This is a genomic window from Vibrio sp. 10N.261.52.C2 (assembly GCF_041471425.1).
GTDB lineage: Bacteria > Pseudomonadota > Gammaproteobacteria > Enterobacterales > Vibrionaceae > Vibrio > Vibrio crassostreae_C.
This window is the reverse complement of sequence record NZ_JBFROH010000017.1, coordinates 1-57,671: the sequence shown is the minus strand read 5'-3', so window position 1 is coordinate 57,671 and position 57,671 is coordinate 1. Positions and strand designations below refer to the sequence as shown.

Annotated in this window: 52 protein-coding genes, 3 tRNA genes and 1 other RNA gene (1 of these 56 running past the window's edge); 44 read left to right on the top strand and 12 right to left on the bottom strand. The window is 45.3% G+C overall.

Annotation, left to right across the window (positions count from 1 at the left end; all coding sequences use genetic code 11):
• The 5 genes from tkt to AB4307_RS06970 all read left to right on the top strand — a co-directional run.
• Positions 1–1,129 carry the 3' portion of a transketolase gene (gene tkt, locus AB4307_RS06990; protein WP_048605833.1) on the top strand. 866 nt of this gene lie to the left of the window's left edge, so the window shows 1,129 of its 1,995 coding nt (coding positions 867–1,995); its start codon lies off the left edge, out of view; it ends in the stop codon at positions 1,127–1,129.
• Positions 1,130–1,340: 211 nt separating this feature from the next.
• Positions 1,341–2,390, top strand: coding sequence for an erythrose-4-phosphate dehydrogenase (epd, locus tag AB4307_RS06985; protein ID WP_032545627.1), 1,050 nt, complete (start codon positions 1,341–1,343; stop codon positions 2,388–2,390).
• Positions 2,391–2,556: 166 nt separating this feature from the next.
• Entirely contained in the window at positions 2,557–3,720 is a 1,164-nt protein-coding gene (locus AB4307_RS06980) for a phosphoglycerate kinase (RefSeq protein WP_017059064.1), read from the top strand.
• Positions 3,721–3,875: 155 nt separating this feature from the next.
• The gene (fbaA, locus tag AB4307_RS06975; protein WP_010435694.1) at positions 3,876–4,952 is read left to right on the top strand and encodes a class II fructose-bisphosphate aldolase; all 1,077 of its coding nucleotides are present in this window, start codon (positions 3,876–3,878) and stop codon (positions 4,950–4,952) included.
• Positions 4,953–5,329: 377 nt separating this feature from the next.
• Positions 5,330–6,196, top strand: a complete 867-nt coding sequence (locus tag AB4307_RS06970; protein ID WP_017063201.1) for a small-conductance mechanosensitive channel MscS — start codon at positions 5,330–5,332, stop codon at positions 6,194–6,196.
• A 96-nt stretch (positions 6,197–6,292) separates the two neighbouring features.
• On the opposite strand, the gene AB4307_RS06965 is transcribed toward AB4307_RS06970, so the two are convergent.
• A complete protein-coding gene (locus AB4307_RS06965) occupies positions 6,293–6,922 on the bottom strand; it encodes a LysE/ArgO family amino acid transporter (RefSeq protein WP_372131486.1) in 630 nt (209 codons plus the stop codon).
• A 142-nt stretch (positions 6,923–7,064) separates the two neighbouring features.
• Between AB4307_RS06965 and AB4307_RS06960 the strand changes: the two genes are divergently transcribed.
• Together AB4307_RS06960 and AB4307_RS06955 are read left to right on the top strand one after the other, a co-directional pair.
• A complete protein-coding gene (locus AB4307_RS06960) occupies positions 7,065–7,961 on the top strand; it encodes a LysR family transcriptional regulator ArgP (RefSeq protein WP_017068706.1) in 897 nt (298 codons plus the stop codon).
• A gap of 111 nt (positions 7,962–8,072) precedes the next feature.
• Complete coding sequence (locus AB4307_RS06955; protein ID WP_017059059.1) at positions 8,073–8,786, top strand: oxidative stress defense protein; 714 nt, start codon at positions 8,073–8,075, stop codon at positions 8,784–8,786.
• Positions 8,787–8,898: 112 nt separating this feature from the next.
• Here AB4307_RS06955 and serA read toward each other — a convergent pair whose 3' ends face one another.
• From serA to AB4307_RS06930, 5 genes are all read right to left on the bottom strand, one after another.
• A complete protein-coding gene (gene serA, locus AB4307_RS06950) occupies positions 8,899–10,128 on the bottom strand; it encodes a phosphoglycerate dehydrogenase (RefSeq protein WP_017059058.1) in 1,230 nt (409 codons plus the stop codon).
• A gap of 261 nt (positions 10,129–10,389) precedes the next feature.
• Positions 10,390–11,046: a ribose-5-phosphate isomerase RpiA gene (gene rpiA / locus AB4307_RS06945; protein WP_048605825.1), complete on the bottom strand. Its 657-nt coding sequence runs from the start codon at positions 11,044–11,046 to the stop codon at positions 10,390–10,392.
• Between the two features lie 102 nt (positions 11,047–11,148).
• Positions 11,149–11,748: a 5-formyltetrahydrofolate cyclo-ligase gene (locus AB4307_RS06940; RefSeq protein WP_017059056.1), complete on the bottom strand. Its 600-nt coding sequence runs from the start codon at positions 11,746–11,748 to the stop codon at positions 11,149–11,151.
• 6 nt (positions 11,749–11,754) lie between these two features.
• A non-coding RNA gene (gene ssrS / locus AB4307_RS06935) (6S RNA) lies at positions 11,755–11,937 on the bottom strand.
• 11 nt (positions 11,938–11,948) lie between these two features.
• Positions 11,949–12,257 carry a cell division protein ZapA gene (locus AB4307_RS06930; RefSeq protein WP_004735366.1) on the bottom strand — a complete coding sequence of 103 codons (309 nt, stop codon included), beginning with the start codon at positions 12,255–12,257 and terminating at the stop codon, positions 11,949–11,951.
• A gap of 308 nt (positions 12,258–12,565) precedes the next feature.
• Between AB4307_RS06930 and AB4307_RS06925 the strand changes: the two genes are divergently transcribed.
• Genes AB4307_RS06925 through AB4307_RS06915 form a run of 3 tightly spaced genes read left to right on the top strand, consistent with a single transcriptional unit; the run spans position 12,566 to position 15,579 of the window.
• On the top strand, positions 12,566–13,141 hold the full coding sequence (locus AB4307_RS06925) for a YecA/YgfB family protein (protein WP_372131484.1): 576 nt from the start codon (positions 12,566–12,568) through the stop codon (positions 13,139–13,141).
• Positions 13,142–13,165: 24 nt separating this feature from the next.
• A complete protein-coding gene (ubiH, locus tag AB4307_RS06920; protein ID WP_017059054.1) occupies positions 13,166–14,344 on the top strand; it encodes a 2-octaprenyl-6-methoxyphenyl hydroxylase in 1,179 nt (392 codons plus the stop codon).
• Between the two features lie 11 nt (positions 14,345–14,355).
• Complete coding sequence (locus tag AB4307_RS06915; protein WP_017063203.1) at positions 14,356–15,579, top strand: FAD-dependent 2-octaprenylphenol hydroxylase; 1,224 nt, start codon at positions 14,356–14,358, stop codon at positions 15,577–15,579.
• A 111-nt stretch (positions 15,580–15,690) separates the two neighbouring features.
• Here the strand turns inward: AB4307_RS06915 and ytfK are convergent, their stop codons facing one another.
• From ytfK to ygfZ, 3 genes are all read right to left on the bottom strand, one after another.
• Entirely contained in the window at positions 15,691–15,897 is a 207-nt protein-coding gene (ytfK, locus tag AB4307_RS06910) for a stringent response modulator YtfK (RefSeq protein WP_009847660.1), read from the bottom strand.
• Between the two features lie 557 nt (positions 15,898–16,454).
• A complete protein-coding gene (locus AB4307_RS06905; RefSeq protein ID WP_029235114.1) occupies positions 16,455–16,916 on the bottom strand; it encodes an aminoacyl-tRNA deacylase in 462 nt (153 codons plus the stop codon).
• Positions 16,917–16,920: 4 nt separating this feature from the next.
• A complete protein-coding gene (ygfZ, locus tag AB4307_RS06900; protein WP_372128437.1) occupies positions 16,921–17,892 on the bottom strand; it encodes a tRNA-modifying protein YgfZ in 972 nt (323 codons plus the stop codon).
• 167 nt (positions 17,893–18,059) lie between these two features.
• Here ygfZ and AB4307_RS06895 point away from each other — a divergent pair, with 167 nt between their 5' ends.
• Together AB4307_RS06895 and AB4307_RS06890 are read left to right on the top strand one after the other, a co-directional pair.
• A complete protein-coding gene (locus AB4307_RS06895) occupies positions 18,060–18,320 on the top strand; it encodes an FAD assembly factor SdhE (protein ID WP_004735374.1) in 261 nt (86 codons plus the stop codon).
• Positions 18,268–18,687, top strand: a complete 420-nt coding sequence (locus AB4307_RS06890) for a protein YgfX (protein WP_324295273.1) — start codon at positions 18,268–18,270, stop codon at positions 18,685–18,687. The genes AB4307_RS06895 and AB4307_RS06890 overlap by 53 nt, the downstream gene beginning before the upstream one ends.
• Positions 18,688–18,822: 135 nt before the next feature.
• Here AB4307_RS06890 and nadB read toward each other — a convergent pair whose 3' ends face one another.
• A complete protein-coding gene (gene nadB / locus AB4307_RS06885) occupies positions 18,823–20,439 on the bottom strand; it encodes an L-aspartate oxidase (RefSeq protein WP_017059049.1) in 1,617 nt (538 codons plus the stop codon).
• Between the two features lie 389 nt (positions 20,440–20,828).
• Between nadB and rpoE the strand changes: the two genes are divergently transcribed.
• The 11 genes from rpoE (at position 20,829) to acpS (ending at position 30,262) form a co-directional block, all read left to right on the top strand.
• Positions 20,829–21,407: an RNA polymerase sigma factor RpoE gene (gene rpoE, locus AB4307_RS06880; protein ID WP_017068700.1), complete on the top strand. Its 579-nt coding sequence runs from the start codon at positions 20,829–20,831 to the stop codon at positions 21,405–21,407.
• A 26-nt stretch (positions 21,408–21,433) separates the two neighbouring features.
• Positions 21,434–22,057: a sigma-E factor negative regulatory protein gene (locus AB4307_RS06875; protein WP_017063205.1), complete on the top strand. Its 624-nt coding sequence runs from the start codon at positions 21,434–21,436 to the stop codon at positions 22,055–22,057.
• Complete coding sequence (rseB, locus tag AB4307_RS06870) at positions 22,054–23,016, top strand: sigma-E factor regulatory protein RseB (protein ID WP_017059047.1); 963 nt, start codon at positions 22,054–22,056, stop codon at positions 23,014–23,016. Before AB4307_RS06875 ends, rseB begins: the two co-directional genes overlap by 4 nt.
• Positions 23,013–23,483, top strand: coding sequence for a SoxR reducing system RseC family protein (locus AB4307_RS06865; RefSeq protein WP_372131482.1), 471 nt, complete (start codon positions 23,013–23,015; stop codon positions 23,481–23,483). Before rseB ends, AB4307_RS06865 begins: the two co-directional genes overlap by 4 nt.
• A gap of 137 nt (positions 23,484–23,620) precedes the next feature.
• The gene (lepA, locus tag AB4307_RS06860; protein ID WP_017059045.1) at positions 23,621–25,414 is read left to right on the top strand and encodes a translation elongation factor 4; all 1,794 of its coding nucleotides are present in this window, start codon (positions 23,621–23,623) and stop codon (positions 25,412–25,414) included.
• Positions 25,415–25,659: 245 nt separating this feature from the next.
• Entirely contained in the window at positions 25,660–26,556 is an 897-nt protein-coding gene (gene lepB / locus AB4307_RS06855; RefSeq protein WP_017068697.1) for a signal peptidase I, read from the top strand.
• Positions 26,557–26,582: 26 nt separating this feature from the next.
• Positions 26,583–27,260 (top strand): ribonuclease III, encoded by a 678-nt coding sequence (rnc, locus tag AB4307_RS06850; RefSeq protein ID WP_017066012.1) that lies wholly within the window; start codon positions 26,583–26,585, stop codon positions 27,258–27,260.
• Positions 27,253–28,224 (top strand): GTPase Era, encoded by a 972-nt coding sequence (era, locus tag AB4307_RS06845; RefSeq protein ID WP_017059042.1) that lies wholly within the window; start codon positions 27,253–27,255, stop codon positions 28,222–28,224. Before rnc ends, era begins: the two co-directional genes overlap by 8 nt.
• Positions 28,225–28,340: 116 nt before the next feature.
• Positions 28,341–29,069 carry a DNA repair protein RecO gene (gene recO / locus AB4307_RS06840; protein WP_019826299.1) on the top strand — a complete coding sequence of 243 codons (729 nt, stop codon included), beginning with the start codon at positions 28,341–28,343 and terminating at the stop codon, positions 29,067–29,069.
• Positions 29,066–29,803 carry a pyridoxine 5'-phosphate synthase gene (gene pdxJ / locus AB4307_RS06835; protein ID WP_017059040.1) on the top strand — a complete coding sequence of 246 codons (738 nt, stop codon included), beginning with the start codon at positions 29,066–29,068 and terminating at the stop codon, positions 29,801–29,803. The genes recO and pdxJ overlap by 4 nt, the downstream gene beginning before the upstream one ends.
• Before the next feature lie 78 nt (positions 29,804–29,881).
• Entirely contained in the window at positions 29,882–30,262 is a 381-nt protein-coding gene (gene acpS / locus AB4307_RS06830) for a holo-ACP synthase (RefSeq protein ID WP_017059039.1), read from the top strand.
• A gap of 125 nt (positions 30,263–30,387) precedes the next feature.
• Here the strand turns inward: acpS and barA are convergent, their stop codons facing one another.
• Positions 30,388–33,201, bottom strand: a complete 2,814-nt coding sequence (gene barA / locus AB4307_RS06825) for a two-component sensor histidine kinase BarA (protein WP_372074332.1) — start codon at positions 33,199–33,201, stop codon at positions 30,388–30,390.
• 165 nt (positions 33,202–33,366) lie between these two features.
• Between barA and rlmD the strand changes: the two genes are divergently transcribed.
• From rlmD to rpoS, 13 genes are all read left to right on the top strand, one after another.
• Positions 33,367–34,686, top strand: coding sequence for a 23S rRNA (uracil(1939)-C(5))-methyltransferase RlmD (rlmD, locus tag AB4307_RS06820; RefSeq protein ID WP_102333133.1), 1,320 nt, complete (start codon positions 33,367–33,369; stop codon positions 34,684–34,686).
• A gap of 134 nt (positions 34,687–34,820) precedes the next feature.
• Positions 34,821–37,043 carry a GTP diphosphokinase gene (gene relA / locus AB4307_RS06815; RefSeq protein WP_017059036.1) on the top strand — a complete coding sequence of 741 codons (2,223 nt, stop codon included), beginning with the start codon at positions 34,821–34,823 and terminating at the stop codon, positions 37,041–37,043.
• A 208-nt stretch (positions 37,044–37,251) separates the two neighbouring features.
• Entirely contained in the window at positions 37,252–38,049 is a 798-nt protein-coding gene (mazG, locus tag AB4307_RS06810) for a nucleoside triphosphate pyrophosphohydrolase (RefSeq protein WP_137001308.1), read from the top strand.
• Positions 38,050–38,199: 150 nt separating this feature from the next.
• A complete protein-coding gene (gene pyrG, locus AB4307_RS06805; RefSeq protein ID WP_017063214.1) occupies positions 38,200–39,840 on the top strand; it encodes a CTP synthase in 1,641 nt (546 codons plus the stop codon).
• Positions 39,841–39,921: 81 nt separating this feature from the next.
• On the top strand, positions 39,922–41,220 hold the full coding sequence (gene eno / locus AB4307_RS06800) for a phosphopyruvate hydratase (protein WP_017059033.1): 1,299 nt from the start codon (positions 39,922–39,924) through the stop codon (positions 41,218–41,220).
• 401 nt (positions 41,221–41,621) lie between these two features.
• The gene (gene ftsB, locus AB4307_RS06795) at positions 41,622–41,903 is read left to right on the top strand and encodes a cell division protein FtsB (RefSeq protein WP_010435786.1); all 282 of its coding nucleotides are present in this window, start codon (positions 41,622–41,624) and stop codon (positions 41,901–41,903) included.
• Positions 41,903–42,604 carry a 2-C-methyl-D-erythritol 4-phosphate cytidylyltransferase gene (gene ispD / locus AB4307_RS06790; RefSeq protein WP_017067355.1) on the top strand — a complete coding sequence of 234 codons (702 nt, stop codon included), beginning with the start codon at positions 41,903–41,905 and terminating at the stop codon, positions 42,602–42,604. The genes ftsB and ispD overlap by 1 nt, the downstream gene beginning before the upstream one ends.
• A gap of 2 nt (positions 42,605–42,606) precedes the next feature.
• Positions 42,607–43,086, top strand: a complete 480-nt coding sequence (ispF, locus tag AB4307_RS06785; RefSeq protein ID WP_004739053.1) for a 2-C-methyl-D-erythritol 2,4-cyclodiphosphate synthase — start codon at positions 42,607–42,609, stop codon at positions 43,084–43,086.
• 22 nt (positions 43,087–43,108) lie between these two features.
• Complete coding sequence (gene truD / locus AB4307_RS06780) at positions 43,109–44,155, top strand: tRNA pseudouridine(13) synthase TruD (RefSeq protein WP_372103681.1); 1,047 nt, start codon at positions 43,109–43,111, stop codon at positions 44,153–44,155.
• Between the two features lie 81 nt (positions 44,156–44,236).
• Positions 44,237–44,980 carry a 5'/3'-nucleotidase SurE gene (surE, locus tag AB4307_RS06775; protein WP_372103684.1) on the top strand — a complete coding sequence of 248 codons (744 nt, stop codon included), beginning with the start codon at positions 44,237–44,239 and terminating at the stop codon, positions 44,978–44,980.
• The gene (locus tag AB4307_RS06770; RefSeq protein WP_017059029.1) at positions 44,981–45,607 is read left to right on the top strand and encodes a protein-L-isoaspartate(D-aspartate) O-methyltransferase; all 627 of its coding nucleotides are present in this window, start codon (positions 44,981–44,983) and stop codon (positions 45,605–45,607) included.
• A 34-nt stretch (positions 45,608–45,641) separates the two neighbouring features.
• Positions 45,642–46,556 carry a murein hydrolase activator NlpD gene (nlpD, locus tag AB4307_RS06765; RefSeq protein WP_372103687.1) on the top strand — a complete coding sequence of 305 codons (915 nt, stop codon included), beginning with the start codon at positions 45,642–45,644 and terminating at the stop codon, positions 46,554–46,556.
• 98 nt (positions 46,557–46,654) lie between these two features.
• On the top strand, positions 46,655–47,635 hold the full coding sequence (gene rpoS / locus AB4307_RS06760) for an RNA polymerase sigma factor RpoS (protein WP_017059027.1): 981 nt from the start codon (positions 46,655–46,657) through the stop codon (positions 47,633–47,635).
• 140 nt (positions 47,636–47,775) lie between these two features.
• Here the strand turns inward: rpoS and mutS are convergent, their stop codons facing one another.
• The gene (gene mutS / locus AB4307_RS06755) at positions 47,776–50,337 is read right to left on the bottom strand and encodes a DNA mismatch repair protein MutS (RefSeq protein ID WP_017059026.1); all 2,562 of its coding nucleotides are present in this window, start codon (positions 50,335–50,337) and stop codon (positions 47,776–47,778) included.
• A 124-nt stretch (positions 50,338–50,461) separates the two neighbouring features.
• Between mutS and pncC the strand changes: the two genes are divergently transcribed.
• From pncC to AB4307_RS06715, 8 genes are all read left to right on the top strand, one after another.
• Positions 50,462–50,956 carry a nicotinamide-nucleotide amidase gene (gene pncC / locus AB4307_RS06750; protein ID WP_029235458.1) on the top strand — a complete coding sequence of 165 codons (495 nt, stop codon included), beginning with the start codon at positions 50,462–50,464 and terminating at the stop codon, positions 50,954–50,956.
• A 139-nt stretch (positions 50,957–51,095) separates the two neighbouring features.
• The gene (recA, locus tag AB4307_RS06745; protein WP_017056586.1) at positions 51,096–52,136 is read left to right on the top strand and encodes a recombinase RecA; all 1,041 of its coding nucleotides are present in this window, start codon (positions 51,096–51,098) and stop codon (positions 52,134–52,136) included.
• Between the two features lie 332 nt (positions 52,137–52,468).
• A complete protein-coding gene (alaS, locus tag AB4307_RS06740) occupies positions 52,469–55,051 on the top strand; it encodes an alanine--tRNA ligase (RefSeq protein ID WP_372131479.1) in 2,583 nt (860 codons plus the stop codon).
• A 220-nt stretch (positions 55,052–55,271) separates the two neighbouring features.
• Entirely contained in the window at positions 55,272–56,453 is a 1,182-nt protein-coding gene (locus AB4307_RS06735) for an aspartate kinase (protein WP_017063224.1), read from the top strand.
• 92 nt (positions 56,454–56,545) lie between these two features.
• The gene (csrA, locus tag AB4307_RS06730) at positions 56,546–56,743 is read left to right on the top strand and encodes a carbon storage regulator CsrA (RefSeq protein ID WP_004415691.1); all 198 of its coding nucleotides are present in this window, start codon (positions 56,546–56,548) and stop codon (positions 56,741–56,743) included.
• Positions 56,744–57,217: 474 nt separating this feature from the next.
• A tRNA-Ser gene (locus tag AB4307_RS06725) sits at positions 57,218–57,310 on the top strand.
• Positions 57,311–57,353: 43 nt separating this feature from the next.
• A tRNA-Arg gene (locus AB4307_RS06720) sits at positions 57,354–57,430 on the top strand.
• Positions 57,431–57,474: 44 nt separating this feature from the next.
• Positions 57,475–57,567, top strand: a tRNA-Ser gene (locus tag AB4307_RS06715).
• The last annotated feature ends 104 nt before the right edge of the window (positions 57,568–57,671 follow it).

Here is a 57,671-nt window from a genome sequence, read left to right as displayed (position 1 = left end):
CGCAGCTGAGTGGAATGCGAAAGAAGCAGGCGCAGCGAAAGAAGCAGCGTGGAACGCGAAGTTTGACGCATACGCAGCGGCTTACCCAGAGCTAGCAGCTGAATTCAAACGTCGTACTAACGGCGAGCTACCCGCTGAGTGGGAAGAGAAAGCAAACGCAATCATTGCTGATCTTCAAGCTAACCCAGCAAACATCGCTTCACGTAAAGCATCTCAAAACGCACTAGAAGCGTTTGGTCAAATGCTTCCAGAATTCATGGGCGGCTCTGCTGACCTTGCGCCTTCTAACCTGACTATGTGGTCTGGTTCTAAGTCTCTTGAAGCAACTGACTTTTCTGGTAACTACATCCATTACGGTGTACGTGAATTCGGTATGACGGCTATCATGAACGGTATCGCTCTGCACGGTGGTTTCGTGCCATACGGCGCAACGTTCCTAATGTTCATGGAATACGCGCGTAACGCAATGCGTATGGCTGCTCTGATGAAAGTTCAGAACATCCAAGTTTACACGCACGATTCTATCGGCTTAGGCGAAGATGGCCCTACTCACCAACCGGTTGAGCAGATCGCTTCTCTACGTCTGACTCCAAACATGAGCACATGGCGCCCATGTGACCAAGTTGAATCTGCAGTGGCTTGGAAACTGGCTATTGAGCGTAAAGATGGTCCTTCATCTCTAATCTTCTCTCGTCAAAACCTTGCACAACAAGATCGTAATGCTGAGCAAGTTGCTAACATCGCTAAGGGTGGTTACATCCTGAAAGATTGTGAAGGCAAGCCAGAGCTAATCATCATTGCAACTGGTTCTGAAGTTGAGCTTGCAGTTGAAGCTGCTGCACAACTAACCGCTGAAGGTAAAGCTGTACGCGTAGTATCTATGCCTGCAACTGACGCATTCGACAAGCAAGACGCTGAATACCGTGAGTCTGTACTTCCATCTGATGTTACAGCGCGTATCGCAGTAGAAGCTGGCATCGCTGACTTCTGGTACAAATACGTTGGCTTCGGTGGCAAGATCATCGGTATGACAACGTTCGGCGAATCTGCACCAGCAGGTGAGCTATTCAAGATGTTCGGTTTCACTACTGAAAACGTAGTAAACACAGCGAAAGAGCTTCTTGCTTAATCATTGACTGATGGCCTGTGCTAACAGTTAAATGAAGGAAAAACCGAGCGCTGAGCTCGGTTTTTTGTATCTGGGATTTGTTTCTTCTAGGCTTATCTCTACAAGCAACAGATTAACCTGTCCTAACTAAACGGGGTTATTCAAGTAATGCCTTTTGGGTAGGATTCAGTTATCATCTGTTGCACGAAATTTTGGTTAGATGTACGGAAATATGCTAAAAGTCGCGATAAACGGATTTGGACGAATAGGGCGTAATGTATTACGCGCTGTCTATGAAAGTGGCAAAAGCCAACAAATCAAAGTAGTAGCTGTTAATGAGCTTGCTCAGCCTGACGCTATGGCTCACCTATTGCAGTACGACACCAGTCACGGCCGCTTCGGTAAGAAAATCTCTAACGATCAAGAGCACATTTATGTCCATCATGGCATTGGTGCTGAAGACAAGGGTGAGTTTGATACCATTCGTATCTTACATCTTGCTGATATTGAGCTGTTGCCTTGGCGTGACCTTGAGGTGGATATCGTTCTCGATTGTACCGGTGTTTATGGTTGCCGAGATGACGGCCTCGCGCACATTGCTGCAGGGGCGAAAAAGGTACTGTTTTCTCACCCCGGTGCCAATGACCTCGATAACACCATTATCTATGGTGTGAACCACGATACCATCGAAGCGGACCACCAAATCGTTTCCAATGGTTCGTGCACCACCAACTGTATTGTCCCTATCATTAAGGTTCTTGATGACGCCTTTGGTATCGAGTCCGGTACGATTACGACTATTCACTCTTCAATGAATGATCAACAAGTTATCGATGCGTACCACAGCGATTTGCGTCGTACTCGAGCAGCAAGCCAATCGATCATTCCTGTCGATACCAAGTTGCATAAAGGTATTGAAAGAATCTTCCCGAAATTTTCCAACAAATTTGAAGCTATATCTGTGCGTGTGCCGACGGTAAACGTAACAGCGATGGATTTAAGTGTCACAATTAATGCAAATGTGAAAGTTAATGACGTAAATCAAACCATTGTTAATGCATCCCAGTGTACATTACACAATATAGTTGACTATACTGAAGCGCCGCTCGTTTCCATCGACTTTAATCACGATCCCCATAGCGCAATCGTTGATGGTTCACAAACGCGAGTGAGCAACGGCCACTTAGTTAAAATGCTAGTGTGGTGTGATAATGAATGGGGCTTTGCGAACCGAATGCTGGATACGGTTCTTGCAATGCAAGCTTCTGAAGGCAAGAAGTAAGACCTAGAAGCAAATGTGCGGATTATTTATTTTTTAGCTTGAAATAAATACTAAGAGTCCACATATTATTAGTAGTGAAAGAATTACCAGTTGAATAATTTATAGGCTTAGCAGGGTTGCTGAGTTTCCAAAACTTTATATTTATTTAAATTTGAGAGGACAAATCATGTCTGTGATCAAGATGACTGACCTGGAACTTGCAGGTAAACGCGTATTTATCCGTGCTGACCTAAACGTACCAGTAAAAGACGGTAAAGTAACTTCAGATGCACGTATCCTTGCATCTCTACCAACTATCAAACTTTGCCTAGAAGCTGGCGCAAAGGTAATGGTTACTTCTCACCTTGGTCGTCCTACTGAAGGCGAATACAACGAAGAGTTCTCTCTAGCTCCTGTAGTTAACTACCTAAACGACGCACTAGACTGCGAAGTTAAACTAGCTAAAGATTACGTAAACGGCCTAGAGCTAAACGCTGGTGAACTTGTTGTTCTTGAAAACGTTCGTTTCAACAAAGGCGAGAAGAAGAACGAAGAAGCACTTTCTAAGCAATACGCTGCACTATGTGACATCTTTGTAATGGATGCATTCGGTACAGCTCACCGTGCTCAAGCTTCTACACACGGCGTTGGTACTTACGCTCCTGTAGCATGTGCTGGCCCTCTTCTAGCTGCTGAGCTTGAAGCGCTTGGTAAAGCAATGGACAACCCAGCTCGCCCACTAGTGGCTATCGTTGGTGGTTCTAAAGTTTCTACTAAACTAACCGTTCTAGAATCTCTTTCTAAAATTGCTGACCAGCTTGTTGTTGGTGGTGGTATCGCGAACACATTCATCGCTGCTGAAGGCCACAACGTAGGTAAGTCTCTATACGAAGCTGACCTAGTTGAAACGGCTCAAAAGCTAATGAAAGAGTGTGCTATCCCAGTAGCAACTGACGTTGCATGTGCTAAAGCATTCGACGAAAACGCAGAAGCTGAAATCAAGCACGTTTCTGAAGTTCAAGACGACGACATGATCTTCGACCTTGGTCCAGATTCAACTGCGGCACTAGCTGAAATCATCGGCAACGCGAAAACAATCCTTTGGAACGGCCCTGTAGGCGTATTCGAATTCAAGAACTTCGAAGCGGGTACAGCTGGTATCTCTAAAGCAATCGCTGAGTCTGCAGGTTTCTCTGTAGCAGGTGGTGGTGACACGCTAGCAGCTATCGATAAGTTCGGTATCAAAGCTGACGTTTCTTACATCTCTACTGGCGGTGGCGCTTTCCTTGAATTCGTTGAAGGTAAAGTACTTCCTGCAGTAGCAATGCTTGAAGAGCGTGCTAAAGCATAATTGATTTAGAAAGGCGAGATGTGAATCTCGCCTTTTAACGTTTGCTGCATATCACACTTTTTTGCTAGAATGGCATAAGTTGTGAGCAAACGATTGCAAGTTTTTAAACTTAAGTTTTTTAATCTTAAAACGATAGAATAAATAGGACTATTTCCATGTCTAAGATCTTCGATTTTGTAAAACCTGGTGTGATTTCTGGCGATGACGTACAGAAAGTATTTGAAGTAGCAAAAGAAAACAAATTTGCTCTTCCTGCTGTAAACGTTGTTGGTACTGACTCTGTAAACGCAGTACTAGAAGCAGCTGCTAAAGTTAAAGCTCCAGTAGTTGTTCAGTTCTCTAACGGCGGCGCTGCATTCTTCGCAGGTAAAGGCGTTAAACTTGAAGGTCAAGGCGCACAAGTTCTTGGCGCTGTAGCTGGTGCAAAATACGTACACGCTGTAGCTGAAGCTTACGGTGTTCCAGTTATCCTGCACACTGACCACGCTGCTAAGAAACTTCTTCCATGGATCGACGGTCTACTAGACGCTGGTGAAGAGTTCTTCGCACAAACTGGTAAGCCTCTATTCTCTTCTCACATGCTAGACCTTTCTGAAGAGTCTCTAGAAGAGAACATCGAAACATGTGCTAAGTACCTAGAGCGCATGGCTAAAATGAACATGACAATCGAGATCGAACTTGGTTGTACTGGTGGTGAAGAAGACGGCGTTGATAACTCTGATATGGACGCATCTGAGCTTTACACTTCTCCAGAAGACGTAGCATACGCTTACGAGAAACTAATGGCTGTTAGCCCACGTTTCACTATCGCTGCATCTTTCGGTAACGTACACGGTGTTTACCAAGCTGGTAACGTTGTACTTACTCCAACTATCCTACGTGACTCTCAAGCATACTGTGCAGAGAAGTTCGGTATCGCACCTAACGCTCTAAACTTCGTATTCCACGGTGGTTCTGGTTCTTCTGAAGCAGAAATCCAAGAGTCTATCGGCTACGGTGTTATCAAAATGAACATCGATACTGATACACAGTGGGCAACTTGGGACGGTATCCGTCAGTACTCTGCTGACAACTTCGATTTCCTACAAGGTCAAATCGGCAACCCAACTGGCGAAGCTGCTCCAAACAAGAAGTACTACGATCCACGCGTATGGCTACGTGCTGGTCAAGCTTCAATGGTTGCTCGTCTAGAGAAAGCATTTGCTGACCTTAACGCTGTAGACGTACTATAATTCTTTGAATTAAGTACTCTTTAAGTTTTAAAAACCCGCTCATTGAGCGGGTTTTTTTATATCTGATAAAAACTTGTACTAAATATGTGAAAAACCTAGCGTGCGGTGAATAAATTTCGTAGTCTTTTAGTTATCGGTATTTGTGTTTATCGGTAAGTTTTAATAATTCAAAAGCTTACATAAATATGACTTTGCAATCTGTCAAAGATAGGATATCGTGCCGAAAAACTGAACTTGGTTCAGTTTATAAAAAGGACTTGGCTTTAATTTACTTTTAACACAATGACTTAACGGTAATTACACTGTTTATTATATTGCAGAGTAAATGAGGCTTAAGGCAGTTTAGCCCATAGCATATTATATAGAGGATGCACATTATGGCTGATAGTTCGACAGCGATTGAGACTCCACTTGTGGATGGTTTGTCTCAAGCAGAGCAGTGGTTAACAAATAATTCAGATTTATTTATCCAATATGGCGTAAATATCATTTCAGCACTGATAATTCTATTTATTGGTAACCTTATTGTTAAAGCAGTAGCGAATAGCGTGTCTAAGGTTCTTCAGAAGAAGAAAATGGACCGAGCAGTTGTGGAGTTCGTCCATGGTTTAGTTCGTTACTTGTTGTTTGTGATTGTTTTAATTGCTGCACTTGGTCGTTTAGGTGTTCAAACGGCATCTGTAGTTGCTGTTATTGGTGCGGCTGGTTTAGCCGTTGGTCTTGCACTACAAGGCTCACTATCTAACTTTGCTGCTGGTGTACTTATCGTTGCATTCCGTCCATTTAAGTCTGGTGACTATGTGGAAATTGGTGGTGTGGCAGGTTCAGTTGATTCTATTCAAATCTTCCAAACGGTTCTAACAACGCCAGACAACAAAATGGTTGTAGTACCTAACGGTAGCGTTATCGGCAGCCCAATCACAAACTATTCTCGTCATGCGACGCGCCGTATTGATCTAATGATTGGTGTTTCTTACAACGCTGATCTTCAGAAGACAAAAGCGCTACTGACTAAGATCTGTGAATCTGATGAGCGTGTACTGAAAGAACCTGGCGTTCAAGTTGGTGTTCATACGCTTGCTGATTCTTCAGTTAACTTCGTTGTTCGTCCATGGGTTAGCACTGCTGACTACTGGAATGTTTATTTCGACCTGATGCAAGCAATCAAAGAAGGCTTGGATAACGAGGGTATCGAAATTCCATTCCCGCAAATGGATGTACACATGAATAAAGTAGAAGCTTAATTCCTAGTTAGTTTTTATAACTATAAGCTTTTATAAGGAAAGGCGGATAACTTAGGTTATCCGCCTTTTTTGTTGGTTTCATGAAGCTAAATAGATTTACCAGTATTGCTCAATAAGTCCATCGGTAAGCACCGTTGCTATGGCGAACATCATGGTTGCGACTGCGATATCAATGCCTTTCTTAACCTTAGGTTTAGATAGCGTCGGGCCTAGTTTTGCAGCGCCTAATGACAAAGAATAGAACCAGACGAACGAAGCCAATATAGTCCCCATAGCAAATGCAATTCTGTCGTTGCCTTCAAATTGCCCACCAATGGATCCAAGAATTACCACGGTATCCAAATAGAGATGTGGGTTTAATACTGTTACTGCCAATGCCCCTAAAATAACGGTGCGCTTGCCACGCGCTAATATCTCACCTTTCGACTCATCACTGGTGCGCACTTTGAATGCACTGCGTAGTGAGAGCAAACCATACACAGTCAGAAAAACGATGCCACCTAGTGTCACTGAGGTAAGCAGTAATTCATTTTGCGACAAGATCGCTCCGCCGCCAAAAATGCCTAATGAGATAAACAGAGTATCGAGCAGGCTACAAATCGTTGCTGTCGTTAAATGATGATTGCGTTTTATCCCTTGATTTAGGACGTACGCATTCTGAGCGCCAATAGGGATAATCATACTTGCCCCTAGACCAAAACCTTGTAATAAAACCCAAAAACTCATTTTAACCTCCACTTATTTAACGATATTTACGTGCTATATGGCGAAGATACTCTGACCCTTTAAATAAGTATAATTAATGATTTTAATCCATTATTAGAGTTGCTAATGTGGTGATGAGTTAGCTTAAAAAGGAAGCAAATTGATGCGCGGATTGGATTATAAATGGATTGAAGCACTGGATGCTGTAGTAAAACAACGTAGTTTCGAAAGGGCTGCTGAGCAGTTATATATCTCCCAGTCGGCGGTATCTCAACGCATCAAACAGCTGGAAAAGTGGTTGGCTCAGCCAGCCTTGGTGAGAGAAAGCCCGCCTAGGCCAACGCCTGCGGGTAAAAAACTACTGGGCTTATATCGCCGTGTTCGTTTGTTAGAGCACGAGCTTGTGCCTGAGTTGATGAATGAAGAGGGTAATCAACCACTATCGATATCCATAGCCACCAACGCTGATAGTTTGGCGACATGGTTGCTACCAGCTTTGTCGGATGTGATTAAGTCTCGCCAAGTCGAGTTGAACCTCGCGATTCATGGTGAGTCGAGAACCATTGAAAAGATTAAAAGTGGCGAGGTGGCCGGTGCAATCAGTTTGGAGTCTCAAGCGATTCCTGGCTGCAGTGCTGACTATCTCGGTAGGATGGATTATGTGTGCGTGGCTAGCCCTGACTTTCATCAGCGTTACTTTGCAGAGGGCGTAAACTACGCCACCTTAAGCAAAGCACCTGCGGTTTCCTATGATCAATACGATGATCTGCATAAGAAGTTTCTGCATGATCATTTTAACGTCCCGAGAGACAGTGTGATCAATCATACAGTCGGCAGTTCAGAAGCATTTGTGCGCTTGGCATTATCGGGTGTAGCCTATTGCTTGATCCCCCGATTACAGATTATCGATGAGCTCGAGTCTGGTGCTCTGATTGATATTACCCCTGGCTTTCTGCTCTCTTATCGCATCTATTGGCACCATTGGCAGCTTGAGAGCGGAGTATTAAAAGAGGTATCCCAAGCAATATTGAGTTTTGCTCACAATCACTTACCTCAGTAAACTGTTGGTTTTTTCAGCGTCAAAGTTCTGTTAGAAGTGTGTGCTCTGGATTGGCTAAACGATAAATTGCTCTATGATGAAAGGACATTTGTTTAGCATAGGTCATACCTAATGAAGCTTGTACCAAAGATGTTAGCAACGTCTCTTACTCTTACTGCGGCGTTGAGTGCTGTGAGTTTTCCATCATTGGCTGACTCTCCATCCTTTCCTCATATTTCAACGACAGGCTATGGTGAAGTGATCGCTACACCTGATATGGCGACATTCTCTGTGAGAGTCGTGGAATCGACGATGACTGCTGAACAGGCTAAAAATACCGTTGATAAAGTCGTGACAGGCTTTCTAAACAAGCTGCATCAAGCTGGTGTTGATGAGGCGAGTGTACACAGCTCTAACCTGTATTTATCTCCTCAATATCATTACCCGAAAGATGGCAAACCGGAACTGGTTGGCTACCGCGCCTCACGTAATGTGACCGTTCAAGTGACTGAGCTAGCTAATCTTAATGAGTACATGGATATTGCGATTGGAGAAGGCATTAATCAGATCGACAACATCCAACTGCAAGTTCGCGACCAAGCTAAGTATCAAGAGCAAGCGCGCTTAGAAGCCATTAAAGATGCGACATCAAAAGCTAAATCATTGGCGAGTGGTTTTGAGCGAGAGTTAGGTGATGTATGGCGCGTGGATTACAACGCCCAATCTTCTCAGCCAGTACTCATGCGTTCAATGGCGATGGATGCAAGAACAGAATCGAACTCTTATGAAGACTCAACGATCACCATTCGTGATCGCGTGAATGTGATCTACCAGATCGAAGAGTAATGACAGTGCTATAGAAGGTTTTGGATCATGACGACCTAATTACCTACGATAGGCCAAATGCTAAAAAGGCTCTCATGATGAGAGCCTTTTTTATGCATTTTGAGTGCGATGATTAGTGAAGAAGACGAGCACGGATTGTGCCTTCGATCTCTTTCAGTTTAAGCAGTGCTTCTTCAGAGCGATCGGCTTCTACATCGATAACGACATAACCCATATCAGCCGCAGTCTGTAGGTATTGACCCGCGATGTTGATCCCTTCCTCAGCGAAGATGGTGTTGATCTGAGTTAGGATGCCTGGGCGGTTTTCGTGAATGTGTAATAAACGAGACGTTCCAGTATGCAGTGGTAGTGATACCTCAGGGAAGTTAACACTTGATAGCGTAGAGCCGTTATCAGAGTATTTCGCTAGCTTACCAGCAACTTCAACACCAATATTCTCTTGTGCTTCTTGAGTTGAACCACCCACGTGAGGCGTTAGGATCACGTTATCGAACTGCATTAATGGAGACTCAAACGGGTCTGCATTGGTTTTTGGTTCTGTTGGGAAAACATCAATAGCCGCACCTGCAAGGTGTCCAGACTCCAGAGCGCCACACAGAGCAGGAATATCGACTACCGTGCCACGAGCTGCGTTGATAAAGATAGAACCAGGCTTCATGCGCTCGAACTCTTCTTTACCCATCATGTCTTTTGTTTCGTTGGTTTCAGGTACATGCAAAGAGATTACGTCACACTTGTTCAGTAATTCCGTCATGGTATGAACTTGCGTTGCGTTACCCAGAGACAGTTTGTTTTCAATGTCGTAGAAGTAAACACGCATGCCAAGGTTTTCAGCAATAATACCCAGTTGAGTACCGATGTGACCGTAGCCAATAATACCTAAACGCTTACCACGGGCTTCGTAAGAGTTGTCGGCACTCTTTTTCCAGATGCCACGGTGTGCAAGCGCGTTCTTTTCTGGAATGCCACGTAGTAGCAATAGAACCTGACCAAGAACGAGCTCAGCAACGCTTCGAGTGTTTGAGAACGGTGCGTTGAACACAGGGATACCGCGTTTTGCTGCTGCTTGAAGGTTGACTTGGTTAGTACCAATACAGAAACAACCGACGGCAACTAGCTTTTCAGCTGCATCAATAACTTCTTGGGAGATATTAGTGCGAGAACGAATACCAATGAAATGAGCATCTTTTACTGCTTCAAGAAGTTCATCTTCCGGTAGCGAGCCTTTGTGGTACTCAATGTTTGTGTAACCAGCGGCTTGCAGTACTTCTACAGAAGAAGGGTGAAGACCTTCTAGAAGTAGAATTTTAATTTTTTCTTTTTCCAGTGAAACTTTGGCCATTGTTCTCGTCCTTAAAATGGAAAGGTTGGGCAAATGCGGCGCACGTGCTACAAAATGGCTGAAAGGGGAACAAATTCACCACTTTGTTAGGAGACAAACGTTTTCCCTGTGCGTCTTCTGAACAATAAAGTAACAAAAAAAAAATGTTTTGGGTAAGAAAATTACGGAATAAGACATAATTTTACAGCAATAAAGCAAAAAAAACGGCGCCCTAGGGCACCGTATGTAATGAAGTAACAGAAAAACTCAATCTTCTATTATTTATTCTTCGATTTTTGCACCTTCAGGCGTGCCGGTGATAACCACATCAGCACCACGGTGAGCGAACAGACCAACCGTCACCACACCAGCTATACCATTGATGATATCTTCTAGTTGTTTCGGGTTTTCGATCGCCATGCCGTACACATCTAGGATCACGTTGCCGTTATCGGTTGTGCAGCCTTCGCGGTAAACTGGGTCACCACCAAGCTTAACCAACTCACGTGCCACGTATGAACGTGCCATTGGGATTACTTCAACAGGCAGTGGGAATTTACCCAACACATCAACTGCTTTAGTGCCGTCAACAATACACACAAACTTATCAGAGATAGCCGCTACGATTTTTTCACGAGTCAAAGCAGCGCCGCCGCCTTTGATCATATCGCGTGAAGCGTTAATCTCGTCTGCGCCATCAACATAGATGTCTAGTTTGAATACGTCGTTGCACTCAAATACTTTGATTTCTAGTGCTTCTAGTTTTTCAGTAGAGGCTACAGAGCTTGAAACCGCACCTTTGATTTTGTCTTTCATTGTGCCAAGTGCGTCGATGAAGTGATTTACTGTAGAGCCAGTACCTACACCTACAATGCTGCCTTCTTCAACATATTGAAGTGCTGCCCAGCCAGCTGCTTTTTTCATTTCATCTTGAGTCATGCCATTCTCCTGAATAAGGTCTTGCGCTTTGAATTAATCGTTCGCGTATTGAAGTTAACGTTTAAATATCGAGGTTAACGTTTGCGGCGCGATTATAGCGCTTTAATGGTTGTTTTCCCATTGCCAAGTTTTACTCGGAGTCACGATTTTAGGTAACGGAATGTCCCATTCTTCAATCGGTAGCGTATCAACATGTTGGCAATCATGAGCCAAACCAATAGGAGCTGCACCTTCGCCCGTCTCGAACCACTTTGCCAAGGTGCGATCGTAATATCCGCCGCCCATACCTAAACGATGGCCATGGGAGTCAAAGCCGACAAGGGGCGTAAGAATAAGGTCGAGTTGCTGACAAGGTTTAACCAGCATTTGATTGAGCTGAGGTTCGACAATACCGTACTTATTCAAGACCGTCGGTGTGGTTGGCGAGTAGTGTAAAAACAGCAGGTGCCCGGCAGAGAAGGGGTGCAATACTGGTAAATAAGTTTGCTTACCTTGCGCCCATAACCATTCGATTAAAGGCTGAGTATCGAGTTCGCCATCGATAGAGATATAGAGGGCAATATGCTGAGCAGACTGAATTTCATCAAGCTGCATGCACTGCTTAACTAAGTCGATACCGGATTGAGTTTGTTGGTCGCCAGATAAGGCATTGCGTTTGATACGGATCTGTTTGCGAAATTCGCTGCGTGTGAGCGTCTTCATAAGAAGGGATACCCCAAAGTGCCGTTGAGAATAGATGGCCCTTGAACCAGCGAGTTCAAGGCGGATCAGCAATGATTACCGTAGGCTTCTCGGCGGACCGAGCATGCTCAATAGCACTCAAGTACTAACCCTTAGGGATTGCTTATCGGCTCGGGGACGTGAATCCTCTGACAAACACTCCAGGGTAAATTTTGTGTACGCTATTGCTGTCCGTGCTTAACTTTACTGAGGACATCTGAAAGTGATGTCGTGAGCTGTTCCATTCGCTCGGTCAGTGCGTTTTGTTCATCATTTGCTTCAAACTTCTTGGTTTGTAATTCGTAGCAAATATTCAGAGCTGCGATAGTCAGCAGCTTCACTTCATTGGTTACCTTAGTACGTTCAGCCATCTCTTTCAATCGATTATCAAGATCGGCCGCCGCTGCAATCAATGACTCTTCTTGCCCTGGTGGACAATTCACTCGAGTCAGTTTTCCTAATATTTCAACGTCTACCGCTTGATTACTCATGATGGATGAACTCTTTAACGCGCTATTTTAAGGCTGTTGCCCTTCGCCATTTTTTGAGAAAGAAAAAGTGCAAGTACCGATGAGGAAGCAATCTCCTCTGAGGGAGAAACTATAGGTAAACCGCTATTAAGATTCAAGCTTTTCAGAGTGACTGTTTGTAAATGAGAGCTTGAGCACACAGTAATTCAGCAAATTGAACAATTGGTAGTCAGTCATCCTTCAATTGCTGGGGATCGATGCTTACCAGAATTGGGGTGAAGTGGTACGATTATACTATCGATATAAAGAATAACTGAGCGAGCTATCTGATGAGCGAAACTACTTTACCTGACTACCTAACGGTTGCGACTGAACTTCAATCGGCAAGTCTAGCCGTAACCCCTGCTGAGATGCACGGTTTATTAACGGGTATGTTAAGCGGAGGCTTAAGCCTTGCAGATAAAAGCTGGCAACCACGGATCTTCGATTACACCAATGAAGGCATGGGTTGGCCAGATCGCGCATTAACGCTAGCGGAAGCGACACTGAAAGTAACGACCAGTGAAATCACAGGTTCGGGTATGGAATTGTCTATGTTGCTGCCTGACGAAGACGCAAGCGCAAGCCTATTTGACTTGGCTGATGGTGTGTCTGATTGGATTAACCATTTCATTACTGGTCTAGGCTTGGTTGGCGCTCAATTGAACAAAGCGTCTGACAGTACAAAAGAAGCATTAGCTGATCTAGAAGAGATGGCTAAGCTAGGCATTGACGAAGAAGATGATCTGGAAGAGCAAGCGCAGCTTCTAGAGCACGTTATTGAGCACGTAAAAGCGTGTGCACTAACGATTCATGCTGAATTTGGTGCTCGCCCATCTGAAGATGCGGCGCCTACCATTCATTAATTCGTTGGCCGGTTTGAGGTTATGATGGCTCAGTATGATGTTGTAATTGCTGGTGGCGCAATGGCAGGGGCAACCTTAGCCCTTGCTTTGAATCACCTAAGCCAAGGTTCACTGTCGATTGCGGTAGTGGAGCCTTATCAGGTTGATCATCAAGCTCACCCTGGGTTTGATTCTCGTTCGATTGCTTTGTCCTATGGCACGGTGCAGATCCTGGATTCTTTGCGCTTATGGCAATCTATCGCTCCGGTCGCGACCCCGATTAAAGATATCCATGTTTCGGATCGCGGGCATGCCGGAATGACAGACATCTACAGTGAAGAGCTTGCTGTAGATGCGCTTGGCTACGTGGTCGAGTTAGCAGATGTGGGTCGAATCTATCAGCAGAAACTTGAATCAGAAGCGGCAATTACCATGCTTTGTCCTGAGTCTGTTAGTAAAGTTGAACGTGAAGAAGCGTTGACGACGATTGAACTGACAAGTGGGCAAACAGTAACCACTAAGTTACTGGTTGCTGCTGACGGTGCAATCTCAACCTGTTGCCAACAGCTCAATATCTCATTGAGTGAGCATGACTTTGAGCAAGTCGCTGTGATTGCCAATATTGTGGCGAGTGAACCTCACCAAGGTCGCGCATTTGAGCGTTTTACCCATCATGGGCCAGTTGCTCTATTACCGATGAGTGACAACCGTTTATCGCTGGTTTGGTGTTTAACACCAGAGCAAGCACAAAAAGTGATGACGCTAAACGACAATGAATTTCTTGAGCAATTGCAGAATGACTTTGGCTGGCGACTTGGCCGATTAGAGAAGGTCGGCAAGCGCGCGAGTTACCCTCTGATTCTTCGTCACCGACAGCAAAATATCTCTCATCGATTTGCCATTGTTGGTAATGCTGCTCAAACGCTTCACCCAATTGCGGGGCAAGGCTTTAACCTAGGCATCCGAGATGTGGCTTCCTTGGCAGAAGAGTTGTGTACCCAGTTAGATGATGTAGGTCGTTACCGTGGTCTTGTTAACTTTAGAAAGCGTAGAGAACAAGACCGAGACGCAACGATCACGTTGACTTCAAGCCTAGTTCACCTGTTCTCAAACGATTATATGACCGCTCGCATTGGGCGTAATCTTGGGTTAGCCGTAATAGATAACCTTCCACCACTTAAAGGTCCACTTTTGCGTCATACGCTTGGCCTAGTAGAAAGATAAGGTAATAAATAATGATGCAAAGTGTTGATATCGCGATTGTTGGTGGTGGCATGGTTGGCCTAGCGCTTGCTGCTGCCCTAAAAGACAGTGACCTAAGAATCGCTGTCATTGAAGGCAGAGCGCCTAGTGAAGGGCTGAGTGAGCTGCCTGATGTGCGTGTATCCGCGTTGAGTCGTTCTAGTGAAGTGATTCTTCGTAACCTAGGTGCATGGCAAGGTATCGAACAAAGACGCGCTGCACCGTATCAAGCGATGGAAGTGTGGGAACAAGACAGTTTCGCTCGTATTGAGTTTGACTCGACACGCTTGGCTCAGCCTAATCTTGGTCATATCGTTGAAAACCGTGTGATTCAATTAGCGCTGCTTGATCAGGTTAAGAAACAAGACAACGTCAGCCTGTATATGCCCGCAACGTGTAAAACGATGGCGATTGGTGAAAGTGAAGCTTGGTTAACATTGGACAATGGTCAAGCACTGACAGCTAAGTTAGTTGTTGGAGCAGACGGCGCAAACTCTTGGGTTCGTAAGCAGCAAGATATCCCATTAACACATTGGGATTACGGACACAGTGCGATTGTCGCGAACATCAAAACCACAGAGCCGCACCACAGCGTTGCTCGTCAAATCTTCACGCCTCAAGGCCCATTGGCATTCCTACCAATGCAACCAAGCAACATGAGCTCGATTGTTTGGTCTACGGAACCAAATCGTGCCGAGAACCTCGTATCAATGTCGGATGCTGAATTCAACAAGCAGTTAACAGCTGAGTTCGATGCAAAGCTGGGCTTATGTGAAGTGGTTGGTGACCGTTTTGCCTTCCCACTGCGCATGCGTTATGCGCGTGACTTTGCGGTAGAGCGTGTGGCTTTGGTTGGTGATGCTGCTCATACCATTCACCCATTAGCAGGGCAGGGTGTGAACCTTGGCTTATTAGACGCAGCAAGCTTAGCGCAAGAGCTGTTAAAGCTATGGTCTGCGGGTGAGGATATTGGCACCAAGCGTAATCTTCGCGGCTACGAGCGCTGGAGAAAAGCTGAGGCGGCGAAAATGATTGCTTCAATGCAGGGCTTTAAAGATCTGTTTGAAGGCGATAATCCGGCTAAGAAGCTAATTCGTGGTATCGGTATGAAGCTTGCTGGTCAATTACCGGGTGCGAAAGATGAGATAATGAAGCGAGCGCTGGGTTTGTCGGGCAATCTTCCTGACTTAGCTAAGCGTCCAGTGACTCATCGATAATGACATAGTGTTCTGGTGGTATATCGAATCATCATTGATACGAAAATTGGTACGAAAAAAGGGTTGGCATAATGCCAACCCTTTTTGTTTTTAATTCTGTAGATAATCAGGTCATGCGTACGCGCAGCGCAGTTTCATGATTTCACTATTTATTTCTTTCACTGTTTGAAAGTGACGTTTTTCTGCTCGGTCTGGTAGCACTAGCTTACCGTTATCAAACTCAAATTTTCCTACGCCGTAAATGTAGATTCGTCCTTTGAAAAGTCGACTTACATGTTTAGCAATCATACTCGGTGTATAGCGCTTAAACAGTCTCATTCTTAATTATCCTTATATTTACCTAGCCTGCATATTATAGAAAAACTCCGAGATAATAATTGTGATAAGCATGGAGTTATATGCAGTAGCGTTGACGTTAATTAGATATTTGTGCTGTTCTAAGCACTTTCTTCAGTAAATATCTATTTTTACGTGAGCTCCTCCCCAAAATAATACTGAGTAGTGAACTGCCGTGAACTTTTCTGTTCAGTATTAAGCAGTGATAATGTTACAAGTATAAGAATAGGCGGGATTTTTTTGTTTGTGTAATCAAATTGTAAATTTCGGACAAAAAAAAGCCCGTCTAAAACGGGCGAATAGTCACAGATGCATTACACAAAAGTGGATACTGATGTTACTCAGTGGATTCACTTGCACTGATTTGCTTAATAGCTAGTCAGTAAATTTACAATAACGCAAATTTAACTTTGTGACTACTTATGCTTTTATTTTGAGTAACTATTTATTAATGGTGTGTTCTTCTTATGACGAGGTTCACACTAAAAATGTACTCAATGAAATATTAAAATGAAGTTTGCGAAGCATGATCTAAACGATCATCGACTGATGTCCGCGACGGTCGGTGCACATAGCGCCATAAGATCATTGAGATCCAGCGCAACGCCAGCCATTCGGTCGCCGGAGCTAATGGTTACGGTCGAGTTGTTTTGAATGGAAGGATCAAAAATGATCGGCATGTGTCTCTTGAGAGCGAGCGGACCAACACAACCCACTTTAAAACCGGTGATCGCTTCAACATCTGCGAGCGACACGCAGGTCATTCGACGGCAATTCAGTACCGAGCGTACTTTCTTGGGGTCGACAGAGCGATCGCCAGCAGTACAGGCTAACGCATACTGGTTGCCCATATCCTTGAGCAGGATGCACTTCACCATTTGAGAGGCGTCGATGCCTCGCTCTTGTGCAGTTTCTTCAATGCTGGTGGTTGGCTTGCTTTGCATCAGCAGGCGATAATTCACCTGCTGTTGATCCAGCCATTGTGTAATCTGCGTTTCCACGTGGTTACTCGTCGTCAAGGCTGTACGGCAGTGGCAGGATATTCCATGTTTGATCAGGCTGCGCGGTCAGTCGCAGCTGAACATCGTCATCAAGGTTGTTTGGCAGTACCATCAAACCAATCGCTCGGTTATCAGCAAATTGATAGACGTTTAATAGTCGGCCTGCGCCACGCCAGTTCTCACCCACACTACGCTCTAGTTCAATTGGGTTCTCTAGAGACAATACTTCTGCTGTCGTTCCTGAAACAATGCGCATCTCACGCTTGTTCATGCCACGGTACTTGGCACGAGCTACCGTTTCTTGACCTGTGTAGCAGCCTTTTGAAAAGCTGATTCCACCAATCGCTTGCAGGTTAAGCGCTTGAGGGATGTGCTCGTTTTGCTCTGCTTTCGATAGGTTAGGCTGAGCATCAAGAATTTCATAATACTGCCAAAGTGCTTCTGATACTTTTTCTGCTGAACTACTTGAGACTAAAGTTGCAGCAACTTCTTCCGTAATAAGCAACGCCCAGCGATTGTCTGAGACTTTAACCGCTGTGCCACCAGAGATAGCACGCACGTTACCTTGGCCTTCTGAAATTGAATCAATATATTGATCCGCAGACGCACCCATCACACCGATAACAACATCTGTCGTTTGCTCGATATCAACCTTAGAGAACACGGCGTATTTTTTGATTTCGACCAGCTCTACTTCAATCGCAGATTTAGGCTGCATGAGTGCGTAACCGCCATTGTGATGGAACAGGCGGAAGATGCTCCATACCTTTCCTTTTGCATCACAGTGCGCGCCTAACGTGGATTCATCATTAGGAAGAGTGACGACATCGCACGTTACTTGACCCTGTAGGTACGACTTTTTGTCATCGCCTATCATGGTAATTGCACTCCAGTCTGATACGTGTGTCATCATCAGTTCTGGAAGCGATTCATTTTGCGTATGAGCGAGTGGCTGAAATATGTTTTTCCAATCCATTTTATCTTTCCTAAGAATTTTATTTGGCTCTATGTTAATCCGGTTCTGTTTCTTTGTCAGCCTAGGTTTTTTTGTGAGCTTAGATAGGGACTGTGACTCACATAGTAGTTGCAGGGCGTATGACTTGTTACACTCCGAGAAAGAAAAATTATAGGTGAGGATAGCCAATGTACACTGCAGAGCAGAAAGCACGAATTAAATGGGGTTGCCGTCGCGGCATGTTAGAACTTGATGTAGTCATCATGCCATTTTTCGAAGAGTGTTTTGATTCATTGCAAGAGCAGGAACAGCGCGAGTTTGTTTCTCTATTAGAGTGTGATGATCCAGATTTGTTTACTTGGGTAATGGGCCACGGACGCAGTGAAAACCTAGGCCATGCATCAATGGTTGATAAAATTGTCGCACACAACCTCAGCAAGGTTCGTTAAGCTTCAGCTTAACCCTTCGTATTCCGCATTATTTGCAAAAGGCACTATTTTTGGGTGCCTTTTGTTTTTCATCGTCCTGTCTTCTATTCCACTTGCCGCCAGCCTTTATTGCTTAGCTTTAATGATCCGCTTGTTCAGAAACAATCATGTGATTCTAAATAGTGTCTATGGGCGTTTTGATTACAGAGAGGATGGTGATATTCGACTCAATGACCGAACTTACCGACTCAAGTCCGTTGATAAGATCTGGGCGCAGTTCTTCGTTAAATTGCAGTTTGAATGTGGGCACTCGGTACTGCTTTGGCGGGACAGCTGTTGCGAGCGAGAATATCGCCATTTTCTGGCGAACTTACAACGAGCGCGCTAGAGAAGCCAAACTATTCGATGAAAGAAAGTATTAGATAAAAGAAAGCGTTAGACAAAAGAAAAGGGAGCACTCGGCTCCCTTTCGTTTAATCATTTTCCGCTGACGGCTAATTCGCTAAGCACGTTTAACCAATTATTATGATTGGCGTTTCTCTGGCGTCAGAATCGTTGGGCCACTGTCTTCTGCAAGTTCAGGGTAATCCAACGTGTAGTGGAGGCCGCGGCTCTCTTTACGTTGCATTGCACAACGAACCATTAGCTCTGCCACTTGTAGCAAGTTACGCAGTTCTAATAGGTTATTCGAAACCTTGAAGTAGCTGTAGTACTCATGAGTTTCTTGTTGCAGCATCTGAATGCGACGCAATGCTCGCTCTAGTCGTTTATCCGTTCGAACAATGCCCATGTAATCCCACATGAATAGGCGCAGTTCGTGCCAGTTGTGTTGAATGATAACTTCTTCATCACTGTTGGTGACCTGGCTTTCATCCCATGCTGGCAGTTCAGCGCACAGTTGAGATTGGTCGATGTTCTCAACGATATCTTTTGCTGCTGCCCATGCGTAAACCACACACTCAAGCAGTGAGTTAGAAGCCATTCGGTTTGCACCGTGTAAGCCGGTGTAGCTCACTTCGCCAATCGCATACAAGTTCGTTAGGTCGGTTTGACCCTGCTTATTCACCATGACACCACCACACGTGTAGTGAGCGGCTGGTACGATAGGGATCGGCTCTTTGGTCATATCGATGCCCAAGTCCATCAAGCGAGTATGGATCATCGGGAAGTGCGCTGTGATGAATTCTTCAGGCTTGTGGCTGATATCAACATACATACAGTCGGCACCCAAGCGCTTCATTTCGAAGTCAATTGCACGAGCAACCACATCACGTGGCGCCAGTTCACCGCGCTCATCGAAGTCCTTCATAAAGCGAGAACCATCTGGACGACGCAAGTAAGCACCTTCACCACGCAGTGCTTCCGTTAGTAGGAAGTTACGCGCTTCTGGGTGGAATAAACAAGTTGGGTGGAACTGGTTGAACTCAAGGTTTGCCACACGACAACCCGCACGCCAAGCGATAGCAATACCATCACCTGAAGAAACATCTGGGTTAGAGGTGTATTGGTAAACCTTTGAAGCGCCGCCTGTTGCTAATACAACAAACTTAGCGCGCACGGTTTCAACATGTTCTTGGTTACGGTTCCAAATGTAGGCACCGATCACCTTGTCTTTTGAACCACCAATCTTATCTTCCGTGATCAAATCCAGCGCATTGTGGCGCTCGAAGATCTCGATATTTGGGTGGTTGTTGACGTTATCTTGTAGTGAGGTTTGCATCGCCATGCCAGTTGCATCGGCAGCGTGCAGAATTCTGCGGTGACTGTGGCCACCCTCACGAGTGAGGTGATATTTTGGTTGGCCTTCTGTGCTGTTCTCATCTTTATCAAATGGAACACCACCATCAATCAGCCATTGCACACACTCTTTCGCATTTTCAGCAATGAATTGAACTGTATCTTCTTCGCATAACCCAGCCCCAGCGATTTGAGTATCCTCTACATGAGACTCAATACTGTCCGACTCATCGAACACCGCGGCGATACCACCTTGTGCGTAATACGTCGATCCTTCGCTGCGTGGTCCTTTGCTTAATACAATTACTTTTGCATGTTCTGCTACGCGTAAGGCTAATGACAAGCCTGCCGCACCACTTCCTACCACTAATACATCACACTGATGTTCACGGTTTGCGTTCATAAAACTTATTAAATCCCGGGCTATAGTCGAGTTGTCCACTCTCAATTGACTTTGTCTTGTTTTAGGAGTTTGGCTAAGACTGTTATAATCTCTCCAGAGTCATCCTTAAACGCTATGCAAAATCAATATATAGACAGCTATCTAGAAATATTTAATTGCTCAATACCATTGCTTTTGCTCAAGTTTCCCCAAATTGATAGGGATAGCTATTTTTATTACATCACATTGTGAAACAATAATGGCAAATAATTTTAAGAAAGTTGGAACTTTCGGTATTTGGCTTAGTCACAATAGTGCTCTTGTAGACGGTGGTGTCAATACTACATTTCGCATAATTAGTACCCATATCTGTGAAGGTGAGGGTTATAACAATAGGAGTACCCGCTCGAATGAACGAGCAGCTAACCGATCAAGTGTTGATTGAGCGAGTTCAGAGTGGAGATAAGCAGGCATTTAACTTACTAGTGGTTAAGTATCAAAACAAAGTTTGTAATCTTATCTCTCGATACGTGAATAATTCCGGTGATGTACCTGATGTAGCACAAGAAGCTTTTATTAAAGCTTACCGCGCGATACCTAACTTTCGTGGCGAGAGTGCCTTCTATACATGGTTATACCGAATTGCCGTGAACACCGCTAAAAATCATATCGTTGCCCAAAGCCGTAGGCCGCCAGTAACCGATGTAGATGCAGAAGATGCAGAATATTACGAAACAGGCAGCGCGTTAAAAGAAATATCGAACCCTGAGAACTTAACGCTGTCTAAAGAATTGAAACAAGTTGTTTTTGGAGCGATTGAAGCGCTACCAGAAGACTTAAAAACTGCAATGACGTTGCGAGAGCTCGAAGGTTTGAGCTACGAAGAGATTGCAGAAGTAATGGATTGCCCTGTAGGAACCGTACGTTCGCGTATTTTCCGAGCTCGTGAAGCGGTGGAAAAGAAAATCAAACCTCTTTTGCAACGCTAGAACTTGTAATAATTATGGTGAAAATAATGGCTGATAAAGAAAAGCTTTCGGCACTCATGGATGGTGAAACGATCGATAAAGCTCTCATTGTAGATCTAGAATCTGATCAAGAAAGCATGGATACTTGGCAGAGTTACCATTTAATTGGTGATGTTATGCGTGGGGATTCGCCAGAAACTCCAGAGTGGAACATTGCTAATAGTGTAGCGGCAGCGCTTGAGAACGAGCCTGCACATGGTTCAATGTCGAACCTGCACCAAGTGAATGTTGAACCTACTGTTGCTCCAATTGAAGAGCAACCTAAACCTCAGCAAGCGAAGCGTCAGCTTCCGGCGTGGTTACAACAGTTTGGACAAGTTGCCGTGGCAGCGTGTGTTTCATTAGCCGTTGTATTAGGTGTTCAACAATATGGTGGTAGCGACCCTGCAGCACCAGAGCAGTTGCCTGTACTCCAGACGATTCCATTTGCCGGTTCTGCGGAACCAGTAAGTTTAACGCGTGACTCTGTTGAGAAACCAGCATCTGAAGCTAACTTGCAAGAGCAGCGCAAACGCGTTCATGCATTGTTAGAAGATTATGAGCTGCAGCTAAGATTAAACAGTGATGCATCGCCAATGCAAGATGCACATCTAGAATCGGACATTGAATGAAGAAAATCCTGGTCAGTGCACTGACACTGTTCAGCTTGATGTCTCCAACAGCCTTTGCAGAGGAAACCACTGCAAAGGCCTTGTTGCATCAAATGAACGAGGCCAGTCAGCATCTAAATTACGAACTCTCCTACATTTTGATAAAGAAGAGCAGTATTGAGCCTCTTGTTTATCGCCATGCGGTTAACGACGACCAACAACTTGCACACCTTGTTTATCTAAGCGGCCCTGTTCGTGAAGTCATTCGACGTGGCAACGAAGTTAGCTACATCGAGCCGGGTACAGAGCCATTTACGATTCAGTCAGGCAGCATGGTTGCGCCTGTTATTCCGATGATTAATCGAGATATCGAATCTCTGAATCAGTACTACGACTTTGTGAAAGTTGGTCGCTCTCGTGAAGCAGGTAGCACCACTCAAGTGCTGCGTGTCGTGCCGAAAGATGGCCTTCGCTACTCTTACGTGGTTTGGGTAGACGAAAAAACGAATCTTCCTTTGCGTGCCGACCTTTTGGATCGTGATGGCGAAGTGCTTGAACAGTACCGCACTATCTCTTACGTGGTGAACGATAAGATTGCTGAGGCTATGGGTGGCTTGAGCCAAGCTCAATTGCCGAAAGTTTTATCATTACCGGAAGGCTTAGTGAGTGAAACTAACTGGCAAGCGTCGTGGATTCCTGAAGGGTTTAAATCAAAAGAGCTTAGCCGCTATCAAATGGCTGCGACCGATAAAATGGTTGAAAGTCAGCTTTTCAGTGATGGACTGTTTAACTTTTCGGTTTATATCGCGGAAAAAGATGAGCATTCATTGAAAGGGCAGCTGGTGCGTCAAGGGCGTAGAACCTTGCACAGCTTAGTGATTGGCGATAAAGAGATCTCTGTGGTTGGTGACATTCCGCCGGCAACTGCAAAACGTATTGCTCAGTCAGTTACATTTAATAAATCGGTACAAGCGCAATGATGACCGCGCTGGCGACCGTTAGCTCGGTTGAACAAAAAGGTAAGCAATACTTTGTTCAATTGAGCTGCGAACAACAAACCAGTTGTAGCAGCTGTTCTTCTCAAAAAAACTGCGGTACGGGTATTGTGACCAAGGCTGTTGGCAATAAATCTTTGTTTTGGCAGCTTAAAACCAAAAGCTTAGTCAAAGCTGGACAAATCGTAGAAATTGGCTTTCCAGAAAAAAGCCTACTTCAGTCGGCGGCGATTGTTTATCTCATCCCACTTTTCATGTTGATGATTGGTGCTGGTTTTGGGCAACTCTTGTTACAACCCTCACTCCAGGGGGGCGAGGGCATTGTTATCTTAAGTGCAGCACTGTTTACTGCTGGTGGGGTTGCCTTAGCGAAGCGGTTAGCCAAACCCATGGAAGACAAATCCAAGCAAGAAGTCGTCTTGATTCGAATCCTAGGTGAGTCTCTCGTCTAATTTATGATGCTTCTTGCCCTTAAATTGGGTAGAATCTGCCAACTTGATTGAAATGCCGCCACCAATGCTGACTGTAGATTGGACGCGTCGCGGCTTTCTTATTATCCCTATTCAAAGAGTTTAGTCACACCAAGCCTATGAAGCACATTCGTAATTTTTCGATTATCGCCCACATCGACCACGGTAAGTCGACCCTTTCTGACCGCTTAATCCAAGTTTGTGGAGGATTAAGTGAACGTGAGATGGCAGCTCAAGTCCTCGATTCTATGGATATAGAACGCGAGCGTGGTATTACAATTAAAGCGCAGAGTGTGACTTTAGATTACAAAGCTAAAGATGGTGAAACTTACCAACTTAACTTTATCGACACTCCTGGACACGTAGACTTCTCTTACGAAGTATCTCGTTCTCTAGCGGCTTGTGAAGGCGCACTACTTGTAGTGGATGCTGGCCAAGGTGTTGAAGCACAAACTCTAGCAAACTGTTACACAGCAATCGAAATGGAACTGGAAGTAGTGCCAATCTTGAACAAGATTGACCTACCAGCTGCTGAACCAGAACGTGTTGCTGAAGAAATCGAAGAGATCGTTGGCATCGATGCGATGGAAGCGACTCGCTGTTCTGCGAAAACAGGTTTGGGTGTTGATGATGTTCTAGAAAACATCGTGACGGCAATCCCGCCACCGGAAGGTGATCCTGAAGCGCCTCTACAAGCGTTGATCATTGACTCTTGGTTCGATAACTACCTTGGCGTAGTTTCTTTGGTTCGTATCAAAAACGGTAAGCTGAAGAAGAACGATAAGATCAAAGTAATGTCGACAGACCAAGTATGGGGTGTTGACCGTCTAGGTATCTTCACGCCTAAGCAAATCGATACTACAGAGCTAAATACTGGCGAAGTAGGTTGGGTTGTTTGTGGTATTAAAGACATCCTAGGTGCACCGGTTGGTGATACGTTGACGCTTGCAAAAGGCGGCAGCACTGAACGTCTACCTGGTTTCCAAAAAGTGAAGCCTCAGGTATACGCTGGTCTATTCCCTGTATCATCTGATGACTACGAAAACTTCCGTGACGCGTTAGGCAAATTAAGCCTGAACGATGCATCACTGTTCTTTGAACCAGAAAGCTCAGCAGCACTTGGTTTTGGTTTCCGTTGTGGCTTCTTAGGAATGCTTCACATGGAGATCATCCAAGAGCGTCTAGAGCGTGAATACGACCTAGACCTAATCACAACTGCTCCAACAGTAGTGTATGAAGTTGTAAAAACAGATAAAACGGTTCTTTACGTTGATAGCCCGGCTAAACTGCCAGCGGTTAATGACCTAGAAGAAATTCGTGAGCCAATTGCACGCTGTAATATTCTGGTACCTTCGGATTACCTAGGTAACGTAATCACACTGTGTGTTGAGAAGCGTGGCGTACAAGTAGACATGGTCTACCACGGTAACCAAGTTGCTGTGACGTACGATCTTCCTATGGCAGAAGTAGTTCTAGACTTCTTCGACCGTCTGAAGTCAACGTCTCGCGGCTATGCATCATTGGATTACAACTTCCAACGTTACGAGCCATCAAACATGGTACGTGTAGACGTACTGCTGAATGGCGAAACAGTTGATGCACTAGCTATCATTACGCACAAAGATATTGCTCAGTCTCGTGGTCGTCTACTGGTAGAGAAGATGAAAGAATTCATCCCTCGTCAGATGTTCGATATCGCGATTCAAGCAGCGATTGGTAACCACATCATTGCTCGTTCTACAGTGAAACAACTGCGTAAGAACGTAATCGCAAAATGTTACGGTGGTGATATCAGTCGTAAGAAGAAACTTCTTAAGAAACAAAAAGAAGGTAAGAAGCGTATGAAGCAGATCGGTAACGTTGAACTGCCTCAAGAAGCTTTCCTTGCAATCCTTCATGTTGGCAAAGACTAGGTATCAATCGCACTAACTATCTGCTGAACATTACTGGTTAAAATCGTTTATTTCTTTGTTGCAAAGATTGCAATTAGGCCCACTAGTCACTGCACTTTGCGCCTCGAACTAAACGATTTTTCCTTCGTAATCTTCCCAGCATTTAGTCAGCATGATTGATACAAATTAGAAATATTAAGCAGAGTGAAAGAGTTATGCTCTTTCACTTTCGTTATTTTTAAAGAAATGAAATTTAAGGGATATCAATGGCTAATACATTTTCGCTTATCTTAGTGATCGTAACTCTAGTGACCGGCATTGTATGGGCGTTGGAAAAGTTTGTGTGGGCGAAGAAGCGCCAGCAAAAGCTTGCTGACGTTGAAGCACAATCGAATGGCCTAGACGCTGAAACTAGCGCAAAAGTTACGGCTCAACCTTGGTGGGTTGAGAACAGTGTGTCCATTTTCCCGGTAATTGCATTTGTTTTGGTTCTGCGTTCATTTATTTATGAACCGTTTCAAATCCCTTCTGGCTCGATGATGCCAACGCTTTTGGTTGGTGACTTCATCTTGGTAGAGAAGTACGCGTACGGTCTAAAAGACCCAGTATGGCGCACTCAACTGGTAGAAACGGGCAAGCCAGAGCGTGGTGATTCAATCGTATTTAAGTACCCACCTCAGCCTAACATCGACTACATCAAGCGTGTTGTTGGTATGCCAGGTGACACCATTCGCTACAGCAGTCGTAAAGAGATCTGCATTCAGGCGAAGGGTACAAGTAGCTGTGAACCAGTGAAACTAAGTAATGTTGAAGAGAGCCAATTTATTCAAGATGGTGTGCCTCTGATTCAGCTGAACGAACAGCTTGGAGACGTAGAACACCAGATTTTAGTTAACCCATTGCGCCGCGATCGTGTGCAAGCATATCAGCCTCGCAATGGTGTTAACGAATGGGTCGTTCCAGAAGGCCAGTACTTTGTGATGGGTGATAACCGTGACAACAGTGCCGATAGCCGTTACTGGGGCTTTGTCCCTGAAGCAAACCTTGTTGGTAAGGCCGTTGCTATTTGGATCAGCTTCGAATTCGAACGCGGTTCAGACAGTGTACTTCCAACATGGATTCCTACTGGTGTGCGTTTTAATCGCATCGGTGGGATTCATTAATCGATCACATAACACATCGAGAGAGCATGAATTCTCCAATTGATAAACTAGAGAGAAAGATTGGCTATCAGTTTAATGATGCCGATCTTATCCACTTGGCGCTGACTCACCGCAGCGCCGCAGGTAAACATAACGAACGTCTTGAGTTTCTGGGCGATTCAATTTTAAGTTTTGTTATCGCTGATGATCTTTACCACCGTTTTCCTAAGGTAAACGAAGGTGATATGAGCCGCATGCGCGCAACATTAGTACGTGGTCATACATTGGCAGAACTAGGTCGTGAATTCGAACTAGGAGATTACTTAAAATTAGGTCCAGGTGAGTTGAAGAGTGGCGGTTTCCGTCGTGATTCTATTCTAGCGGATGCGGTTGAAGCGGTCATAGGCGCTGTCTATTTAGATAGTGATACCGAGACGGTTCGCGGCATTATTTTAAGCTGGTACCAATCTCGCCTAGATGCTATTCAGCCTGGAGTATCTCAAAAAGATCCGAAAACTCGCCTACAAGAGTTTTTGCAAGGTCGAAGAAATCCTCTACCTGTCTACACAGTGACTAATATTAAAGGTGAAGCACACAACCAAGAGTTTACGGTTGAGTGTGAAGTGGCAGGTGTGGATAAACCTGTTATCGGTAAAGGCACTAGCCGCCGCAAGGCAGAACAAGCGGCTGCTGAAACAGCATTAGAGCAACTAAGCAATGTCTGATAACAACCAAGATTTCGATATCGATGCATTCTTTTCATCTGATAGCAAAAAAACAGGCCTACCGGAAAACCAACACTGTGGCTTCATCGCTATTGTCGGTCGCCCAAATGTAGGTAAGTCGACGCTTCTGAACCATATTCTGGGTCAGAAGATTTCTATTACATCACGTAAACCACAGACGACACGTCACCGTATTATGGGCGTTGAAACTGAGGGTGATTACCAAGCGATCTTTGTTGATACTCCTGGACTTCATATTGAAGAAAAGCGTGCCATCAACCGCTTGATGAACCGTGCGGCGAACAGCTCATTGAGTGATGTAAACCTAGTATTCTTCCTTGTCGATGGTACTCACTGGACTGACGACGATGAGATGGTTCTGAACAAACTGAAGAAGACTGACTTCCCAGTTGTACTTTGCATCAACAAAGTAGATAACGTTCAAGACCGTACTAACGTGATGCAGCACATGATGGAAGTCTCTAAGAAGATGGACTTCATTGATGTAGTGCCAATCTCAGCGAAGCAAGGTAAAAATATTGATGTACTGCGTAAGCACGTACGTGAACATTTACCTAAAGCGACACACCACTTCCCTGAAGAATACGTGACTGATCGCTCGCAACGTTTTATGGCCTCTGAAATTATCCGTGAAAAGCTGATGCGCTTTACGGGTGACGAGCTACCTTACTCGGTAACGGTTGAAATCGAACGTTTCGATTACAACCCAGATAACGATGGCTTCCACATCAATGCACTGATTCTTGTTGAGCGTACAGGCCAGAAGAAAATGGTGATTGGTAAAGCGGGCGAGAAGATCAAAACGATTGGTCGTGAAGCGCGTATCGATATGGAAGAGCTATTCGGCCGTAAGGTTTACCTAGAGACTTGGGTCAAGGTTAAATCTGGCTGGGCTGATGATGAGCGTGCACTTCGCTCGTTAGGCTACATCGACGATCTATAATATATTGAACGTCACTTTCTGATAGTAAGAATTAAGAAGTAAGAAAGTTGAACTGAATATAATTTCAAGAGAGAGTGCGAACTCTCTCTTTTTGTATCTGTAATAAGGGTAAGTGATTGAGCGAAGGGTTACAGCGATGCTTTGTGTTGCACCGTCGACCATACAGTGAGTCGAGCCTGATCTTGGACGTCTTCAGCGAAGAGTTCGGTCGGGTGACGTTGATGTCTAAAGGCGCTCGCAGCAAGCGTTCCAATTTGAAAGGTGCATTACAACCTTTTACGCCGCTATTGCTTAAGTGGTCTGGTAATGGTTCGATGAAAACCTTACGCCAAGCTGAACCCATCAGCTTGGGGCTCCCTCTCGCCGGTATTAATCTGTATTCAGGCATGTACGTGAACGAGCTTATCGGTCGGGTATTGATGGCGGAAGTACCGATGCCTGCACTTTTTCACGACTATCTTCATGCTTTAACAGAGCTGGCGCATAATGATAATCCTGAGCCAGCACTGCGTCGCTTTGAGCTGGCTCTATTATCTGCTATGGGTTACGGCGTCGACTTTTTACACTGCGCGGGCACTGGCGAAGCGATTGATCCGAGCATGACTTATCGCTATCGAGAGCAGAAAGGTTTCATCGCTTCAGTACGTCGAGATAACCTGACTTTTATGGGCGATGAACTTATTGCAATCAGCGAACGTAGGTTTATCACTAAAGAGCAGTTAAAAGCGGCAAAACGCTTTACACGCATAGCCTTAAAGCCGTATCTTGGCGGCAAACCATTAAAAAGTAGAGAGCTATTTATGCCAACAATAGCCCTCTCCAGAGCACGGAGTATTGGAAAATGAGCTCAATCCTTTTAGGCGTTAATATCGACCATATTGCAACACTACGTAATGCACGTGGTACTAAATACCCAGATCCAGTACACGCAGCTGAAATCGCTGAACGTGCTGGTGCAGATGGCATTACTATTCACCTGCGTGAAGACCGTCGTCACATCGTTGATCGCGATGTGCGTATTCTGGCTGAAACACTTCAAACTCGCATGAACTTGGAGATGGCCGTAACGGACGAGATGGTTCAAATTGCACTCGATACTAATCCTGAGTTTGTTTGTCTGGTTCCTGAAAAACGTGAAGAGCTAACCACTGAAGGTGGCTTGGACGTAGTTGGTCAACTAGAGAAGATCAAAGCGGCGACACAAAAACTGTCTGCAGCAGGTATCAAGGTATCTCTGTTTATCGATGCTGACCGTGAGCAAATCGATGCTGCAAAAGCGTGTGGCGCACCGTTCATTGAACTGCACACGGGTCACTATGCTGATGCTAAGACAGAAGAAGATCAACAAGACGAGCTTAAGAAGATCGCAGCAGGCGCAAGCTATGCAGATGACTTAGGTATCACAGTCAATGCGGGTCATGGTCTGACTTACCACAACGTAGCACCGATTGCGGCACTTCCAGAGATCTACGAGCTGAACATCGGTCACTCGATCATGGGACGTGCAGTGTTTGATGGCTTAAACAAAGCCGTTGCAGACATGAAAGCAATCATGGAAACAGCACGCAACAACGCTTAATTTTCTAAACAGTAAGCGTTAAGTCGTAAGCGACGAATTAGTAGAGTTAATAGATAGAAGTTTGTTAGTAGGGTAAGCATGGCTGTTGTTGGATTAGGTACAGATATCGCAGAAATCGAACGTGTCGAGAAGGCGCTGTCGCGAAGTGGCGACGCTTTTGCTCAGCGTATTTTGACGGATTCTGAGTTTGAAGTATTCCAACAGTTGAAGCAAAAAGGCCGTTACCTTGCAAAACGTTTTGCTGCTAAAGAAGCTGCATCTAAGGCGTTAGGTACGGGGATTGCGCTGGGTGTTACCTTCCACGACTTTGAGATTTCAAACGATGAGCATGGTAAGCCAGTATTGAGCTTACACAAGAAAGCGCGTGAAATCGCAGAGGCGAATGGCACAACATCGATTCATCTGACTATCTCGGATGAGCGTCACTACGCTGTGGCAACGGTATTACTCGAATCGTAAACAGATTATCGCGACTTTATATCTAGTGCTCTTGGCTCTAGACAGAAAAAAGCAGAGCTCATGAGCTCTGCTTTTTTATTGGCGGGTAAACCCTCTAAAGAATACTAGTGAGTAACAAGTACCCGCTAGGCCTTCGCCTGTTTCAAGTAGTGAATCGCGGTTGCTTGAACCTTATCTAATTCATCCTGAAGCTCGAAAAGCTCAGGTTCAATGTCTTCAACAGAAGTACCTGAACGCAGCTCTTTCTCTATTGTCGCACATACCGATTTTAGCCTTGGTACGCCGCTGTACGAGCTGCTGCCATGCATCTTGTGAATGATGTGTATCAGCTCTTCAACTGGATAGTCACTGTCTTCTATCGCTTTGTCTGCTGCCTCATACACCTCTGGAATAAAGTCGACGAGCATTTGCAGCATATCGCGTGCGAGGTCTTCTTTATTGGCGGCTTGTTTCATCGCAGCTTGCCAATCAATGATGATGTTTGTGTGCACGCTGGCTTCAGTTTCTGACACCGGACCGTTGTCGACTTCAGCAGAGACCGCTGGGTGGTCTGGATCTATTTTTTCGATGTGCTCAACCTCAGAGGTCGAGCTCCAATGAATCAGAACCTGCTGTAAAACATGCTCTTCAATAGGTTTGGTTAGGTAGTCATCCATGCCCGCTTCAAGCAGTCGATCTCGTTCGCCAATCATTGCATGTGCGGTCACGGCAATTACAGGTGTATTCGCATTGTTCGCCAGTTTTTTGATGTTCTGACAAGCGGTTACACCGTCCATCTGTGGCATTTGAATATCCATGAAGATGATATCAAATGGCGTCTCTGTCGCTTTGTCTATCGCCTGCTGACCACTGGTACAACTGATGACGGTTTCTACACGCTCTTTAAGCAGCGCGGTAATCAACTTAAGGTTGGCTGGGTTGTCGTCTACTGCCATCACAGTAAGCGGTAACTTCTCTTCAGAATGCGTTTCAATCGCTGGTGCAATCAAGGTAGGTGCCTGATTCGATACCAGAGTTTGCAGCAACTTCTTACGAGAAAGAGGCTTGGTGATGCACTGAACATCGACCTCTTTCATTAGTTGCTCACCCAACGCTAGCTCGGTACTTGGTGTACCAATAATCACGTTTTGAGCAATCTTCTTCGCACCGATCGCCCAACCACTCACAGTATCAAATTGATACTCTTGGTTGGCGGCTAGGTTAAGCAGAACGTAGTCATACGAGGTCGTCTCATCTGGCATCACCGAACGATACGTTACCACTAAGCCTTCTTGGGTTAGGATTTGCTGAGTAATCGATGCCGCTTGCATGTTTGGCTCGATAAGCAGCAGTTGTTTGTCTTGCAGACACTGCGTCTCAATCAGCTCTGTCATCGGCATATCAGTCGTTGATAGTCTCAAGGTGAACCAGAAGGTAGAGCCTTGGTGAAGACGACTGGTTAGGCTGATCTCTCCGCCCATTTGGCTGACCAGTTTTTGGGTGATAACCAGACCTAAGCCTGTACCGCCGTAACGACGAGAGATACTTGCATCGGCTTGGCTGAAAGCTTGGAAAAGCTGAGCTTGTTGACGCTCAGAAATACCAATACCCGTATCGCGAACCATGAATTGCAGCTCGATGTTGTCTTCACTTTGTGAGCGAAGCTCAACGCTGATATCAATGTTGCCGCGTTCGGTAAACTTGATTGAGTTACCAACAAGGTTGGTTAGGATCTGCTGAATACGCAGTGGATCGCCCACCACACCTGGCGGTACTTTAGGGTCGATCTTCAGTGTCAGTTCTAGGCCTTTCTCATGAGCGTTGGTTGCTTGAAGGTTTACTACCTCTTCAAGGCTGGCTTGGAATTCAAATGGGATGTTCTCTAGGGCTAATTTACCGGCTTCAAGTTTCGAGAAGTCCAAGATATCGTTGATGATGCTAAGCAGGTTGTTTGCCGAGCGTTCAATGGTTTGTAGGTAATCGGTTTGACTGTTCGATAGGTGAGTCTTGAGCATTTGACGAGTAAAGCCAATCACACCGTTCAGCGGCGTTCTCAATTCGTGAGACATATTCGCTAAGAACTCAGACTTAACACGAGCCGCTTCTTGAGCGCGTTTCTTCGCGATGTCTAACTCAACGTTTTGAATCTCTAGCTGTTCAAGAGTTTCACGCAAATCTGATGTGGCCTGGTCGATACTGTGCTGCATCTCGACGTGATACTCTGATAGCGATACCGCCATCGCATTGATACCGTTTTTCAGCGAGTCTAGCTCACCATGCATCTTACCTTCGATACGCACATCTAGGTGACCTCGACGAATTCGGTCGACCATGTTTTTCATGTGTGTGATCGGTTGAGTGACATCGTGCATTAAGCGGAACGCAAACACGCCCGATAAACCAAGCCCGAGAATCAACACTAAGAATGCAGAGAACACTTCTTGATATTGCTGCAATCGAAGTGATGAAAGATCTAATTCAATCGCAATGTAGCCGATCGCTTGATTAGCTTGAGACTGACCGTTGGCTGAATTGATGTACTGGCCTTCGGCGATGATAGGTGTCCGCAGAATCAGCGTATTATCGAGAAGGTTCGATGAGCTTAAATGCGGGATCGGTTTATCTTTGGGGTAGGTCAGGCTTTCAAAATCGGGGTGGAAGTTTGAGGTTACAAACAACTCATGACGCTCATCAAACACCGCGATACTGCGCACTAGCTTAGAATTCTTTCGATGCGCATAGCTAATAAGCTGACGAACAGACTCTCGACTTTCGAGCTTCATGCCTGATTCACTCGTAATCGCAAGTGGCTCAATGATGCTAGTACCAGTGTTAACCACTTGACCTTCAAGGTCTTGATAGCGGTTAAATGAGAAAAATGCACTCAATAGCAACCCAATAATCAGGGTTGGAGCTAGAGTTAAGGTAATTACACGGGCTCTTAAGCCATATCTGGTCATGTTCTTTAATTACATCGAGGTCTGGATATGGGAAAATAACGCACACAATGGCGGTTAAGTGAACGGTAAGCTTAATCAAAGCCGTGACGTTCGACAATGATTCCAAGACATAATAGTGAGTCCTGGATACCAATTACTTATTAAAAGATACATTAGGCACAAGCAATGGCACGTTTTTTCCAACCAAAAAAGAAAACTCAACTCGAGACCAAGCATCAATCGGTTTTGGTTGAACGAATGGATCACAATGGCGCTGGCATCGCTTATCAAAAGAATAAACCGGTTTTCATTGATGGCGCATTGCCCGGTGAGCAGGTGGTTATTCAACTTACTGAGAGCAAAAGTAAGTTTTCGCGAGCTAAACTCATCAAGTTATTGAAGCCGAGCGAGCAGCGTTTAAAGCCGTTTTGTAAGCACTTTAATCAGTGTGGTGGCTGTCACCTTCAACACCTAGGTTACTCTTCTCAGGTTGAGCATAAATCGCAATCTCTGACGCACCTGATGAGCCAATACCAAACGGCGAACACTGAAGTTGCACAACCTATTGTCGGTGATGAAACCGGTTATCGACGTCGCGCACGTATCAGCCTATTTGTTGATAAGAAGACACAACAGCTTCAATTCGGTTTCCGTAAGAAGCAGAGTAAGCAGATTGAAAACATCACCGACTGTGCCGTGCTTGATCCTCGCCTTAATGTGTTGCTGCCAAAACTGAAAAATTTACTGAACACTTTCAACAGCCTTACGTCTTTAGGACACGTTGAATTGGTGTTGGGCGATACTGGCCCTGTTATGGTGCTACGTCACCTTAAGCCTCTGGTTGAAAAAGATGAGCAAGCGCTGATTGCGTTAGCAAAAGAAGAAGGCGCTACGCTGTATTCGATGCCTGAAACCGATAAGTTGGTTCGCTTAGTCGGCGATACACCTTCTTACAGCGAAACTGGCGTGACGTTACCGTTTGAGCCAAACCACTTTATCCAAGTAAACCAGAAAGTGAATCGGCAGATGGTGGCTCAAGCGATTGAGTGGCTAGAGCCTCAAGCGGATGAGCGAGTGCTAGACCTGTTTTGTGGTCTCGGTAACTTTAGTCTGCCTATCGCGCAACAATCGGCGTTTGTGGTTGGTGTAGAAGGCGTTGATGAAATGGTTCAGCAAGCCGCATCTAATGCAGCGTTAAACCAGTTAAGCAATACAGAATTTTACCAAGCTAACCTTGAAGAAGACTTATCTTCACAGCCTTGGGCAAAAGAGAAATTCGATAAAGTATTGCTTGACCCGGCACGTGCGGGAGCGAGTGGGATCGTTGATCAAATTTCAGCGTTAGGAGCGAAGCGTGTGGTTTATGTTTCGTGTAATCCTGCTACTCTAGCTAGAGATTCTGAGAGCTTAGAAAAACAAGGCTATCAATTAGCCAAACTGGGTATGTTGGACATGTTCCCACACACCAGTCATCTAGAATCTATGGCTCTCTTTATCAAGGCTTAGAGGCCCTTAAACAAGGCTTCAAATGAATCACAAAGGCGCAGGGAAGCCTGCGCTGATATCAATATGGTCGAACTAACTTGGAACCAGTTAGTCATATTGAATTGGGTATAAAACATAATAACTAGGAAGGCATGATGGTTGCGGTACGAAGCGCACATTTAAACCCAAGCGAACAGTTTGAGCTAGAAAGTTGGATTGCGTCATTGAATCAAGACGCAAAAACCTCGAATAAACTGATTAAAGTTTATCGTCACTGTGAAGAACTTTTAAAAGATCACGAGCAAGCATCGCTCTTGCTTTGGCGTGGCCGTGAGATGATCGAAATCTTGGTCACCTTGTCCATGGACCGTGCCACCTTAATTGCTGCACAACTTTTCCCCGTCGTCTCAAGCGGCGTTTTTGAGCGCGAAGCGTTTGAAGAAAGCTACGGTAAAGAAACCGTAAAGTTGATCGATGGCGTTGAAGAAATGGCGGCCTTAGGCCAGTTAAACGTGACCCTTGAAGGCAGTGCTGCCTCGGGTCAAGTTGATAACGTTCGACGCATGCTACTGGCTATGGTCGATGATTTCCGCTGCGTAGTCATCAAACTCGCTGAACGAATCTGTAACCTTATCGAGGTAAAAAAAGCGCCTGATGCTGTGCGTCGCGCGGCCGCAAAAGAGTGTTCTAACATCTATGCCCCACTGGCAAACCGTTTAGGTATCGGCCAACTTAAGTGGGAAATCGAAGATTACGCATTCCGCTACCAACAACCAGATACCTACAAGCAGATTGCAAAACAGCTGTCTGAGCGTCGTATCGTTCGTGAACAATACATCACAGATTTCGTTGATGATTTAACCGCAGAAATGCAGCGTTCAAACATCAATGCTGAAGTGAGTGGCCGACCAAAACACATCTACAGTATCTGGCGCAAAATGCAGAAGAAAGGCTTAGCCTTCGATGAGCTTTTTGACGTACGAGCAGTACGTATTATCGCTGACCAGCTGCAAGACTGTTACGCCGGCCTTGGGGTGGTACACACTAAATACAAGCACCTCCCGAGCGAATTTGATGACTATGTGGCGAACCCTAAGCCAAATGGTTACCAGTCGATTCATACCGTAGTACTTGGCCCTGAAGGCAAGACCATTGAGATTCAGATCCGTACTAAGCAAATGCACGAAGACTCTGAGCTTGGTGTGGCGGCGCACTGGAAGTACAAAGAAGGAGCTTCAAGCGGCCGTAGTGGCTACGATGAGAAAATCACTTGGTTGCGTAAACTTATCGACTGGCAAGAAGAGATGTCGGACTCTGGCGAGATGCTGGATGAGGTACGTAGCCAAGTCTTCGATGACCGTGTATACGCATTTACTCCACGTGGTGACGTGGTCGACTTACCAATGGGCGCAACCCCGTTGGATTTCGCCTACCACATCCACTCGATGGTCGGACACCGCTGTATCGGTGCCAAAGTAGCGGGGCGTATCGTACCGTTCACTCATAAACTATCGATGGGCGATCAAGTTGAGATCATCACGCAGAAAGAGCCGAACCCATCTCGTGACTGGTTAAATCCAACCACAGGTTTTGTTCATTCTGGTCGAGCTCGAGCGAAAATCAACGCTTGGTTCCGCGCACAAAGCCGTGAGAAAAACCTAGAAGCGGGTCGTGATATCCTGGAAGTTGAGCTAGCGAAAGTAGGCGCAACCCTAAAAGATGCTGATCAATACGCACTAAAACGCTTTAACGTGAATACGCCAGACGAACTCTATGCAGGTATTGGTAGTGGCGACTTGCGTATTAACCAAGTGGTTAATCACATCAATGCGCTAGTGAATAAGCCAACGGCGGAAGAAGAAGACAAGAAAGCGCTAGAGAAACTGCTTGAGTCGGAAAACAAGCCGGCACAACAGAGTCGTCCGAAGAAAGATGCGGTAGTGGTTGAGGGCGTTGATAACCTAATGACGCACCTAGCGCGTTGCTGTCAGCCAATCCCAGGTGATGTGATTAAAGGTTACATCACTCAAGGTCGTGGTATCTCAGTGCACCGCGCTGACTGTGAACAGCTAGGCGAGCTAAGCGTGCATGCGCCAGAACGTATCATTGATACCGTTTGGGGTAATGGCTTTGTCGGCTCATACATCCTAACGCTGCGTGTTGAAGCGCTAGAACGTAATGGCTTGTTGAAAGACATCACCTCACTGTTCTCGAACGAGAAGATCAGTGTGACGACAATGAAGAGCCGCATCGACTACAAGCGTCAGCTATCGGTAATGGATTTCGATTTGGAAGTGACCAATATTGAGATTCTGAGCCGAGTGACAAGTCGAGTCGAGCAGATCAAAGATGTAATGAGCGTTAAGAGACTTGGATGATCCTTTTGTGTCATTTATGTCATTCCCTACAGTGAGGGACGAACGTGATAGGGAATCTCGCCAAGCGGTTTGAGATCCCCAACTCGCTCATACTTCACTCTTGGAGATGACGAAAAATAGAAAGGTGAGTGGTTTTGGCTGCTCACCTTTTTTAGTTTTAAGAAAAGAATTAGATTAAAACAATCAAACAGAATAATAGGAAAGCACCATGAGCCACCCGATTGAACAACTAGAACAAATTATGACTAAGCTGCGCGATCCAGAAGGTGGCTGTCCTTGGGATTTAAAACAAAATTTTGAAACAATTGTCCCGCATACTATCGAAGAGACGTACGAAGTGGTGGATGCGATTCACAACAAAGATTGGCCGAACCTACAAGAAGAGTTGGGTGACTTGTTGTTTCAGGTGATCTTCTATAGCCAGTTAGCGAAAGAACAGGGGTTGTTTGAGTTCTCTGATGTGGTTGATGGCATTAACGAAAAGCTAACACGCCGCCATCCGCATGTGTTTTCTGATACCGAGTTTGCGAGCGATGAAGAAATTAATGCCAACTGGGAAGCTGAAAAAGCCAAAGAAAAAGCTCAGGCAGGCAAAACTCAAGAAAGTATTCTAGACTCAATACCAAACTCTCTACCTGCGCTTTCACGTGCTACAAAGATTCAAAAACAGGTAGCGAAATATGGCTTTGATTGGGACTCTATTGGCCCAGTGGCTAATAAGGTTTTAGAGGAAGTCGATGAGGTGCTGGAAGAGGCACTTCAAGTGACGCCAAATGAAGATTTGGTTGAAGAAGAGTTGGGAGACTTGCTGTTTGCGACGGTCAATTTGGTACGACATTTAGGTAAAAACCCAGAATCGGCACTCAATAAAGCCAATCTCAAGTTTTCGCGTCGCTTTAAAGGGGTGGAACAAAAAGTTCGTCAGCAAGATAAAAATTTGACTGACTTTTCACTACAACAGCTTGATTCCATGTGGGATGAAGTCAAAGTGGCGGAGAAAAGATAACCAAAGCTTTTATCATGAATTGATTTGAAGCAAAAAATAAAAAATAGCAGTGTGATAGATTTCACGTTGTGGCGATAAGGGGCTTCTGGTATATTTTCATCCCGTCCAGAAGTAGTCCATTTCCCTCATTCAACCAATTTCAGGTTAAACATGACGACAAATTACATTTTTGTTACTGGCGGGGTTGTATCCTCTCTAGGTAAAGGTATTGCTGCAGCATCTCTTGCAGCTATTTTAGAAGCTCGTGGTCTTAAAGTGACCATGATGAAGCTTGACCCTTACATCAACGTTGATCCAGGCACTATGAGCCCGACTCAGCACGGTGAAGTGTTCGTTACGGAAGATGGCGCTGAAACAGACCTTGACCTTGGTCACTATGAGCGATTCATTCGCACCAAGATGACTAAGCGTAACAACTTCACTGCAGGTCGTGTTTACTCAGACGTACTAGCAAAAGAGCGTCGCGGTGATTACCTAGGTGCAACTATTCAGGTTATCCCACACATCACTAACTCTATCAAAGAGCGTGTAATTTCTGGCGCAGCTGGCCACGATATCGCGATCGTTGAAGTTGGTGGTACGGTTGGTGATATCGAATCTCTACCATTCATGGAAGCGATTCGTCAGCTAGCAGTAGAACTAGGCCGTGAACGCGCAATGTTCATGCACCTTACTCTAGTGCCATACCTAGCAGCTGCGGGCGAAGTGAAAACTAAGCCAACGCAACACTCTGTAAAAGAGCTACTGTCTATTGGTATTCAGCCAGACATCCTAGTTTGTCGTTCAGACCGCAACATTCCTTCGAACGAGCGTAAGAAAATTGCTCTGTTCTGTAATGTGCAAGAAAATGCAGTTATTTCTATGCGCGATGTTGACTCTATCTACAAGATCCCTCAGCTTATTAAAGCTCAAGGTACTGATGAACTTGTATGTAAGCGTTTCGGCATCACAGCTCCAGAAGCAGACCTGTCTGAATGGGAACAAGTAATTTACGAAGAAGCTAACCCAACGGGTGAAGTGACGATTGGTATGGTTGGTAAGTACATTGAACTACCAGACGCATACAAATCAGTAAATGAAGCGCTAAAACACGCGGGCTTGAAAAATCGCCTAAGCGTTAATATTAAATACGTAGATTCACAAGACGTTGAGTCTCGTGGCGTAGAAGTTTTAGAAGGCCTAGATGCAATCCTAGTTCCTGGTGGCTTTGGTGACCGTGGTGTTGAAGGTAAGATTCTTGCTGCTCAATACGCTCGTGAAAACAAAGTACCGTACTTAGGTATCTGTCTAGGTATGCAAGTAGCACTTATCGAGTACGCTCGTAACGTTGCGAAAATGGAAGGGGCACACTCTTCTGAATTCTGTACTGAAACTAAGTACCCAGTTGTTGGTCTTATCACTGAGTGGACTGATGGCGAAGGTAAAGTTGAAGAGCGTACAGAAACATCTGACCTTGGCGGCACAATGCGTCTTGGTTCACAGCTTTGTCACCTAGCGAAAGGGACGAAAGCTTACGAATTATACGGTAGCGCGACGATCCATGAACGTCACCGTCACCGTTACGAAGTGAACAACAATCTTCGTCCACAAATCGAAAAAGCGGGCCTAAAAGTATCGGGTCTATCTGCGGACAAGAAACTGGTTGAAGTTATTGAGAACCCGAACCACCCATGGTTCGTTGCTGCTCAATTCCACCCAGAGTTCACTTCAACACCTCGCGATGGTCACCCATTGTTTGCAGGTTTCGTTAAAGCGGCTGGTGAGTTCCAGCGCGGCGAGTTAGAGAAGTAAAAAGGAATACAGGTAGCTGCGTAAGTTGTGCTGCTACCTTTAAATTTGACATTTATATATTCAACGAGAAGGAAACATTCAATGTCTAAGATCGTTAAAGTTCTAGGTCGTGAAATCATCGATTCACGTGGTAACCCAACTGTAGAAGCTGAAGTACACCTAGAAGGCGGTTTCGTAGGTATGGCTGCTGCTCCATCTGGCGCATCTACTGGTTCTCGCGAAGCTCTTGAGCTACGTGACGGCGACAAATCACGTTTCCTAGGTAAAGGTGTTCTTAAAGCTATTGAAGCTGTAAACGGCCCAATCGCTGAAGCTCTAGTTGGTACTGACGCTAAAGCACAAGCTGACGTTGACCAAATCATGCTTGACCTAGACGGTACTGATAACAAGTCTAAGTTCGGCGCGAACGCTATCCTAGCTGTATCTCTAGCTAACGCAAAAGCTGCTGCTGCTGCGAAAGGCATGCCTCTATACGAGCACATCGCTGAGCTAAACGGTACTGCTGGTCAGTTCTCTATGCCTCTACCAATGATGAACATCATCAACGGTGGTGAGCACGCAGATAACAACGTTGACATCCAAGAGTTCATGATCCAACCAGTTGGCGCTAAAACTCTTAAAGAAGGTCTACGTATCGGCGCTGAAGTATTCCACAACCTAGCTAAAGTTCTTAAGTCTAAAGGCTACAGCACTGCAGTTGGTGATGAAGGTGGTTTCGCTCCTAACCTTAAGTCTAACGCTGAAGCTCTAGAAGTTATCGCAGAAGCTGTTGCAGCTGCTGGTTACGAACTAGGTAAAGACGTTACTCTTGCTATGGACTGTGCAGCATCTGAGTTCTTCGACAAAGAAGCTGGCATCTACAACATGAAGGGCGAAGGTAAAACTTTCACTTCTGAAGAGTTCAACCACTACCTAGCTGAGCTAGCGAACAACTTCCCAATCGTTTCTATCGAAGACGGTCTTGACGAGTCAGATTGGGATGGCTTCAAGCACCAAACTGAACTTCTAGGCGACAAGCTTCAAATCGTTGGTGACGATCTGTTCGTTACAAACACTAAGATTCTTGCTGAAGGTATCGAGAAAGGCGTAGCTAACTCTATCCTTATCAAGTTCAACCAAATCGGTTCTCTAACAGAGACTCTAGCTGCTATCAAGATGGCTAAAGACGCTGGCTACACTGCAGTAATCTCTCACCGTTCTGGCGAAACTGAAGATGCAACTATCGCTGATCTAGCGGTAGGTACAGCTGCAGGTCAAATCAAAACTGGTTCTATGAGCCGTTCTGACCGTGTTGCTAAGTACAACCAACTTATCCGTATCGAAGAAGCTCTAGGTTCTAAAGCTCCTTACAACGGTCTTAAAGAAGTTAAAGGTCAATAATTCGTCCTATTTGGCACTGTAGCTGCGTTAACTGCAGAAGATTCACTAAGTCACATAGGAAACTATGCTCCATAGCTGAATCTTCTTTGTTGCCTTGCTACAGCACCAACTAGTTAGAATTATGCACTAATACTTTTGAATGCCTCGCTTATGCGGGGCATTTTTTTGTCTGTAGAAAACTGAATGAAAGAAGCTCTAGGCTCTAAAGCTCCTCCTTGTTACATATAAAGTTCGTCATTCCCTAGACTGACGAAGGAAGGAGTAGGGAATCTCATTGTTTTCCTGACAATGCCTCCCCGACTTATTGATTCCCTGACACCACATATCTCGCACCAATAAGCTCATTATGGTATATATGTGCCTTATTCTAGTTCCTTCTTTTTCAACCGGCGAAAGGTGTTATGCGAATTTTTGCTTTAGTACTGCTCATAGTGTTTGGCTGGCTACAACACACACTGTGGCTCGGTAAAAATGGTATCTCTGATTACTACGGTGTGAACAACGAAATCCAAGTTCAACAGCAAGTAAATGAAAAGCTGCATATTCGAAATGCAGAAATGTTTGCTGAAATTGACGATCTACGCCAAGGCTTAGACGCGATAGAAGAACGCGCACGTCATGAACTTGGAATGGTCAAAGAAGGTGAAACGTTTTATCGCATCATTGGTGAGGAATCCCATTAATGTCGACTCAACTTCAAAGCGTGATTGCCGTTGTACCTGCGGCGGGCGTCGGTAGCCGAATGAAGGCAGACCGCCCTAAGCAATATCTCAAGATTCACGGCAAAACAATTTTAGAGCACACCATTGAGAAATTACTGTCTCACCCACAAGTCGCTCAAATTGTCGTTGCGATCAGCGATGATGACCCATACTACCCTGATCTAGCACTCAACCTGAACCCGCAAGTGATCAGAGTGTCAGGCGGAAGCGAGCGAGCGGACTCTGTACTCTCTGCGCTAAACTATATCGCTGAGCAGCAGCTTAGTGATTGGGTAATGGTTCACGATGCGGCAAGGCCGTGTGTTCAGCTAAGTGATATCGACAAGCTAATTTCCGGCGCGATGAGCCATGATGTGGGCGCTATTTTAGCGGCTCCAGTTCGTGACACGATGAAGCGCGGTGCCCAAGGGCAGATCGAGCATACCGTTGAGCGTGCCGATTTATGGCATGCACTTACGCCGCAAATGTTCAGAGCAAAGCCTCTGTGGAAGGCATTAAGTGAGGCGTTGCAACAAGGCGCTTCAATTACTGATGAAGCCTCAGCCTTTGAATGGAAAGGTTTATCGCCCGCTTTAGTGGCGGGGCGTTCAGATAATTTTAAGATTACTCAGCCTGAAGATTTAGCGCTTGCTGAGTTCTATTTAAGTCAGAATAAGGAATAATGATGATTCGTATTGGCCATGGCTTTGATGTACATAAGTTTGGTGGTGAAGGCCCGGTAATTATTGGTGGTGTAAGCATACCTTACGAGCAAGGTCTTATTGCACACTCAGACGGTGATGTTGCCCTTCATGCGTTGTGTGACGCTCTATTGGGTGCGATTGCTGCGGGTGATATTGGTCGTCATTTCCCTGATACCGATGACGAATGGAAAGGTGCGGATAGCCGTGAGCTACTGAAAGATGTTTACCGTCGAGTAAAAGAACAAGGTTACGTGATTGGTAATGCCGATATTACTATCATGGCGCAAGCTCCAAAGATGGCGCCTCATATAGACTCTATGTGCCAAGCTATTGCTCAAGACCTAGAAACCAGCATTAGCAATGTGAATGTAAAAGCGACGACCACTGAGCGTTTAGGTTTTACAGGTCGCAAAGAGGGCATCGCATGTGAAGCGGTGGTCCTAATTACTAAAAGTGCGTAAGCACCAACACGAAAAGAACAGCATGTCAGATATTTTATCTTCATTGGCTTATCTAAACGGTAAACCAACTGCGAAAGCAAAACTAAAAGCAAAAGCCGAACACTTTGTCGTTAATGAAGACTTGGGTTTTGAGTTTGCTGGTGAAGGCGAGCACCTAATGGTTCGTATTCGTAAAACGGGTGAGAACACGAGCTTCGTAGCAAACGAGCTGGCTAAAGTTTGCGGTGTTAAGTCGAAAGACGTGAGCTGGGCGGGTTTGAAAGACCGCCACGCTGTGACAGAGCAGTGGTTGAGCGTTCACCTACCGAAAGGTGAGCCTGACTTTTCAGGGTTCTTAGCACAATACCCAAGCATTGAAATCTTAGCGACAGCGCGACACAACAAAAAGTTACGTCCAGGCGATTTAGTTGGCAACCAATTTGAGTTGACCTTGTCTGAAGTAACGGATTGCGATGATGTGGTCAAGCGTTTGGAAAAAGTCGCTCAAGTGGGCGTGCCAAACTACTTTGGTGCTCAGCGTTTTGGCAATGAAGGTAACAACCTATCTGAAGCTCGTCGTTGGGGCCGCGATAACGTTCGTACTCGTAACCAGAATAAGCGCAGCTTGTACCTTTCTGCTGCTCGTTCGTGGATTTACAACCTGATCCTTTCAGACCGTATTGAGCAAGATGCGTTTGCATCGGCATTGGTTGGCGATATCGTGGTGAAAGACGGTGCTCAACTGGCAGTAACAGCAGACAACATTGAAGCTGTAAACCAAGACATTGCGAACGGTTCTGCTTTGATAACTGTTGCTTTGGCTGGCGATAATGCCTTACCAACGATTGATGAGTCTCAAGCTCTAGAACAGAAACACCTTGATGCTGAACCGGATCTAATGGCTCTGATTCGTGGTAACCGTATGCGTCATGATCGCCGTGAAGCGTCACTGAAACCAACAGACTTAACTTGGGAAGTGAACGAAGATAATGTCACGCTTAAGTTCTCTCTTGATGCGGGTTGTTTCGCAACAGCGATCGTTCGCGAATTGGTTGAAGAAGTACACGTAGAGAGAACCTACGAGCAATAACGATTCTGCTTGGAGCTGAGTCACTTGATATTGGAATTTAAGTGACTTGGCTTAGCATGGGAACAAAAGAAAGGATACAAGATGAAGATTTTACTCAGCAATGATGATGGTGTGCACGCTCAAGGTATTCATGAGCTGGCAAATGAGCTACGTGATCTTGCTGACGTTATCATTGTTGCCCCTGACCGTAATCGCTCGGGTGCGTCAAATTCATTAACTTTAGAACAGCCTCTGCGTGTTCAAGAGATTACTGAAAATACCTATTCGGTACAAGGAACACCGACCGACTGTGTGCATTTTGCGTTAAACGAACTGCTAAAGAATGACATGCCTGATCTGGTATTAACGGGCATTAATCACGGTGCTAACCTGGGTGATGACGTGCTTTATTCCGGCACGGTGGCTGCAGCAATGGAAGGGCATTTTCTAGGCGTTCAATCGGTAGCGTTTTCTCTGGTGGGAAAAAAACATTTTAAGACAGCGGCAGCGATTGCTCGTCGTATTGTCGAACAACATTTAGCAACCCCAATCCCGACCAACCGCTTGTTGAACGTAAACGTTCCTGATTTAGCCTTAGAACAATTGTCTGGTACTCAGGTGACGCGCTTAGGTGCTCGTCATCACGCTGAAGATATGATCAAGCAAAAAGACCCGCGTGGTCACGATATCTATTGGCTTGGCCCTCCGGGTAAAGAGCAAGATGCCGGTGAAGGTACCGATTTTTACGCGATTGAGCATGGCTTTGTGTCGGTAACACCGTTGCAGGTTGATCTGACGGCGCATGAGTCGTTGGGTGCGATGGCAACATGGTTAGGGGAGAAGTAAGTGAGTAATCCGCAAGCTGAGCGTTTAATTACTTTCCTGATTGAAAATGGTATTCAGGATCAAAAGGTTCTTGATGCGATTTACCAACTGCCGAGAGAGAGCTTTTTATCACAGGCGATGTATCACCAAGCCTATGATAATAATGCGCTGCCTATCGGTCAGGGTCAGACAATCTCACAGCCATACATTGTTGCTAAAATGACAGAGCTACTTGAATTACAACAAGATAGCCGTGTCTTGGAGATCGGAACGGGTTCTGGTTACCAAACTGCGGTATTGGCTCAACTTGTTGATCATGTGTATTCGGTTGAAAGAATAAAGTCGCTACAATGGGATGCCAAGCGTAGGTTGAAGCAACTCGATTTCTACAATATCTCAACTAAGCACGGTGATGGTTGGCAAGGTTGGTCTTCAAAAGCCCCTTTTGATGCGATTATTGTCACCGCCGCTGCAGAGTCGATTCCTCAAGCGCTTCTGCAACAGCTGAAAGATGGCGGTCGTTTACTGATTCCTGTCGGTGATGACGAACAGCAACTATTGAAGATCGTTCGACACGGCGATGAGTTTTTATCGAGTGTTATCGAGATGGTGAGATTTGTACCTCTTGTTCCTGGTGAGCTAGCTTAATAAAAGACTAATGGTGTAGGTGGATAGAGAGTCGATGCGTTCGAAGTTGTTAAAAGGAAGTACTTTACTGCTTAGCTGTGCCCTTGTTGGGTGTGCAGCGAATTCGCCTGCGCCGGTTTCAAACCTAAACAAGAATTACTCATCGATTGATCGTGGTAGTTATCGTGGCAGTTACTATGAAGTTAAAAAAGGCGATACCCTTTACTTCATTGCTTATGTCACCAATAAAGACGTTAAAGACCTCATCGGTTATAACAAGTTGTCTGCTCCTTACACTATCCACCCAGGGCAGAAGCTTAAGTTATGGCGTCCTAGCTACAACGCGCCAGCGTATGGTAAGTCAACGGTAGCGGCAGCAGCAGTTGCTGCGCCTGTCGCCGCATCCACAACGTCATCTACGGCAAGTAAACCGAAAACCACACCACAAAAGAGCAAAAACTCTAAACTGGCTCCAGCTCAAACTACCACCAAAGTGGTGAAAAAAGATCCACCAAAGAAGGTTGAACAATCCAAATCAAAGGAGTATGTTGGTTCTAAAGGTAAACAGAATGTTACACCGTCCACCAAACCAACAAGTGATAAAGTATCCAAATGGTTATGGCCAACTAAAGGGAGAGTAATCGAGAATTTCTCTGTAGGCGAACAAGGAAATAAAGGCATAGACATAGCAGGACAGCGAGGTCAGCCAATAGTATCTACTGCAGGGGGAACGGTTGTTTATTCGGGTAATGCACTACGAGGCTACGGCAATCTAGTGATTGTGAAGCACAATGATAATTACTTAAGTGCATACGCGCACAACGACCGACTATTAGTATCTGAAGGGCAAAGTGTGAAACCAGGGCAGAAGATTGCAACAATGGGAAGCTCTGGAGCCAGCAGTGTTAGGTTGCACTTTGAGATTCGTTACCAAGGTAAATCCGTTAATCCAAAACGATATTTACCTTAAATACAATATGCAAAAATTACGTATTGTATGGAGTGACATAGTCATTTAGCGACATATGAAGTTGTAATGTCATGCTAATTTCGCCAGGGGGAGGCGTTATGAGTATAAGCAATGCAGTAACCAAAGAAGAGTTCGATCTTGACCAAGCAACCACGGAACCGGAAGCTCTTGGAAAAGCAAAACGAACAGTCACTAAGAAAACCGAAGCAAAAGAAGAAGTTGAAGTTACGTCTAAAAGTTTAGATGCCACTCAACTCTACTTAGGCGAAATCGGTTTCTCACCACTACTAACCGCTGAAGAAGAAGTGCTATACGCACGTCGAGCTCTACGCGGTGATGAAGCAGCACGTAAACGCATGATCGAAAGTAACCTGCGTTTAGTGGTAAAAATTTCACGTCGTTATAGCAACCGCGGCCTTGCACTTCTCGATCTAATCGAAGAAGGCAACCTAGGTTTAATTCGCGCCGTAGAGAAGTTTGATCCAGAGCGTGGCTTCCGCTTCTCAACTTACGCGACATGGTGGATTCGTCAAACCATTGAACGTGCGTTAATGAATCAGACTCGCACTATCCGTTTGCCAATCCATGTTGTGAAAGAGCTGAACATCTATCTGCGTACCGCAAGAGAGCTATCACAAAAACTTGATCATGAACCAACGGCGGAAGAAATTGCTTCTAAGCTAGACAAGCCAGTTGGTGATGTGAGTAAGATGCTTCGTCTAAACGAAAGAGTGAGCTCTGTTGATACGCCAATTGGTGGTGACGGTGAGAAAGCGCTGTTGGATATTATTCCAGACATCAATAATTCAGATCCTGAGGTTTCAACTCAAGATAGCGATATCAAGAACTCGTTGATTTTCTGGCTTGATGAGCTGAATCCTAAGCAGAAAGAGGTGCTTGCGCGTCGCTTTGGACTACTGGGTTATGAACCGTCAACATTAGAAGAAGTGGGCCGCGAAATCAGCCTGACTCGTGAACGTGTTCGTCAAATCCAAGTTGAAGGTCTTCGCCGTCTACGTGAGATTCTTATCAAGCAAGGTCTGAATATGGAAAACCTGTTCAACGTAGAAAACGACTAATTGAACGGATGATGCTTCTCTAAATAGAAGACAAATAAAAACGCTGACTTTAAGTCAGCGTTTTTTTGTTTGTGGCTTTGGTATTTCATGCCGTCTAATCAAAATAGCAGTACGGCCATAACAAGCTACTTGGTAAGAAACTAAAGCAGCTTCTTCAAGCGGTAAAGTTCTTCTAATGCTTGGCGAGGAGTTAGATCATCAGGATCAACATTCGCTAGCGCTTGCTCTACTTCACTCGGTTCTGGGATCAGGCTCAGTTGGTTTGCGATATCGACACCGCTTGGCTTCGATGTTGGCGACTCCATACTTAACGCTTCTAACTGAGTCAGCTTCGCACGAGCATTCTTGATCACTGCTTTCGGTACGCCAGCTAAACCTGCAACCGCTAGACCATAAGATTTACTTGCAGCACCTTCTTGAACTGCGTGCATAAAGGCAATGCTATCACCATGCTCAACCGCATCTAAGTGTACGTTTGCTAAAGTTGGAAGTTGGTTAGGTAGTTCAGTTAGCTCAAAGTAGTGCGTTGCAAACAGTGTCATCGCATTGATTTGATTGGCTAGCCACTCTGCACTTGCCCAAGCCAGAGACAGGCCATCGTAAGTACTGGTACCACGACCGATTTCATCCATTAGCACAAGGCTGTTTGGTGTTGCATTGTGCAGGATATTTGCGGTTTCTGTCATCTCAACCATGAAGGTTGAACGGCCAGAAGCCAGATCATCCGATGCGCCAATACGCGTAAAGATACGGTCGATAGAGCCGATGGTTGCGCTTTCTGCAGGAACATAACAACCGATATGAGCCATCAATGCGATGAGTGCCGTTTGGCGCATGTAGGTCGATTTACCACCCATGTTGGGACCCGTGATGATCAGCATCTTACGTTGATCATTCAGGTCGATAGGGTTAGCAATGAAAGGTTCGTCCATCACTTGTTCAACAACAGGGTGACGACCGGCCTGAATTTGTACGCCAGCAGACTCTGTCATGGTTGGACGACAGTAATCAAGGGTATCTGCACGCTCAGCCAAGTTCTGTAGAACATCAAGCTGAGATACTGAAGAGGCGATATTTTGTAGACGCTCTAGATACGGTAGTAGTAAGTCAAACAACTCTTCCCACAGCTGTTTCTCGATAGCGAGTGCTTTCGACTTAGAGTTAAGTACTTTGTCTTCGTGCTCTTTTAGCTCAGGAATGATGTAACGCTCAGCATTTTTCAGCGTTTGACGACGAACATAGTGTGGCGGCACAAGATGGCTTTGCCCACGGCTTACTTGAATGAAGAAACCATGTACGTTGTTGTAGCCAACTTTTAGCGTGTCGATGCCATGACGCTCACGCTCTTCTTGCTCAAGCTTATCAAGAAATTCAGTTGCGCCTGCTGCAAGGTCGCGCCATTCGTCTAACTCGGCATTGTAGCCTTCTGCAATCACACCACCGTCACGGATAACCACCGGTGGGTTCTCTTTGATTGCACGTTCAAGCAGCTCAGAAACCTCATCCACAGGAGAAGCATATTGAGCAAGTTGAGTTAGGTATGGGTGCTTCAGTTGCGTCAGTGTTTCAGCAAGCTCTGGCAAATATTCCATTGCTTGGCGAAGACGCGCCATATCGCGAGGGCGAGCAGAGCGAAGTGCTAATCGAGCGAGAATACGTTCGATATCACCAATCTGTTTTAAGGTTGGCTGTAGTTCTGTGAATAGAGCCAAATCTTTCATTTCACCAATTGCATCTAAGCGCTGATCGAGTGCAGATATATTGCGCATTGGTTGATGTAACCAACGCTTAAGCATACGGCTACCCATTGCTGTCGCAGTGTGATCAAGTACTTCGGCAAGGGTGTTATCAGTACCACCCCCAAGATTTTGCGTGATCTCCAAATTACGACGAGTTGCAGCATCAAGGATCACCGAGTGATCTTGTTTATCCATCGTGAGTGAACGGATATGAGGGAGGGCAGTACGTTGGGTATCTTTCACGTATTGGATCAAACAACCAGCCGCACATAGACCCAGTTTCGCGCTTTCTACGCCAAAGCCAACCAGATCGCGAGTACCAAACTGCTTATTCAATTGCTGCTTAGCGGTGTCTAATTCAAATTCCCATACAGGGCGGCGGCGGTTGCCATTACGGCTTGCCATTAAATCGACGGGTTCGAAATCTTCAGGGAACAGCAGCTCACGCGGAGAGGTTCTTTGTAGCTCAGCGGCCATCGCTTCTTCTGTTTCTGGCTCGCAAAGTTGGAATCGGCCAGAGGTAATATCAAGTGTCGCATAACCGAATTTACCGTTGTGGTGATAAATGGCTGCAATTAGGTTATCAACGCGTTCAGAAAGCAAGGCTTCGTCGGTTACGGTACCCGGTGTCACGATACGCACTACTGCGCGCTCAACAGGGCCTTTTGAAAGTGCTGGATTACCAATCTGTTCACAAATTGCTACGGACTCACCAAGTTGCACTAACTTTGCAAGGTATCCTTCAACCGCATGGTATGGAACACCTGCCATCGGAATCGGTTCACCATTTGATGAGCCACGCTTAGTCAGTGAAATATCGAGGAGTTGAGAGGCTTTTTTAGCGTCATCGTAGAAAAGCTCGTAGAAATCGCCCATGCGGTAGAACAGCAGAATTTCTGGGTTTTCTGCTTTCAGTTTTAGATACTGCTGCATCATGGGAGTATGTTTTTGATCGGCTTTCACAGTTAACTTCTTTCGTTTATTTCTATTGCGGCTTAGGATACGTGAAAGCGTTTCGTGCGAAAAGCGGCTGATGCGAAAAGATGCGAATCCAAATGATATGACAGTAAATAAAGGGAAGCAGATGATGCAGATGACTCAAGACCTTAGTGAGCAGCTTGGACATTTACTCGCTAAACACAAACACGTGTTAGTGACGGCTGAATCTTGCACTGGCGGAGGTGTCGCGAGTGCAGTCACCGATATTGCGGGCAGCTCTGGATGGTTTGATCGCGCTTTTGTTACGTACAGCAATGAAGCCAAACAAGAGATGATCGGTGTACAGCTTAAAACCTTAATGGAGTTCGGCGCCGTGAGTGAGCCTGTCGTAATAGAAATGGCGAGCGGGGCATTGCAACATTCAAACGGGACGATCTCTGTATCAATCAGTGGCATCGCTGGCCCAGGTGGCGCGACCGAAGATAAGCCTGTTGGTACAGTATGCTTCGCGTGGAAAGCGCTAAATGGCTGGGATAAAGTAGAAACGCATGTATTTACAGGCGACAGATCACAAGTACGCCAACAAGCCACGCACCATGCCCTGCAAGTTATTTATGATTACCTATCAATGGAAGGTAAGTAACATTTGTACAAATTATTTTCATACAGGTATAGACACTGTATGAATCAACAGTATAATGAAAGCCAATTAGTCACCCCTATGTGGGTTAGAAATAGATTCTAGATCGCTTGTTGAGACAACCGATTATGTGGAGATAGAAATGGACGAGAATAAACAAAAAGCGTTAGCCGCAGCCCTTGGTCAGATTGAAAAGCAATTTGGTAAAGGTTCTATCATGCGTCTTGGTGATAACCGCACAATGGACGTAGAAACTATTTCTACAGGTTCTCTATCTCTAGATATCGCACTAGGTGCTGGTGGCCTACCGATGGGACGTATCGTAGAAGTTTACGGTCCAGAATCATCAGGTAAAACAACGCTAACGCTTGAGCTTATTGCTGCAGCACAGAAAGTGGGAAAGACGTGTGCATTCGTTGATGCGGAGCACGCACTAGACCCTATCTACGCTCAAAAGCTTGGTGTTGATATCGATGCACTTCTTGTTTCTCAACCAGATACTGGTGAGCAAGCGCTGGAAATCTGTGATGCACTGGCTCGTTCAGGTGCAATCGACGTTCTTGTTATTGACTCAGTAGCAGCCCTAACACCAAAAGCAGAAATCGAAGGCGAAATGGGCGACAGCCACATGGGTCTTCAGGCTCGTATGCTTTCTCAAGCAATGCGTAAGCTGACGGGTAACCTTAAGCAGTCTAACTGTATGGCTATCTTCATTAACCAAATTCGTATGAAAATTGGTGTGATGTTCGGTAACCCAGAAACAACAACAGGTGGTAACGCACTTAAGTTCTACGCATCTGTTCGTCTTGATATTCGCCGTACTGGTGCGATTAAAGATGGTGATGAAGTTGTTGGTAACGAAACTCGTATCAAGGTCGTTAAGAACAAGATTGCTGCACCATTCAAACAAGCTGAGACTCAAATCCTTTACGGTAAAGGCTTCAACCGCGAAGGTGAGCTTATCGACTTAGGTGTTAAGAATAAGCTAGTAGAAAAAGCAGGCGCTTGGTACAGCTACAAAGGCGATAAGATCGGCCAAGGTAAAGCTAACGCTGGTAAATACCTACGTGAAAACCCAGAAGTTGCTCTAGAGATCGATACTAAACTTCGTGAGTTACTACTGACTCCTGCTGTTCTTGAAGAGAAAGACGTAGAGAAAGAAGAAGAAAACGAAGAGCTATAAGCTCACGTTTTATAGAGTGGATGTTTGAAAGAAGCATCCGCTTTGAAAGAATTTAAAGCCTCGCATATTTTATGCGGGGCTTTTTTATTGGATCTGCTCCGTCGAGCATGTCTTTGGTCAAATCTCTCTCGTTGACTGAGTTTCTTCGGTACTAGGTCGTCAATTTAGTTCTGCTTTTCCACGGCAAGATATAGTGGAATATTCTTCATTTTATCGAATTCCCACTAAAATCCTGCCCAAGGGTGTCTTTTCTACAAGAAAACTAGTCGAAGCCTTAACCATGATCTACAATACGGCAAAATTCTAACTCGACTATTTTCAGGAAGAGCTGCATGTACATGAGCACTGATGAGGTTCGCAACGCGTTCCTTAAGTTCTTTGAGAGCAAAGAACACCAAATCGTAGACAGTTCATCGTTAGTTCCACATAACGATCCAACCCTGCTATTCACTAACGCAGGTATGAACCAATTCAAAGATTGCTTCTTAGGCGCCGAAAAGCGTGCCTACACTCGAGCAACTACGGCTCAGCGTTGTGTACGTGCGGGTGGTAAACACAATGACCTTGAAAACGTAGGTTTCACGGCTCGTCACCACACGTTCTTCGAAATGCTAGGCAACTTCAGCTTTGGCGACTACTTCAAAGAAGAAGCGATTGGATTTGCTTGGGAATTCCTGACTGAAACTCTTCAACTGCCAAAAGATCGTCTACTGGTAACGGTATACGAGACAGATGATGAAGCATTCGATATCTGGAACAAGAAAGTAGGTGTTCCTGCTGACCGTATCGTTCGCATTGGCGACAAAGAAGGCGGTAAACAGTTCGAGTCTGATAACTTCTGGACGATGGGTGACACAGGTCCTTGTGGTCCATGTACTGAAATCTTCTACGATCACGGTGAGCACATCTGGGGCGGCCGTCCTGGTACACCTGAAGAAGATGGTGACCGTTTCATCGAGATCTGGAACAACGTATTCATGCAGTTCAACCGTCACGCTGACGGCACAATGGAACCGCTACCTAAGCCTGCTGTAGATACAGGTATGGGTATTGAGCGTATTTCTGCAATCATGCAGGGCGTTCACTCTAACTACGAAATTGATGTATTCCAAAAGCTAATCAAAGCGACTGCGGAAGTTGTTGGTCATGACGATCTATCTAACCAATCGCTACGCGTTATTGCTGACCACATCCGTTCTTGTTCATTCCTAATTGCTGACGGTGTTATGCCTTCAAACGAAGGTCGTGGCTACGTTCTACGTCGTATCATCCGTCGTGCAGTTCGTCACGGTAACAAGCTTGGCGCACAAGGCGTGTTCTTCCACAAACTTGTGGGCGTACTGGCTGAAGTGATGGGCTCTGCGGCAGATGAACTTAAGAAACAGCAAGAGCTGGTTGAAAAAGTACTTCGCATTGAGGAAGAGAACTTTGGTCGTACGCTAGAGCGCGGCATGGTTATTCTTAATGACGCACTAGATGCACTTGAAGGCAAAGAGCTTGACGGCGAAACAGTTTTCAAACTTTACGATACATACGGCTTCCCAGCTGACCTTACTAACGATGTAGCTCGCGAACGCGATTTTACTATCGATGAAGAAGGCTTTGAGAAGGCGATGGAAGCACAGCGTAAGCGTGCACGTGAAGCAGGCCAATTCGGCACGGATTACAACGCGACAATCAAAGTAGACACCAATACTGAGTTCTGTGGTTACACAGCAACTGAAGGTGCTGGTGAAATCTCTGCGCTATTCGTTGACGGCGAAGAAGTATCTTCACTATCGGCTGGCGACAAAGCAATCATCATCCTTGAAGAGACACCATTCTACGCTGAGTCAGGCGGTCAATGTGGTGATGCTGGTACACTAAAAACAGCGTCGGGTCTTTTCAAAGTACAAGACACTCAGAAGCTAGGTAACGCATTTGCGCACCACGGTGAGCTAGTTGAAGGTGTATTTGCTAAGGGCGATAAAGTAGAAGCAACGGTTGACGCTGAGCGTCGAGCTGCTATCTCACTAAACCACTCTGCCACTCACTTACTTCACTCTGCATTGCGCGAAGTGCTAGGTGAGCACGTTGCTCAGAAAGGTTCTTTAGTTAAGCCAGATAACCTACGTTTTGACTTCTCTAACCTTGAAGCGGTAACACCAGCACAGATTAAAGAAGTAGAGCGTCTAGTTAACGCACAAGTTCGTAAGAACCATGTGATTGAAACGAACATCATGGACATCGAGTCAGCGAAAGAAAAAGGTGCAATGGCACTGTTTGGCGAGAAGTACGATGATGAAGTTCGCGTTCTATCTATGGGCGACTTCTCTACTGAACTTTGTGGTGGTATCCACGCTTCAAACACAGGTGATATCGGCCTATTCAAGATCACTTCTGAAGGTGGTATTGCTGCGGGTATTCGTCGTATTGAAGCGGTAACAGGTGAAGCTGCACTAGATGCAGTAGAAGCTCAAGCTAGCGCTTACGAAGAGAAACTGGCTGAGTCAGCTAAGAAAGCGAAATCGCTAGAGAAAGAAATCCAACTGCTTAAAGAAAAGATGGCTGCTGCAGAAAGCGCAAACATCATGGGCAAAGTAGAAGACATCTCTGGTACTAAAGTTTTGGTTGCTGCAATTGAAGGCGCAGACAACAAGAACCTACGTACTATGGTTGATAACGCTAAAAACCAAGTAGGTAGCGGCATCATCCTGATCGCGAACGTAGCAGACGGTAAAGTTGGCTTGATTGCTGGTGTAACCAAAGACCTAATCGGCAAAGTAAAAGCGGGTGATCTCGTCAAGATGGTTGCTGAGCAAGTTGGCGGTAAAGGCGGCGGTCGTCCAGATATGGCTCAAGCGGGCGGTACAGACGTTGCAGCACTGCCAGAAGCGCTTAAATCTGTGCGTACTTGGCTAGAAGAGCGTCTTTAAGCTTAAGTAATTGATACAAAGATGCCCAATCAGTTGATTGGGCATCTTTTATTTTGCCTATTGGAAGTATGTTTAAACAAGGTTTGATTGAGATTAACCAAGAAGTCTAATGGTGGCGTTAGACTCCTTGGTTAATTTTTTATTGCTTCGCCCTGACGCGGAGTATGTGTTTTTTTGTCATATATAGACATTGGTCTTGGGAAGGTGAGGACGGGTGAAAATGCCTCTTATCGTGCAGAAATTTGGTGGAACGTCGGTGGGTTCAATTGAACGAATCCATCATGTAGCAGAAAAAATCATTGAAGCGAAAAATGAAGGGAACCAGATCGTGGTTGTCGTTTCTGCTATGTCTGGTGAAACAAATCGGTTAGTTAATTTAGCCACGCAAGTTGATAGCGTACCAAACGCTAGAGAACTGGATGTGTTGTTAACGGCTGGCGAGCAAGTTTCCATGGCCTTGTTAGCAATGACGTTACACAAGTTAGGTTATGAAGCGACATCGATGACTGGCTATCAAGCCAAGATACACACGGATTCTAATCATAATAATGCAGCGATTGAGCGTATTGATACTGCTCCGATTCAAGCTCTGCTAGATGACAACCAGATTGTTATTGTTGCAGGCTTTCAAGGATTCAATGCGAAAGGTGATATCACGACATTAGGCCGCGGTGGTTCAGATACTACAGCGGTCGCGCTTGCAGGTGCCTTGCAGGCGAAAGAATGCCAGATCTATACTGATGTAGATGGTGTTTACTCTTGTGACCCTAGAGTCGTAAAACAATCTCAGAAATTAGATACTTTAGACTTTCCTTCTATGGAAGAGATGGCTCGCCGAGGCGCTAAGGTATTGCACCTTCCTTGTGTTCAGTATGCATGGCAGCACAACGTGTCATTGCGAGTGCTTTCAAGCTTTGAACAAGGCGAGGGCACATTGATCGCGGGTAATCAGTGTTTGAATGATATTGCTGGCATCGCCATCCAAAGAGATATGGTGCGTATCGAGTGTTTGAATGAAGATTTACCGTCTTTCATTTCACATTGCCAACTGTTGGGGATCGAAGTCTGTAGTGTGATCGAGGAAACAGAACGGGCAGCACTCATTATTAAACAAGACATAAGTGCCAAATTAAAACTAGTTTTTGCTGAGAAAATCCGTAATAGTGAACAGGTTAGTTTGTTAACTGTGGTAGGAAGCCGAACACAAGAAATTGTGGTCAGTTCACATGGATTGTTGTCTGAAGGCGAAATTGATGTACAGCATCACTTATTGCAGCAGCAGTCTTTAACTTTGGTGATATCACCAACGCAAGTCGATATGGCTGCTAACATATTACACAATGCATACATCGTAGCGCGTGAAACACAGGGTTATCCTAAAAAAGAAGTGCATTTTGGTTAAATAAACTCAATCGATAGTTTACGAAAATATAACTTTTGTTGGATAATGCTCTCGTAGCTAGATAAATTTAGAGATTACTCAAGGAGCAAAGAATGCTAATTTTGACTCGCCGCGTTGGCGAAACACTGATGATTGGTGATGAAGTAACAGTTACTGTACTAGGCGTTAAAGGTAACCAAGTACGTATCGGTGTTAACGCACCTAAAGAAGTATCTGTTCACCGTGAAGAGATCTACATGCGCATTCAAGCTGAAAAAGGTAATGGTAACGTTGCATCTGGCAACTACTAATACTTTTGCGTAGAGAAGAGGCTAGCATTGTTGCTAGCCTTTTTTGATCTTGGGGAACCGAAACACTGATTGGGACATAGATGGGTTGGATAACGGATCGGTCTCAAAGTGGTGAAGTGAATGCTTTGTGATGCTGCGAGATACAGACAAGGTTGAACAGAACTGTTGCTCTGTATTTTGTTTGGCAAAACTCAAGATTTATTCGCTTCCCCTATGGCGAAAATACGCATCCCGTAGTATTGTGCCATCAGCGGTAGCACTTGCTGCTGGAGAAATTAGATAATTGTTTTCGGCTGTTTATTATTGCCAATCTTTCACCTTAATTTTTAAGGGAAAAAGCGCGATTTGAATCTTATAAGTTCAATTTGCAAGCGCTTTGATTAAATAGCAAACGGTTGAGTGTTTTTGTCCAATTTTTTTCAATAAAGTGTTTGACATATTTTCGGTAAAACGTAATATGTGCCTCCGCAAGACGGTGAGGTGGCCGAGAGGCCGAAGGCGCTCCCCTGCTAAGGGAGTATGTGGTTTGTAGCTGCATCGAGGGTTCGAATCCCTCCCTCACCGCCATTTCTTGCGAGTCTAAAATTAGCAATTTAGACAATGTAAATGTGCGTCCTTAGCTCAGCTGGATAGAGTACCTGGCTACGAACCAGGCGGTCGGAGGTTCGAATCCTCCAGGACGCGCCATTCTCTCTTCTCTTACTTGTAAGTGATTTGAGAATAATGAATTAGGTGAGGTGGCCGAGTGGCCGAAGGCGCTCCCCTGCTAAGGGAGTATGTGGTTTGTAGCTGCATCGAGGGTTCGAATCCCTCCCTCACCGCCATTCATTACAGGCCGATGGCCTTTTTTTTTCTTCGTAGCAAGAAGAATGTGATATATTTCACAACTTCATTCTTAATGAATGAACACCGTGCGTCCTTAGCTCAG

What these genes read in the sequence shown, in the direction of transcription:
- AB4307_RS06970 (WP_017063201.1), top strand. Translation starts at nt 5,330, where the DNA reads ATGGCTGATAGTTCGACAGCGATTGAGACTCCACTTGTGGATGGTTTG.
- fbaA (WP_010435694.1), top strand. Translation starts at nt 3,876, where the DNA reads ATGTCTAAGATCTTCGATTTTGTAAAACCTGGTGTGATTTCTGGCGAT.
- truD (WP_372103681.1), top strand. Translation starts at nt 43,109, where the DNA reads ATGTCAGATATTTTATCTTCATTGGCTTATCTAAACGGTAAACCAACT.
- AB4307_RS06965 (WP_372131486.1), bottom strand. Translation starts at nt 6,922, where the DNA reads ATGAGTTTTTGGGTTTTATTACAAGGTTTTGGTCTAGGGGCAAGTATG.
- rseB (WP_017059047.1), top strand. Translation starts at nt 22,054, where the DNA reads ATGAAGAAAATCCTGGTCAGTGCACTGACACTGTTCAGCTTGATGTCT.
- surE (WP_372103684.1), top strand. Translation starts at nt 44,237, where the DNA reads ATGAAGATTTTACTCAGCAATGATGATGGTGTGCACGCTCAAGGTATT.
- recA (WP_017056586.1), top strand. Translation starts at nt 51,096, where the DNA reads ATGGACGAGAATAAACAAAAAGCGTTAGCCGCAGCCCTTGGTCAGATT.
- ygfZ (WP_372128437.1), bottom strand. Translation starts at nt 17,892, where the DNA reads ATGGATTGGAAAAACATATTTCAGCCACTCGCTCATACGCAAAATGAA.
- rlmD (WP_102333133.1), top strand. Translation starts at nt 33,367, where the DNA reads ATGGCACGTTTTTTCCAACCAAAAAAGAAAACTCAACTCGAGACCAAG.
- AB4307_RS06890 (WP_324295273.1), top strand. Translation starts at nt 18,268, where the DNA reads ATGCATCAATGGTTGATAAAATTGTCGCACACAACCTCAGCAAGGTTC.
- alaS (WP_372131479.1), top strand. Translation starts at nt 52,469, where the DNA reads ATGTACATGAGCACTGATGAGGTTCGCAACGCGTTCCTTAAGTTCTTT.
- epd (WP_032545627.1), top strand. Translation starts at nt 1,341, where the DNA reads ATGCTAAAAGTCGCGATAAACGGATTTGGACGAATAGGGCGTAATGTA.
- serA (WP_017059058.1), bottom strand. Translation starts at nt 10,128, where the DNA reads ATGGCCAAAGTTTCACTGGAAAAAGAAAAAATTAAAATTCTACTTCTA.
- rpiA (WP_048605825.1), bottom strand. Translation starts at nt 11,046, where the DNA reads ATGACTCAAGATGAAATGAAAAAAGCAGCTGGCTGGGCAGCACTTCAA.
- era (WP_017059042.1), top strand. Translation starts at nt 27,253, where the DNA reads ATGTCTGATAACAACCAAGATTTCGATATCGATGCATTCTTTTCATCT.
- ispD (WP_017067355.1), top strand. Translation starts at nt 41,903, where the DNA reads ATGTCGACTCAACTTCAAAGCGTGATTGCCGTTGTACCTGCGGCGGGC.
- barA (WP_372074332.1), bottom strand. Translation starts at nt 33,201, where the DNA reads ATGACCAGATATGGCTTAAGAGCCCGTGTAATTACCTTAACTCTAGCT.
- mazG (WP_137001308.1), top strand. Translation starts at nt 37,252, where the DNA reads ATGAGCCACCCGATTGAACAACTAGAACAAATTATGACTAAGCTGCGC.
- AB4307_RS06980 (WP_017059064.1), top strand. Translation starts at nt 2,557, where the DNA reads ATGTCTGTGATCAAGATGACTGACCTGGAACTTGCAGGTAAACGCGTA.
- AB4307_RS06925 (WP_372131484.1), top strand. Translation starts at nt 12,566, where the DNA reads ATGAGCGAAACTACTTTACCTGACTACCTAACGGTTGCGACTGAACTT.
- relA (WP_017059036.1), top strand. Translation starts at nt 34,821, where the DNA reads ATGGTTGCGGTACGAAGCGCACATTTAAACCCAAGCGAACAGTTTGAG.
- pdxJ (WP_017059040.1), top strand. Translation starts at nt 29,066, where the DNA reads ATGAGCTCAATCCTTTTAGGCGTTAATATCGACCATATTGCAACACTA.
- acpS (WP_017059039.1), top strand. Translation starts at nt 29,882, where the DNA reads ATGGCTGTTGTTGGATTAGGTACAGATATCGCAGAAATCGAACGTGTC.
- pyrG (WP_017063214.1), top strand. Translation starts at nt 38,200, where the DNA reads ATGACGACAAATTACATTTTTGTTACTGGCGGGGTTGTATCCTCTCTA.
- ftsB (WP_010435786.1), top strand. Translation starts at nt 41,622, where the DNA reads ATGCGAATTTTTGCTTTAGTACTGCTCATAGTGTTTGGCTGGCTACAA.
- lepB (WP_017068697.1), top strand. Translation starts at nt 25,660, where the DNA reads ATGGCTAATACATTTTCGCTTATCTTAGTGATCGTAACTCTAGTGACC.
- rpoS (WP_017059027.1), top strand. Translation starts at nt 46,655, where the DNA reads ATGAGTATAAGCAATGCAGTAACCAAAGAAGAGTTCGATCTTGACCAA.
- AB4307_RS06865 (WP_372131482.1), top strand. Translation starts at nt 23,013, where the DNA reads ATGATGACCGCGCTGGCGACCGTTAGCTCGGTTGAACAAAAAGGTAAG.
- AB4307_RS06895 (WP_004735374.1), top strand. Translation starts at nt 18,060, where the DNA reads ATGTACACTGCAGAGCAGAAAGCACGAATTAAATGGGGTTGCCGTCGC.
- ispF (WP_004739053.1), top strand. Translation starts at nt 42,607, where the DNA reads ATGATTCGTATTGGCCATGGCTTTGATGTACATAAGTTTGGTGGTGAA.
- AB4307_RS06930 (WP_004735366.1), bottom strand. Translation starts at nt 12,257, where the DNA reads ATGAGTAATCAAGCGGTAGACGTTGAAATATTAGGAAAACTGACTCGA.
- ytfK (WP_009847660.1), bottom strand. Translation starts at nt 15,897, where the DNA reads ATGAGACTGTTTAAGCGCTATACACCGAGTATGATTGCTAAACATGTA.
- nadB (WP_017059049.1), bottom strand. Translation starts at nt 20,439, where the DNA reads ATGAACGCAAACCGTGAACATCAGTGTGATGTATTAGTGGTAGGAAGT.
- lepA (WP_017059045.1), top strand. Translation starts at nt 23,621, where the DNA reads ATGAAGCACATTCGTAATTTTTCGATTATCGCCCACATCGACCACGGT.
- AB4307_RS06735 (WP_017063224.1), top strand. Translation starts at nt 55,272, where the DNA reads ATGCCTCTTATCGTGCAGAAATTTGGTGGAACGTCGGTGGGTTCAATT.
- pncC (WP_029235458.1), top strand. Translation starts at nt 50,462, where the DNA reads ATGCAGATGACTCAAGACCTTAGTGAGCAGCTTGGACATTTACTCGCT.
- AB4307_RS06940 (WP_017059056.1), bottom strand. Translation starts at nt 11,748, where the DNA reads ATGAAGACGCTCACACGCAGCGAATTTCGCAAACAGATCCGTATCAAA.
- rpoE (WP_017068700.1), top strand. Translation starts at nt 20,829, where the DNA reads ATGAACGAGCAGCTAACCGATCAAGTGTTGATTGAGCGAGTTCAGAGT.
- AB4307_RS06955 (WP_017059059.1), top strand. Translation starts at nt 8,073, where the DNA reads ATGAAGCTTGTACCAAAGATGTTAGCAACGTCTCTTACTCTTACTGCG.
- AB4307_RS06960 (WP_017068706.1), top strand. Translation starts at nt 7,065, where the DNA reads ATGCGCGGATTGGATTATAAATGGATTGAAGCACTGGATGCTGTAGTA.
- ubiH (WP_017059054.1), top strand. Translation starts at nt 13,166, where the DNA reads ATGGCTCAGTATGATGTTGTAATTGCTGGTGGCGCAATGGCAGGGGCA.
- rnc (WP_017066012.1), top strand. Translation starts at nt 26,583, where the DNA reads ATGAATTCTCCAATTGATAAACTAGAGAGAAAGATTGGCTATCAGTTT.
- AB4307_RS06875 (WP_017063205.1), top strand. Translation starts at nt 21,434, where the DNA reads ATGGCTGATAAAGAAAAGCTTTCGGCACTCATGGATGGTGAAACGATC.
- csrA (WP_004415691.1), top strand. Translation starts at nt 56,546, where the DNA reads ATGCTAATTTTGACTCGCCGCGTTGGCGAAACACTGATGATTGGTGAT.
- eno (WP_017059033.1), top strand. Translation starts at nt 39,922, where the DNA reads ATGTCTAAGATCGTTAAAGTTCTAGGTCGTGAAATCATCGATTCACGT.
- AB4307_RS06915 (WP_017063203.1), top strand. Translation starts at nt 14,356, where the DNA reads ATGATGCAAAGTGTTGATATCGCGATTGTTGGTGGTGGCATGGTTGGC.
- nlpD (WP_372103687.1), top strand. Translation starts at nt 45,642, where the DNA reads ATGCGTTCGAAGTTGTTAAAAGGAAGTACTTTACTGCTTAGCTGTGCC.